Origin of the sequence: Nocardia amikacinitolerans NBRC 108937, from assembly GCF_001612615.1 — a bacterium.
GTDB classification, from domain to species: domain Bacteria; phylum Actinomycetota; class Actinomycetes; order Mycobacteriales; family Mycobacteriaceae; genus Nocardia; species Nocardia amikacinitolerans.
Genome location: NZ_BDAU01000021.1, coordinates 56,718 through 114,162 on the forward strand (window position 1 = coordinate 56,718; position 57,445 = coordinate 114,162).

Sequence of the window (57,445 nt, forward strand, 5' to 3'; positions counted from 1 at the left end):
ACGTGCGTCGCCGGGGCGGTGACCGCCGCGGCGGCGGCCAGTCGTTCGGCCAGCAAGTCCAGCTCGGCAGCGGCGGCGAGGATGACCTCGGGCGAGATCGAAACGTGGCCAACCATTACTCGACTCCTTCTAGTGGCGGCTATGGGGCGGAACCACGAGAATTCCCCCTACGAGTGATAGGACGCGACAGCCACGCGATCGGTTCCATCGAATCCCCTACTTCTTTGCGATCTTGCCAGCCGCCCGCGCTCCCCTGCGCACCGTGTCCGTCCGGATGAACGCGGCTCGCACCGACGACTTGGTCAAGACTAGCCCCATCCCAGCTGATGCAACCGGTCTTCGTCAATGCCGAAATAGTGTGCGATCTCGTGGATCACAGTGATCGCGACCTCCTCGACGACCTCTTCGTCGTCGGCGCAGATCTCCAGAATCGCGTCGCGATAGATGGTGACCGTGTCGGGCAGCGAGCCGCCGTACTGACTGTCCCGCTCGGTCAACGCGATTCCGTGATAGAGCCCCAGCAGATGCGGGTCTTCCATATTGCGCGGCTCGATCAGCACGACCACATTGTCGATGGCGCGCGCGAGCTCGTCCGGGATCAAATCCAATGCGTCGGAGACCAGTTCCTCGAACCGGTCCTCGGACATGAAGACCGCCATGAATTCGCGCGCCCTACCTCGGCCGTGGTTGCGGCGGCAGCGGGGCGGCGCCGGGCAGCGGCGCGGGTGTGGAGCGACCCGAATTCGGCGGCGGCACAGGGGCTTGGCCGTTGATCAGGATCTCGCCCTTTGCCGAACCGGTGATGGGCGCGAAACCCTCGCGGTCGGTGCCCTTGCCGATCATGCAGTCCAGTTTGCGGCTGCCCGCGAGCCAGCTGCGCGCGTCGACGTAATCGAAGAACAGCGTCAGCGTCTTGTCGCGGATCGCCTCGGGGGAGCCGAGGTACTCGGTGGCCGCGTTGGCGCACTGCTCCTCGACGTACTTGTCCTGCTCTTCCTTGGCGGGCGGGCCGCCGGTGAAATGCGCGCCGAGATCGACGGTCGCGACGATCTCCACCGCGTGCGCCTGCGCGCAGTCCACCGGGTCGGTCGGCAGATTCTGGTTGATGCCGAGACAGGTGCCCGCCTGGAAGACCCGAGACTGGTCGTGTTCCACCGCGCTGCCCTGGGACGGCAGCGGCGTCCCGGTGCTGCCGGAGAACTGGAGACCGCAGCGCAGGGTGCGGTCGCCGTTCTTCCAGCCCTCCGGGCTCGGGTACATCAGCCCGACGACGTAGCGCCCGCGCGGGTCGAACTTCCCGTTCATGTACTGCTGCACCGCGGGCACGCAGTGCTCTTCCTTGAGCTCGGTGAGCCGTAGCGAGTCGGGGAACCGCGAGCCTGGGCCGAATTCGACGCCCGGGTACCTGCTCATGTCGATGTCGGCGGCGACCTCGAACAGATGCCTGCTGCCGCAGGACACCTTCACCAGGTCGCTGCGGTCGGGTTTGGTCCAGCTCAGGCAGTCGCCCTTGGCCGCGGTGCCGAACTCCTTGTCCAGCACGGTGTGCGCGGGCGCGCCGGGGTTGTGCGCTTCCAGGCCCGCCTCGTTCTCGAAGCCGGTCACGAACAGCGTGACCAAGGCCGCGGTGACGGCGCCCGCCGCGACGGCGAGCAGACCCCAGCGCAGCGTCGGCGCGGACAGGTGCAGCCCGCCGCCGTCGGCCAGCGCTTGGCGCGCGGACGCCAAGGATCGAGGGAACGAACCCGAGCGCGCCGAGGCACCAGCCGGCGACTTCTCGGGCTGCGGAGTCTGGGACACATCATCGGAGGACATCGCGGTCCATCATGGCAGCGTCTGCCCTCCGGTGCCACGACCTGGCCGAATCCGCGCGTCTAGCCGCGGAACGCGGAGAGGAACAATCCGGGCAGCCGCGCCGGATTCCGGTCCGTGTAGAACTCGGTGAGCTTGCGCCCGGTCGTGGCGGCGGTGCTGTTGTCGACGAACCACGGCGGTTTGGGCGAGAGCGCGAGTTCGCCGCCGAGCAGCGACCGCGGCGCGGGCCGGAACGGTCCGCGCACCACGGTGCGTTCGACGTCGTCGAGCAGGAAGGCGTTGTGCACCACGCCGATTCCGCTCTGCACGTCGTCGATGGTGTGCCCGGGGAAGGCGCCCCAGCTCGCGCGCGGTGACAGGAAGGCAAGGCCGGTCCAGGCGTTCACCGCGACGGTCCCGTAGCGCAGACGTTCCACCGCGCGCTCGAAGGCGATGCCGAGCCTGCCGATCGTCGCGGGATCGGCGAGCACGTTGGCGCCGAGCGTTCCGGTCAGCTGGTTGTTGGCGAAATCGACCGCACCCTGGAGGAATTCGCCGCCGCGCCCGGGCAGCTCGACAACGCCGAGCACCGGCGAGAAGTACTCGGTGCGCAGCAGGGGCGTTTCGGCCGACGGCAGACCGTCGATCAGCACCCGGCCCTGGCCGAGTCGCTCCGCCGTCGGATACGAGGCGAGCGCGTCGGCGACGCGGCTGTCGCTGCCCGGGTAGTAGGCCGTCCGCTGCGGCGCCAGCTCGAGCGCCGTGCGCAGTTCGTCGAGGAAGCGATCCTTCTGCGGCCAGTCCGCGCCGAGCACGACCGCCTGCGCCGCGACGCAGTTGTAGCCGCCGTTGTGCAGCCGCTGGGTCGCGATGTGCTGGGCCTGGTAGCTCAGGTCGGCGTCGGACCATTCGCCGGGGACGACGATGGTCGGGGAGACGCCGCCGAGCTCGCTGGTGATCGGCTTGTCCAGCAGCGGCGTGCCCGCGCGGCGGTTCGCCTCGGCCTCGGCCCCGCGTCCCCAGACGATCGCGTCGTGGGTGTTGGCGCTTCCCGTCATGTGCACGTGCGCGACATCGGGGTGGCGCACCAGATAGCCGCCCGCCTCCGCGCCGCCGACCAGGATGCGCAGCACGCCGAGCTCGATGAACGGCGCGAAGATCATCTCGAACACCGTGAACAGCGGATCGGTGATCGGGTTGAGCTTGAGCGCGACGACGCGGTTGTGCGCGTACAGCTCGTAGAGCGTGTCCAGCGGCGGGATCGAGGTGATGTTGCCCGCGCCGAGCACCGCGCCGATGCCACCCGTCCCTGCGGGGTCGAGCTGACCGAGTCCGGCCTGGCGGCGCGCCGTCGCGGCGTCCACCCCGGGTCGCAGCCAGACCTCGCCGCGGAAGCCGCTGAGCAGCAGCCGGTCGTAGACGTCCAGGGGCATGATCGGCACGGCGACTCGGTCGCCGGGCGCGGTGGTCAGCCGGACGCCCTCCAGCGGACTGCGCCCGGCCTCCAGTTTCGCCAGGGTGGCCGAGAGGGCGGCGGTGGCTTGCAAGAGCGTCAGCGGGCCGGACATCCACTCCTCGCCGACCAGCGGCGAGTCCGCGTCCAGGTCCTTGACGGTGCGCGCGGCCCGCACCCAGTCGCCGGCGAAGCGGCCGGTGCGTTTGTGGAGCTCGTCGAGCAGTTCCCTGCGCTTGCGCAGCGGGGTGGCCGCCCAGGTCTTCTCGCCCGCGGCCAGGTCGGCCAGGGCATTGTCGATGGTCGTCTCGTCGAAAGTCGTGCCCACAAGCCAACTATGCGCGCGCCGCGGCCCGAGCGGCCCGGAACTGGGCATATCGGCGCAAACAGGTCGGGGGAGCACCCTAATCGGAGTCCATCGGCGGTCAGAGCGGAAGACCGAGACATGCCGATCGGACCCGCTGGACCCGCAGACCGATATCGGGGTGAAGTGCCGAGGGCGCGCCGACTAGGCTGATAGCCCATGATCGACCTCCGACTCCTGCGGGAAGACCCCGACGTGGTGCGCGCCTCGCAGCGCGCCCGCGGCGAAGACCCCGCCCTCGTCGACGCCCTCTTGGAGGCGGACGCCGCGCGCCGCGCCGCGGTCGCCACCGCCGACAACTTGCGCGCCGAGCACAAGGCGATGGGCAAGCTGGTCGGCAAGGCGTCCAAGGAGGAGCGCCCCACGCTGCTTGCGCAGGCGCAGGAGATGTCGGTGAAGGTCAAGGAGGCCGAGGCGGCCCAGCACGCCGCCGACGCCGACCTGGACGCCGCGCACCGCGCGATCTCGAACGTCGTGCAGGACGGCGCGCCAGCGGGCGGCGAAGACGACTACATCGTCCTCGAAACCATCGGCACGCCGCGCGAATTCGATTTCGAGCCGAAGGACCACCTGGAGCTCGGTGAGTCGCTCGGCCTGATCGACATGGAGCGCGGCGCCAAGGTGTCGGGCGCCCGGTTCTACTTCCTCACCGGTTACGGCGCGCTGTTGCAGCTCGGTCTGCTCCAGCTGGCCGCGCAGAAGGCCGTCGCCAACGGCTTCAGCATGATGATCCCGCCGGTGCTGGTTCGCCCGGAGATCATGGCGGGCACCGGCTTCCTCGGCAAGCACTCGGCGGAGGTCTACCACCTGGCCGACGACGACCTGTACCTGGTCGGCACCTCGGAGGTGCCGCTGGCCGGCTACCACTCGGGCGAGATCCTCGATCTCAGCGGCGGCCCCAAGCGGTACGCGGGATGGTCGTCGTGCTTCCGCCGCGAGGCGGGCAGCTACGGCAAGGACACCCGCGGCATCATCCGGGTGCACCAGTTCGACAAGGTCGAGATGTTCGTCTACACCACGCCGGACCAGGCCGACGCCGAGCACCGGCGCCTGCTGGACTGGGAGCGCGAGATGCTCGCGGCCATCGAGGTGCCTTACCGCATCATCGATGTCGCGGCGGGCGACCTCGGCAGCTCGGCCGCGCGCAAGTTCGACTGCGAGGGCTGGGTGCCGAGCCAGCGGACCTACCGCGAGCTCACCTCGACCTCCAACTGCACCACCTTCCAGGCCCGTCGCCTCGCCGTGCGCTACCGCGACGAGAACGGAAAACCGCAGATCGCGGCCACTTTGAACGGAACGCTCGCGACAACGCGCTGGATCGTCGCGATGTTGGAGAACCACCAGCAGGCCGACGGTTCGGTGCGGGTGCCCGAGGCGTTGGTACCGTTCGTCGGCACCGAGGTGCTGCGCCCGGGGAGCTGACCACGGGCAATAGCCACTGGTTCGCCATGCCGGATTCCGGGGATGTGGCAACCAGTGAGATGCGTTGTGTCTAGGCTGTTCCCCGTGCGAGGAATCGGGGCGCGCGGCGATACCCGAACCCGGGTACGGGCGGCATCGGCGCTGGCGACGGCAATGGTCATGGCTCGAACCACCGGGGCGTTCTACGTCATGGGTGGTGTGCTTGGCCTGGTGATCACGGCCATCGCACCGGGCGATGAGGGTAATCGGCCACTGGTCGGTACGGCGGCGGCGATCGCGCTGGTGCTGGGTCTGACGCTGCTCGCGTGGGGTCCGCGCCTTCCGCATTCCATCCACCACGGCTACGTGGCGATCGCGACCGTGCTGGTGACGATCGCCGTGCATTCGTTCCCGAACACCGTCGGCGGGATCAGCCTCGCCTCGTTCTACGTCTTCGTCGCCTGCGACGCGGCCCTGTTCTTCCGGTGGTCGCAGGCGGCCGCGCACATCGCCTTCGCCATGGCCTTGTGCCTGTGGGTGCTGCCCGCGCGCGACCTGCCGTGGTGGTCCGGTCTGATCCCGGCGGGCGTGACGTTCGGCGTCGGCGTCGTCGTGGGCATCCTGACCAGGATGGCTTCGGAAGCCGATATCGACGTGCTCACCGGTCTGCTGAACCGCCGCGGTTTCGACCGCGCGCTGAACACCGCGATCGAGCAGGCCACCCGCAACGGGCAGAGTCTGTCGCTGGTGCTCGTCGACCTCGACCGTTTCCAGAAGATCAACGATCACCTCGGCCACCGCGCGGGCGACGCGGTCTTGCAGCGCGTGGCCGACACCTGGTCCAAGCTGCTGTCCGAGGAACAGCGGCTGGCCCGCTACGGCGGCGACGCCTTCGCGCTGCTGCTGCCGAACACCACCGAACAGGCCGCGATCCTGCTCACCGAGCAGTTGCGCGCCGCCGTCACCACCGGCTGCTCGGCGGGTGTCACGTCGTGGCAGCCCGGCGAGTCCGGCTCGCTGCTGGTGAGCCGGGCCGACGTCGGTCTGTACCGGGCGAAGCAGGCCGGTCGCAACCGGACCGTGCTGGAGTCCTCCAGGCAGCTGCCGCTCGCCGTCGAACTCCGCGAGGCCATCGACCGCGGCGCGCTGGACGTGCACTACCAGCCGATCGTCAGCCTGACCGAGGGCGGCGGCAAGGCGGTCGGCGTCGAGGCGCTGCTGCGCTGGTCGTCCAGCGCGCAGCCGGACGTGACCACCGAGGGGCTGATCCGGGTCGCGGAGGAATACGACCTCATCTCCGATCTGGACGAACTCGTGCTGCGCCGCGCCTGCGCCGACGCGGCCCGCTTGCAGGAGACCTTCGCGCAGCTGGATCTGACGCTCAACGTCAACGTCAGCGGGCTTGAACTGGCCGAAACGGGTTACGCCGACCGGGTTTCCGACATTCTCGCCAGCACCGGATGGCCCGCCGACCAACTGGTGCTCGAGGTGACCGAGAGCGAACTTGCCGCCGAATCCCAGACCGCCATCGCGAATCTGCACACCCTGCGGGACCGGGGCGTGCGCATCGCGATCGACGACTTCGGCACCGGCTACTCCTCGCTCAGCCGCCTCGCCACCCTGCCGAGCGACATCATCAAGGTGGACCAGTCCTTCGTAGCGGCCATTCGCTCGGATTCCCCGGCCCCGCCGCTGCTCGGCGTGATCGCCGCGCTCAGCAGCGCGCTCGACCTCCAGGTCATCGCCGAGGGCGTGGAGACCGAGTACCAGGCGGCGGTGCTGACCGAGCTCGGTTTCGCGCTCGCCCAGGGATACCACTACAGCGATTCGCATCCGGTCGCGGAGCTGATCAACGACCTGAACGAGGGGCAGGGGCGGGTCGGTTCCGGTTTCGCCGGTCGGGAGATCGGCGACGATCCGATGCCCGCGGCGAACGGCTGGCTTCCGCTGGGCTGAGTCGGCGAAAATCGCTTGACGCGGACGCGGCCCTGCGTCGAAGCTGAAGGACATGCGCTTGATCATCAACGGTTATTGAGCTTCTCGCGCACCCTCGACGCGACGGGGTCGTGATCACGGTGTCCGTGGTCTCACCGCGCGTGCGGTGCTGTTCAAGGGATCGCGCGACCTCATCCCGCTCTACGCGCTGTACGCGCTGCTGTTCGCCGAACACGGCCTGAACACCGCGCAGATCTCCTCGCTGCTCGCACTGTGGTCGATCACCGCGTTCGTCCTGGAGGTGCCATCGGGCGCCTGGGCCGACACGGTGTCCCGGCGCGGCTTGCTGATTCTCAGCGGCGTGCTGGTGCTGGGCGCGTTCACTTTGTGGACCGTCGCGCCGTCCTATCCGGGCTTCGCGATCGGCTTCGTGCTGTGGGGTGTGTCCAGCGCGCTGGAGTCGGGCACGTTCGAGGCGCTGATCTACGACGACCTGGTCGCCAGGGGTGAACCCGCCGTCTATCCGCGCATCATGGGTTACGCCCGCGCGGCGGCGGAAGGCGCGGTTGTCGTGGCGATCCTGGCCGCGACGCCGCTGTACGCGGTGGGCGGGTACGCGCTGGTCGGCTGGTCCAGCGTGGCGATCGCGGCGTGGCACGTGCTCGTCGCGGTGTCGCTGCCGAGCGCGCCCAAGGCGGCGTCGGTCGAGGACATCGACGAGGACGCGGCCGACGTGGGTGCCGCCGTGCCGGGCGTGGTCGCGGCGGTGCCGGGTCATCCCGTGGTGCCGGTCGACGGACGCGCGGCGGCCCGCGCCGGTGGTAGCCGCGGCGTCCTCGCCCGCTATCTCACGATGCTGCGCACCGGCGTCGGCGAGGCGGTCCGGGTGCGCCGGGTACGCAACGGCGTGCTGCTCGGTGCGCTGCTGTTCGGCATCACCGCCTACGACGAGTACTTCGCGCTGCTCGCCCAGTCCGCGGGCGCGCCGACCGTGGTGGTGCCGCTGTTGGTCGGGCTCACCGTGGTCGGTTCGCTCACCGGCTCGCTGCTCGCGGGCCGCACGGCGCGCTTGTCCGCACGCACCATCGCGCTGGCCGTCGGCGTGGGCGGCCTGCTGTTCATCGGCGGCTCCCTGATCTCGGGACTGGCCGCCGATCGTCCGGACGCCGTGTACCTGCTGACCGGCATCGGTTTCACCGCGATCGGCATCGGCTACGGCGTTGTGCTCAACGCGGAGGTGGTCGCCGAATCGCGGTTGCAGGACGCGATCGAGGGACCGGCTCGCGCGACCGTGACGTCGGTGTCCGGCCTGCTCTCGGAGGTGGTGTCGCTGGTGATCTTCGGGTTCGTCGCGCTGGCGACGATCCGGTTTTCGATGGCGACGACCTTGGCGCTGCTCGGCCTGGTCATGTTGGCGATCGCCGCGCTGACCCCCGCTTGGTTGCCGCGGCCGGTGGTGCGATCCGCGGCGGGACAGCGGTGATCGGCGCGTTCCTATGAACTGGGCGCTCGCGCGTTCCGCCCGCATGCTCCGGCGTTGCCGCCGTGGCAATGCTGCCGACCTGTGACGACTCTTCGCGAGTTCCGTCTCGCAGTCGGAGCGGGTAGTTCGCCCATATCTGGCAGAGCATATTGCCAGATATGTCGATTTGTGGGACGGTCTACTCAGAACGCGCTGCAAGCGGCGCGAACCTCGAAGTGATGGGTGCAATGCAATGGCGCATGACAACCGGAAGTTCCTGCCGACTCCGAAGCTGTTCACCGAGTTCCCCTTCAAGTACGCGGTGCCGGTGCTCGCCCCGGGCGATCTGCGCTGCACCGCGGCGCAGCGGGATTCCTTCCGCCGGTTCGCCCAGGTCGGCGATCCCCTCGCGGACGACGTGGTGGCGATGATCCAGCGGCTGCCGGTCGGCGAGGGGCGCCGGATGTTCGAGACCGCCCTGGTGCACGGCATCGCCGCGGTGCCCGACGCGCCGAAAGAGCTGCGCGCGTTCTTCGAGCAGGTGGAGGCCGAGCCGTACTGGCTGGACCGGACCAAGATCGAGCGCGGGGCGCGGGTCGTCGGCCGGACCAGCGTATGGGGTGGCATCGCGATGGGGATGTTCGCGCTGATGGGCGGGTATCTCGCGTCCCGCGCGGACAAGACTCTGGTCGGCACCGGCGATCTGGACGCGATGGCGCCACGCAGGCTCGCCGAGACCACCCAGTGGTGGCTCGACGTCACGACGCCCGGCTCGTTGGAACGCAACGGGGCCGGCTATCAGAGCGTGCTGCGGGTGCGGCTGATGCACGCGCTGGTGCGCTCGGGCATGAACCGCCGTCCGGACTGGGATTACGCGGCCTGGGATCAGCCGGTCAACCAGGTGCTCACCGTCGGAACCCTCGGCCTGTTCTCGATGGCGAACCTGGTCGGCGCGCAGGCGCTCGGTCTGCGGTTCTCCGCTCAGGAGAAGGACGCCGTCTTCCAGCTGTGGCGCTACATCGGCTTCCTGCTCGGCATCGACCCGCAGATCCTGCCGACCTGCGAGACCGACACCTGGCGTTCCTTCTGGATCCTGGCCGACACCGAGTTCATCCCCGACGAGGACTCCCAGCGCCTCGCCCAGGCGCTGATCCCCGCCGCGGGCGGACTGTTCGTCGGCGACCGCACCCCGGCGCAACGCGCGATCCGCCACCTGCTCACCCAGTACATGGTCGCCTACAGCCGAATCGTGCTCGGCCGCACCAACGCCGACTTCCTCGGCCTGCCCGACAGCCGCTTCTTCCAGTCCGCCGTGCTGGCCACGGCCGTGCTCAATGGCGCGCTGGAAGTCCCGCGTCGAGTCATCCCCGGCGCCACCCGGCTGCACGAGAACGTCGGCGCCCGCGTCCGCACCCGCCTCGTCCGCGGCTCGATCGCCCGCAACGGCGGCGACCGCACCTACGCAAGACACGACCGTTTCGCCACCGACCGCGAGGCACTGCGCGCCGGGTGAGCCCAGGGGTTCGCGCGGTGTGCCAGCGGCGGTACTCGACGGGCCGCAGGCGTTCGCGGTTGGGCGCGTTCGTTGCCTCGTAGGCGCGGGTGTCGCCGTTCTTGCGTTGGCGTCGGCATCGCATGTGGGCTGATGCGTCAGGCAACCGCGCGCAGTGGTCCGGAGGCGGCGATCGGGCGTTGCGCTGCTCGCGGTGTAACCCGCCCTCTGCCACCGCATGCCTCGGTCCTGTCAGCATTGCGACCAGGGGCGGTGCTGCGCGTGTCCCTGCTGGCACTTGGGCGCCGTAAGCGCGGGCGTCGGCGTGTGGGACTCCGCATACGGTGTGGCGGAGTGCACGACTCGCACGTATCGGTCGTGGGGCGGCCGGTGTCCGGGCGCAGGGGACTGTGGGGCGGGATCTTGCGTCGGCGTCGGGCATCGCGTGCGGGCTGGTGCGGCAGGCAGCCGCGCAGCGGTCCCGCGGCGGCTCGTCAGCCAGCGGGTACGGTGCGGAAATGAGCGGGCGGACGAGGCTGGGGTTGGGGTGCGGGTTCTGCATCGGGGCTGGGGTCGCGGTGCAGGCGCGGGTCAACGGGGCGCTCGGGGTCCGGCTGCACGATGGGATCGCCGCCGCCACGGTCAGTTTCGGTACCGGGTTGCTGCTGCTCGCCGTCGCGTTCCTGCTCAGTGCCCGGCTGCGCGCGGGGCTCGGTGACGTGCGGGCGGCGCTCGGCGATCGGACGTTGCGCTGGTGGCAGCTGCTGGGCGGGTTGTTCGGCGCGTTCTTCGTGGCGTGCCAGGGTCTGACCGTGGCGGCGATCGGCGTCACCGCGTTCACCGTCGCCGTCGTCGCCGGGCAGTTGGCGAGCAGTCTGGTCGTCGACCGGCTCGGTCTGGCGCCCAGCGGCGCGACCCCGGTCACCGCGCTGCGGGTCGGTGGCGCGGTGCTGGCCGTCGGCGCGGTCTTCGTCGCCGTCGCCGACCGCTCGGGTGCGACGCCGGGCGCCCTCGCCCTGCCCGAGTCGCTGCGCGCGGTCCCGTCCGCGCTGCTCATCGCGTTGCCCGCGCTGGCGGGCATCGGCTTGGCCTGGCAGCAGGCCGTGAACGGACGGGTCGGCGCGGTCGGCGGATCGTTCTCGGCCGCCCTGGTGAATTTCGCCGTCGGCCTGCTCGCCCTGTTGGTCATCGAGTCCGCCCTGCTGATCGGCATCAGCGGCCTCGGCGAATTCCCCACCGAACCGTGGCTCTACCTCGGCGGCGCGATCGGCGTCGCCTTCATCGCCCTCGCCGCCCTCACGGTCCGCTGGATCGGCGTACTCCTCCTCGGCCTCACCTCGGTCGCCGGCCAACTCGCCGCCGCCATCACCCTCGACCTCCTCGCCCCCACCGGCCCGCCCCTCTCACCCTGGTCGGTCCTCGGCTGCCTGCTCACCTTCGCGGCGGTCGCCCTCGCCGCGAGGCAGCGGCCGGGAGAACTGTCGGCCCCGGCGAAATCCAGGTCCACGGGCTGAAGGCTGTCGAACGTTCGTCGTCCGGTCGGCCCGCCGCCGTGACTGTGGTCGATCCTTGGCTGCCTGCTCACCTTGGCGGCGGTCGCCCTCGCCGCGAGGCAGCGGCCGGGAGAACTGTCGGCCCCGGCGAAATCCAGGTCCACGGGCTGAAGGCGGCCGAAAGTTCATCGGCCAGTCGGCCCGCCGCCGTGACCGTGGTCGATCCTCGGCTGCTTGCGGCGGTCGTCCTCGCCGCGAAGCAGCGGCCCAGAAAACTCCCGGCCTCGGTCGGCGGGCTGAAAGCTGCCGGTCGCAATCGCCCGCCCGGCGGCGACCCGATGGACCGAAGGTGACCGCCACCGGGTCCGAGGTGTCGAAGGTGACCTTCGATCGGCTCGCCAGGCCGTCCAGCCGAACCTGGGCGTCGTGACCGACTCTCCGCAACACCTCGAACACTCTTCCGGCGATTCCGTTTTCGAATAACCGCTGATGTGGGAGGGTGCGGCCCATGCTGATCGAATACGGGGTGTGGGTTACGCGGTTGGCGCTCGCCGTGGTGTTCGGGTTGTCGGCCTGGGGAAAACTGACCGATCGCGCCGGGACGCCGCAGGCGGTGGGCGACTTCGGCGTGCCGGTGCGGTGGGTGCCCGCCGTGGCGTGGGGGCTGCCGGTCGTCGAGGCGGTGCTCGCGGTGGGCGTCGTCCTGCCGTGGACGGCCGCCGCGGCGGCGATCGGCGTGCTGCTCCTGCTGACGGTGTTCACCGCGGTCATCGTCCGCCTGCTGCGGCTCGGGAAACGTCCGGCGTGCTCGTGCTTCGGCGCGGCCAGCGCGACGCCGATCGGTGGGCGCAGCATCGTGCGCAACGGCGTGCTGATGCTGCTCGCCGCGCTGGTGCTGTGGGGCGCGATCGCCTATCCGTCGGTGCCGGAACCGCTGCCCGCCGATGCCGCGATCGGCCTCGCGCTCGTCGCGGTGCTGTGCGCTGCGATCGCGTGGCTGGTCGGCCAAGTCGGAGCGCTGCGCCGTCGGCTGGACGAGCAGGCGCTGTCCACGTTGGGCGCCGAGGGCCTGCCGGTCGGCTCGGTCGCGCCGGAGTTCGAGTTGCTGGACGTCGCGGGCGAGCGCACGAACCTCGCGGACCTGCTCGCGGCAGGGCGGCCGGTGCTCCTGGTCTTCGTGCATCCCGGCTGCGAGCTGTGCGCCGCCCTCGCGCGCGAGCTGCCGCGCTGGCAGGCGCGCACCGCGCTGACCATCGTGGTCGTCGGGAACGGTGACGCCGCCGAGCAGGCCGCGTGGGGCGTCGAACAGGGTCTCGGCGACATCCCGTCGCTGGTCCAGCAGGGCAACGAGGCGGCGCTGCGATACCGCGTCCGCGGTACACCGTCGGCCGTGCTGATCGACGCCGACGGACGGGTCGCCGCGCCCGTCGCGCGCGGAGCTATCGCGACCCGCGAGCTGATTATCGCCAGGAAATCCGTCCGCGCTCAGCTTTCCTCTCGAAGCAACGGCCAGCGCGCCGCCGCCAACGGCCGGAGCTGACCCGCCCGGCAGGTTTCCCGCGAACGAAACCAACCGCAGGTCCAAATCGATTGTCGCGCACTGAATTTCGCGAACAACGGCCCTCGCCCATGGATAGGATCGGAGAGCATCGATGCAGAACCGCGCGCGACCCCCCATCCAATCAATCGGCAGGGAGATGTCATGGCGGACTTCGCATTCACCGATTACTCGGGCAAAGAATTCATCATCCGGCTGACCAACGAGCAGCGCATCGAGGAAGCGCGCCGGATCCTGTCCGGCCAGGAGACGATGTCGACCCACGTCATGGGCCGGATCAGGAAGACCCCGGCCGACTACAACCCGGGCTGGAACTTCCACCTGGACCCCGACACGATCACCTTCTTCACCGTGGCGATCGAGGTCTGCGACGCGAGCATCGTCTACGTCGACGACCACCTGGACGAGGCGTGCGGCGCCTTCCTACCCGGCTGCTTCTGGTGTCCGTGGTCGTCCAGGCTGACCCGAGAGATCCGCTGATCAGCGAAGTTGTTCGCAGCGGGCCCCGGTCGACGACCACCGGCCGGGGCCCGTCGAAAACCCGATTCAGAGCTTGCGCGACCGCAGCTCGTGCCCCTTGGACGTCTTGCACCGGCCCGACTCCAGATCCCACTGCCAGCCGTGCAGGTTGCAGGTGAGGGTGTTGCCCTCCACCACACCGAACTTCGACAGATCGGCCTTCAGGTGCGGGCAGCGCCGCTGCACTTCCCAGCCCGCGAGTTCGGTCGAGGCCGAGTCGTCGTGCGCCTCGGCGAACCAGCCGTCGGCGTAGGCGATGCGCTCGTCGGTGAGGCACTTGAAGAAGGTGTAGAGGAACTCGTTGTAGCCGCCGATGCGCCAGGCCTGGAACCGGGTGGACAGGAAGATGGTGTTCACCCAGTCGGGCTCGTTGTCGCGCAGCACCGTGCGCACCAGCTCCGGCGCGATGCGGAAGCCGTAGCGGTACTTGCCCTCACCCTCGATGGGTGCGCGCACGGCTCGCTTCGGGAAGTCGAGCACCACTGTCTCGTCGCCGATCACCAGGCCGACGGGGTAGCCGATGCCGTCGCAGATCAGATCGCTCTGCGCCATGATCGGCTCGAACAGCTTTCGCAGCGGCTCGAGCAGCGAACCGTCGCCGGTCGCCCACGACGCCTTCTCGGCCTCCAGCACGGGGGCGAGACGTTCGGCCATCCGCTCGATGTAGCCCGCCTTGTCGGCGTAGATCTCGGCGGGGTCGAACGGGTGGGTCAGCGACAGTTCCTTGCCGCGCACGTCGGCGACCGAGCCGGGGATCATCAGGATCCCGCCCTCGTTGCCGTGGATCTCCATCTGCTCCAGGAACACCATCTGGTCAGGGAAGATGTTGCCCTCGTCGCCGCGGTCGTCGTTGAGGTAGCGCAGCTCCGGATCGAGGAACACCGGCGGGCCCGCCGACGGCACCACCCAGGTCGCGCCGACCTGTTCGATGTAGCTGCGCGCCCGGTCCATGCCGCGCTGGCGCTTCTGCTTGCCGAAGTTCGACTTGGTGCGGGACGGGATGTCGTACACCATCGGGTACCAGATGGCGCCCGAGTACTGGAGCAGGTGGATGTCGACGTGGCCGAACGCGTCGTGCAGCACGTCCATGTCCACCGGGCGGGCGTCGTTCATGTTGAAGCAGACCGTCTCACCGTCGGAGACGACCAGACCCGAGTCGCCGATCGGTCCGTCGGCGGGCGCGCGCAACGCGATGATCATGATGTCCAGCTCGCCGCCGGGACCGGTCACCGTGTGCTTGACCGAGTCCTCGGTCTCCACGAACCTGTGAAAGCCCAGCTTCTCCAGCTCGCGGCGCAGGTCAGGCACGGGGTAGTCCGGCAGCAGCACGGTCGCGTCCTTGTTGACGTGCTCGGCCAGGTGCTTCGCGTCGAAGTGGTCGCGGTGCAGATGCGAGACATAGAGGAAGTCGCAATTGCCCAGCTCGGCCCAGTCGAGCTGGGTGTTGTCGGGAAACGGGACCCACGAAGCGAAGTACGCGGGGTTGACCCAGGGATCGCAAAGGATCGATCCCGCCGCGGTTCGAATGTGGAATCCGGCGTGTCCGACGCTGGTGATCTGCACTAGCTGTTCCTCCTACGCCTGCTGGGCGTTGCCAGCCACCCAGGTTAATAGCTGCATTCCCATGACGACGCTCACGGTGCCCGCTACGGCGAGACGTCGCCGATGCAGTAGCCCTCGTCACCCTCGGCCAGCGTGAACGTGCGCGTCTTGGTGACGCCGGAGGAGTTGGTGACCGGCACCTCCACGGTGAGGTAGCCGGAGCCGATGCGATCCGAGAAGATCTGCTGACCTGCGAAGTCGGTCACGCCGGTCAACTTGCCCGGGTTGTTCGCCAGCGGCGGCGCAGTGGGGCTTCCGGTGCCGCTCGGATCCCATTCGGCGGGGGTGGCCTTGCAGATCAGCGGGTAGTCGCCTTCCTTGTCGGCCGGGTCGAGCGGTTCGCCGACGAAGCGAGCCAGGTAGCGGCGCACCGTGTGGCGGGCGTCTGCGTCGTTGGGGCCGATCTCGGCGCCCGCCGGGAACACACGCGGGCAGGCGTAGCCGGTTTCGATCGCGCCGCGCTCGACGGTGACGGTGGCGGACCGGCCCTTCCACGTGACGGTCTTCGCCGTGGCGGTGCCGGGCTGGGCGATGGTGGCGAGGATGGTCTGCTTGTCCTCGTACATGTCGGCCACGTTGCCCGGCGCCATGGTCCAGCACTTCTCCTGGAGTTCGGCGATGGTGCCGGACTCCAGGTCGGCGGCCCAGCGCCGCAGCGCGGTCGCCGCCTCCGGCACGCCGGCCACCGCGCCGACCTCGGGGGCGTCGGCGGGCGGCGGGGGGAGGGTGCTGGTCGCCGCGGTGCTGGGTGCGGCGGACGGGACGGCGGCGGGTGGGGTCGTCAGCGCTTTCGCGGGCGCGGGATCGTCGCCGGGGATGCCCGAGACGGAATCGCACGCGCTCAACAGAAGTGCGCCGCCGAGTGCGAGCGCGGCGAGGGATCGCGCGGTACTGGAGCGTCTGCCCGGGTCGGATGTTGTCGGGGAACTCTCGCTCGATGCTGTGTTCCTGATGGTCCGGTCGCCGCACGGCAGCGGTCGGGCGCGTTCCACTTCGACGATCCTCTTTCTAGGCGCGATCGGTGCGGATCCCGGATCCGGCGGGCGTCGCGGCTGCCGGATGGGAAAGTCTGCGACTACGCTAGCGGAATTGTGGAACCCGTCTACCGGACGATCATCGGGCTGGCCCGGACCGTCTTCTTCGTGCAAGGTCTGAAGTTCACCGTCAAGGGCGCTGAACACATTCCGCCGACCGGTGGTGCCGTCATCGCGGTCAACCACACCGGCTACCTGGACTTCACCTACGCCGGTCTGCCGGTGCGCAAACCCAAGCGCTACGTCCGGTTCATGGCGAAGAAGGAAGTCTTCGACAACAACATCTCCGGCCCGATCATGCGGGCGCTCAAGCACATTCCGGTCGACCGGGCGGCGGGCGCCGACTCCTACAAGGCAGCGGTGGACTACCTGCGGCGCGGGGAACTGGTCGGCGTCTACCCCGAGGCGACCATCAGCCGCAGCTTCGAGATCAAGGAGTTCAAGTCGGGCGCGGCGCGAATGGCCATCGAGGCGGGCGTGCCGATCGTTCCGATCGTCATCTGGGGCGCGCAGCGCGTCTGGACCAAGGGTTTCCCGAAACGCTTGGGCCGCACCAACACTCCCATCTCCATCATGGTTGGCGAGCCCATCCAGCCCTACGAGCCCGCCGCCGACCTCACCGCCGAGCTCCGCGCCACCATGCGGCGGATGCTGCTCGAGGTGCAGGACGGCTACGAGCACGAGCCAGGCGCCTACTGGGTGCCCGCGCGCCTCGGCGGCAGCGCGCCGACCCTGGAGCAGGCCGACGCCATGGACGCCGCCGAAGCGGCGGAGAAGGCGGCCCGCCGCGCGAGTCGCGCCGACTGACCCGCGCACGTCAGGCCGTCACCTGGCACGGGGTGGCGGCCGGGAGGTAGCCGCGCGATGCGTTCCGCCGCGCACCGGCGACCTCGATCACCACCTCACGCCTTCGACCCAACCCGGGTGAGGACGGCCGATTTTGAATCACCCGCACCCGGCGACTAGAGTTGCACCTCGCACGGCAACGCACCCTCGGGTCGCCACGCGGTGCACGCGGATGTAGCGCAGCTGGTAGCGCATCACCTTGCCAAGGTGAGGGTCGCGGGTTCGAATCCCGTCATCCGCTCTTCCACTCCTTTCGGTCGTACATATTCGACATCAATCCATCGCAGGGGCGTCCGGTGTGTGCCGCGCCACGCGCCCAAGATCGGCTACGATCACTCCTGCCTCTCGGTCCAGCAAACGGCCGCTGAGTATGTCGGCGTGCCCCGAGGGGTAGCGCCATGTTCGTCGTGATCGGAGGCCGTGGTGTCGTTGCGCACCCACGATGCTGATGTCGCTGTCGATTCGGGGTGGTTGGACCGGGAATCGACGATGCTGCTGGTCGAGGACGACCCCGGCGATGCCCTGCTCGTCGAGGAACTCGTCGCCGACGCGGCGCAAGGTCTGCGCCTGGAGTGGGTTCGGACGCTGGCCGAAGCGGGTGAGCGGCTGCGCGTTTCGGTCCCCGATTGCGTACTGCTCGATCTGCACCTCCCCGACGCCCAGGGCCTGGAGGCGCTTGCCAGGATCCGCGCGTACAACGATCAGGTCGCCGTCGTGGTGATGACGGGCCTCGATCAGGAGCGCACCGGCTTGGACGCGGTCGCCTCCGGCGCGCAGGACTACCTGGTGAAGGGTCGCGTCGAACCCGAATTGTTCGTTCGCGCCGTGCGTTACGCGATCCAGCGCAAGCACGCCGAACGCACGAGCGCGGCTCTGCAGGCCAGCCAGATGCGGGCCCAGGAGAACGCCCGACTGGAGCGCGGCCTGCTGCCGACACCACTGCTCGGTCCGGACCGGACCGTCGAGGTGGTCTCGCGCTATCGCCCCGGTCGCGCCCATTCGCTGCTCGGCGGCGACTTCTACGACGTGGTCCAGGGCGAGGACGGCACGGTGCACGCCGTCATCGGCGACGTTTCCGGGCACGGTCCCGACGCCGCCGCCACCGGCGTCGCGTTGCGATTGGCTTGGCGCACATTGGTTCTCAGCGGCGTCACCGGTCTGCGGCAGTTGCGACTGCTGGAGCAGGTACTGCTCGCCGAGCGCACCGACCGGCAGACCTTCGCGACCGCGACCAGCCTCGTCCTCGATCCGCGGACCCGCCGAGTGCACGTCTGGCGCGCCGGGCACCCAGGCATGCTGCGCCAGCGCGGCGAGGAGTTGCATTGGCTCGAGGTGCCCGGCGGACCCGCGCTCGGCTTTCTGCCAGGGCGCGCCCAATGGTCGAGTCACGAGGTCGAACTGCCGGACGACGCCGGCTTGCTGCTGTTCACCGACGGCCTCTTCGAGGGCCGCGTCGGCGCTGGTGCGCAGCGACTCGGTGAACAGGGCCTGCTCGAATTGGCGGGCACGGTGCCCGCCGAACGGACCGAACCGTTCGTCGACGAGCTGATCCGCCGGGTCGAGGAATTGGCGGGCGCCGCAGGCGGTTTGGACGACGACGTGGCGATCTTGTATCTGCGCTGGGCAGCAGACGGGAGGCGAGACCGATGACGAGAACGACCGTGGGCAGACTGACCGCGCAGGGCTGGTTCCAGCTCGTGCTCGCCGTGATGGTCCTTGTGGTGATCGTCGGCGCGATCGCGGGCTGGCAGGTCATCGCGCACACCAACCAGGTCACCGACCGGCTGCTCAGCCAGACCATGCCGGCGGCCGCCGAGGCGTACCGCCTGGAAAGCGCGCTGGTGAACCAGGAAACCGGCCTGCGCGGTTACGCCATCGCCGCCGACCCGCGCTTCCTCGAACCGTTCGACGAAGGCAAACGGGAACAGGAGCGCGCGGCGGCGCGGCTGCGCGAGCTGCTCGCCGACCGACCGGACCGGATCGCCGATCTCGAAATGGTGGAGCGGGCGGCGGCGCGGTGGCGCGAGGAGTACGCCGACCCGCTCGCCGCGACGGTGACCTCCGGCACCACGCGTCCGGTCGAGACCACGGCGGCATTGCGCGGCAAGACCATCTTCGATCAGGTGCGCGCCGCCTCCGCCACGCAGAGCGACAACATCGCGGGCGAGGTCGCGAAGGGCAACGAGGAACTCGCGCAGTCGCGCACGGTGCGCAACGCGGTGCTCGCCGGCTTGATCGCCACCTCCCTGCTGACCGGTGTGGTGCTGCTCGTGCTGATCCGGCGACTGGTCGCGCGCCCGCTCGGCCAGCTCACCGAGTCGTCCAAGCGGGTCGCCGACGGCGAATTCGACCATCGCATCGACGCGCACGGTCCCGCCGACCTCGCCCTCGTCGCCGAGGCCGTCGAGGACATGCGCCGCAGGATCGTCGCCGAGCTGAGCGCCTCCCGTACCCAGCAGGCGCTGCTGGAGCAGCAGAAGGCCGACCTCGACCTCCAAGCCGAGGAACTGCGCCGCTCGAACGCCGAGCTGGAGCAGTTCGCCTACGTCGCCTCGCACGACTTGCAGGAGCCGCTGCGCAAGGTCGCCTCGTTCTGCCAGCTGCTGGAGAAGCGCTACGGCTCGGAGCTGGACGAACGCGGCAAGCAGTACATCGACTTCGCGGTCGACGGCGCCAAGCGCATGCAGGTGCTGATCAACGATCTGCTGACCTTCTCCCGCGTCGGCCGGATCAGCGAGGGCATCCAGCCGACCGGGCTCGACCAGCCGTTGCAGAAGGCGCTCACCAACCTGTCGTCGGCCATCGAGGAGACCGGCGCGACCATCGAACTACCGGACGAACTACCCGAGATCCTCGGCGAGCCGACCCTGTTGACGATGTTGTGGCAGAACCTCGTCGGCAACGCCATCAAGTTCCGCAAGCCCGACCTCTCGCCGGTGGTGCGCATCGACTGCGAGCGCGCCGCGGAAGAGGCCGAGGGCTGGCAGTTCTCGGTGACCGACAACGGCATCGGCATCGCACCGGAATTCGCCGAGAAGGTGTTCGTCATCTTCCAGCGCCTGCACGGCCGCGACGAATACAGCGGCACCGGAATCGGTTTGGCCGTCTGCAAGAAGATCGTCGAATATCACGGCGGCAGAATCTGGATCGATACCGATCATCGCGACGGCACCCGCCTCTGCTTCACCCTCCAGGCCGTCGAACCCGCGAGCACGGAGTCCAGCCCGATCACCGAAGGAGCCAACGTATGACCTTTCCCGGCAGGCCGATCGACATCCTGCTCGTCGAGGACGATCCCGGCGACGAGTTGATGACCCGGGAGGCATTCGAGGACAACAAGATCGGCAACACGCTGCACGTCGCGCACGACGGGCAGGAGGCGCTCGACTTCCTGTACCGGCAGGGCGAGTTCGCCGACGCGCCGCGACCCGATCTGATCCTGCTCGACCTGAACCTGCCGAAATACGACGGCAGGCAGGTGCTGGAGAAGATCAAGGCCGATCCGGACCTGACGCACATCCCGGTCGTCGTGCTGACCACCTCGGCCGCCGAGGAAGACATTCTGCGCAGCTACAAACTGCACGCCAACGCGTACGTGACCAAGCCGGTGGACCTCGACCAGTTCGTGGCCGCGATCAAGCAGATCGACGAGTTCTTCGTGCAGGTCGTCCGGTTGCCGCGGCAGCGTTAGGCTTCGCGGCGGCCGGGACGGACTTCGTACGGCAGCGCCCTCGAGGCGGGCTCAGCTCGGGGTGCTGCTCTCGTCCGCGGCGAGGGCGGCGTCCAGCGAGGGGAACACCGAGAGCAGCTCGTCGAGCGCGGTGAGTTCGATCGGGCGGCGCACCGCGTCGGAGGCGACGACGCGCAGCCGGGCAGGCTGCGCCTCGGAGGCGACGAGCAGCACGCTCAATCCCGCCGAGCCGAGGAAACCGACCTCCAACATGTCGATGACCAGCGACTTCCCGCCGCGCTGAGCGTCTTCCAGGGCGGCCTGCAGCTGCGGCGCGGAAGCCATGTCGACCTCGCCGTGCACGGTGACGACGGCCATGTCGCCGTCCTCGCGCACCCGCACGTCGAGAACCTTGGACGCGCCCTCGCCGCTCACCGCCGACCTCCCAGCTCGCAATTCGCCACTTTCCCACCTCTGCAGCATCGAGCCTCGCCACGCGGGGCGTGACAAGGCTGTGAGCGTCTCTCGAGTCAACTTACCCGATCGCGGCTGTCGTAATCGCCGCGTCGAAATACCGAGACGGACACCACTATCGGCCACCTCATACCGGGTGATCGGGCTTGCCCGGTGCGCGAATGGGTATTGCTCTGGGCGAGAAGGCAATCGACATGGACGTTGCAGGGAGGCAGCGAGGTGACCACGTCCCGCTCACTTCGGCTTCGAACGCCGCCGAGACCGTTGGAGCTGGACTTTCCGGCGACCGCCGATCGTTTGGCCCAGGTCAGGCACGCTCTTCAGGACTGGCTGGAGCAGTGCGGCATCGGCGCCGAGCGCGCCTACGACGTGCTGCTCGCGGTCGGGGAGGCCTGCACCAACGCGGTCGAGCACGGCCACCGCGGCGACGGCGGCACCGTGCGCGTGCGCGCCTTCTACACCGGCGCCGAGTTGAATGTCACAGTCGCCGATCACGGCCGCTGGAAGCCGCCCGACCCGCAGGCGAGGTCGGTGCGCGGCCGCGGGCTGGCCATCATCCGCGCGGTGATTCCCGAGGTAGATGTGACCACCGGGGAAGGTGGGACCACTGTGGCGATGCGGCTTCCGCTCACCGCCTGATTCCGGGGCTTAGTCCCGCGCTCGCTTGCTACCACCTGGATACTGGACAGGTGATAGAGGGCAGCGAACTGAGCCCGCGTGCGATCGGCGCGCTCGGCAGTGTGATCGGCGTCGAGTCGTGCGCGAACGCGGGAGAGTTCCGTTTCTTCTTCGCGGACCAGCGATGGGAGTGGTCCGACGAGGTCGCCCGCATGTACGGCTACAAGCCGGGCGCGGTGGAACCGACGACCGCGTTGCTGCTCTCGCACAAACATCCCGACGACCGCGAGCTGGTCGAATCGGCGATCGCCAAGGTGGTGGACACCGGCGAACCGTTCTGCAGCAGGCATCGCATCATCGATACCGAAGGCCGGGAGCATCCGGTCATCGTCATCGGCGATTACCAGACCGACGAGAACGGCGCCGTCATCGGCACGGCCGGGTATTACATCGATCTCACCGATGCGCTCGAGGGCGAACGCAAGGACGTCATCGAGGACGTGCTGCCCGAGCTGATCGAGTCGCGGGCGGCGATCGAACAGGCCAAAGGCGTGCTCTCCCTCGTCTACGCCGTCTCCGCCGACCAGGCCTTCGCGATCCTGCGCTGGCGTTCCCAGCACACCAACACCAAGCTTCGCGATCTCGCGCAGCAGCTGGTGCTCGACGCGCGGGACATCGACGCCGACCGGGCGGGTCTGCGCACCAGGTTCGATCACGTGTTGCTGACCGCGCACGAGCGGGTCGTGCCCGAAGTGGATTAAAGGGCCTACCTCCGCCTTCGCTGTGGGCGGTGAAGGTCTGCGGGGCGTACCTCCGCTGCGGCCGTGCCCGGAGTTCGGGCGGACCGCACCTCCGTCTTTGGTGCGGCCATGTACGGCCCCCGGATGGGCTCGGCTCCTGGGCAGCCCATCAGGCGAAGCCGCGGGCTTGGTGCAACGTCAGCGGTGGGAGGTATTCGTCGACGAGTTCGCGGCGCCAGCAGGCGTGGTCGCGTCGGAGTTCGCGCAGGCTGGTGTAGCGGTACTCGTACAGGCGGGCGCGGATGTAGCGGGGCGGGGAGTCCGGGAAGGGGCAGTGGCGCAGCAGGCGCAATGTCGCGGGGTCGTTCTGGAGCAGCCGTACGACGAAGGGGAGCAGCCAGGATCGCGCGTAGATCGGCGAGATGGCGGCGAACCACATCAGCCAGTCCAGTCGCAGGTGGTACGGCGCGTACTGGCGCGGCCAGCGGCGCAGGTCACCTGGCTTGCCCTTGAATTCGTATTCGCGCCAGACCGTTTCGTCGGAGATCGAGGTGTCGGCGGTGCCTTCGATCACCACCTCGTTGCGCACCCGGTCGATGCTCCCGAAGGCGCCGTAGGTGTTGACCAGGTGGTACGGGTTGAACGAGGTGTTCATCCGCTGGTTCTTGGACAGCAGGTTGCGCACCGGCCAGTAGCTGAGGCCCACGGTGACCACGGTCAGCACGATCACCGCGCCCGCGAACCACAACGGCGGTTCGGACAACGCGGGCGCGCCCGGCAGCGGGCCGAAGACGCGCGCGTCCAGAGCCGTCACCGCGAGCAGGATCGTCAGCCAGTTCAGCCAGGCGAAGTTGCCGGAGAGCACCAGCCACAGCTGCGTCACGATGACGAGTCCCGCGGCGATGCTCGCCACCGGCTGCGGCCCGAACAGCCCGAAGGGCACCACGAGCTGCGCGAAGTGATTGGCCGCCACCTCCACCCGGTGCAGCGGCCGAGGCAGGTGGTGGAAGAACCAGCTCAGCGGGCCGGGCATCGGCTGGGTCTCGTGGTGGTAGTACAGGCAGGTCAGATCCCGCCAGCACGGATCGCCGCGCAGCTTGATCAGCCCCGCGCCGAACTCCACCCGGAACAGCAGCCAGCGGGCGAGCAGCAGGACCAGCAGCGGCGGCGCCACGGTGTCGTTGCCGAGGAAGATCGCCAGAAAACCCGTCTCGAGCAGCAGCGATTCCCAGCCGAAGGAGTACCACGCCTGGCCGATGTTGACGATCGACAGGTACAGCGCCCACAGCACCGTCCACAACGCCATGGCCGCCCACAGCGGCACCAGATCCCCGAGCCCCACGACCATCGCCGCCGACAGCGCCACCCCCGTCCACGCCACACCGGCGAAGAACCGGTCCGAATAGTGCAGGTGGAACAGACTCGGCGAGCGCCGCGGCGACACCCGCCGCAGGAACCGCGGCGCCGGCAGCATCCCGTGCTCACCGATCAGCGCGCGGAACTGCAACGCCGCCCCGAGGAAGGCGAGCAGGTACACGACCGCCAAGCCCCGCTGAAAGATCAGCCTGGCCTGCCAGTATTCGGGTGCCGTGAACCACTCCATGCCCGCAGCTCCTCGGACGGTGGAAGTCCATGGTGCTTCCGTACTACCCAACCGCCCAGCACGGAAACGCCGCCCTCGCGGCCCGTCCGCACGCTTCACAGGTGTCGCAGCCTCTGCGAAGCGTCGGAAACCTTTGCGAACTCTCGGACCGAGCAGCGCCCCGACCGCCTTTGGCGAGCGGTGGCCCCGAACCCCTTGGACGCCACGGCCAGCGGTGCCGTGGAAGGGGCCACCGGCGGGGCCGTTGCCGGTCGCCAGCCCAGGGCAGGTCCGTGTCCACGTCGCACCGAAACCACGCTGCTCGCCACCACGACCTGTGGGCTGAGTGGCCGCGCAGAGCGAAGGCATTGGCCTGCCACAGACCGTGTGTACGCCGCACATAGGCACCGCCTGTGTGAGGCGTGCACACGGTGTGTGGGACCGCTCGGGCAGCCCGCTCGGTCGGGTGCCCGTGGAGTTGCGCAGCCCGTTCGGATGGGGGCCCGTCTCGGTCGGGGTGCCGACCGAGACGGGCCCGGGTTCAGGCGACGGTGAGGACCGTGCCCGCGCCGACCGTGCGACCGCCCTCGCGGATGGCGAAGCCGAGGTTCGGCTCCAGCGGGAGCGCGCGGCCGAGCTCGACGATGAGCTCGACCGTGTCGCCCGGGTGGGCGAGCGCGGTGTCGGCGGGCAGGGTGACGTCGCCGACCACGTCGCCGGTGCGCACGTAGAACTGCGGGCGGTAACCGGTGGTGATCGGCGTGCGCCTGCCACCCTCGGCGGCGCCGAGCAGGTACACGCGCGCGGTGAACCGGGTGCGCACCGCGATGCTGCCCGGCGCGGCGACCACCTGACCGCGCCGGACCTGACCGCGCTGCACGCCGCGCAGCAGCAGCGCGACGTTGTCACCCGCCTCGGCGAATTCCATGGCCTTGCCGAAGGTTTCGACTCCGGTCACGACCGTCGTCAACGCCTCGCCGCCGAGACCGAGCAACTCCACCCGGTCGCCGAGCCGGACCCGGCCGCGCTCGATCGCCCCCGTGACGACCGTTCCGCGCCCGGTGATCGTGAGGACGTTCTCCACCGGAAGCAGGAACGGCGCGTCGGTGTAGCGGACCGGTATCGGCACGTGCGCGTCCACCGCGTCGAGCAGGTCGAGCAGCGCCGCCGTCCAGCGCTCGTCGCCCGCCAGCGCGCGCAGCCCGGAGACCCGCACGATCGGCGCGGTGTCGCCCGGGTAGCCCTGGGCGGTGAGCAGCTCGCGGATCTCCAGCTCGATCAGCTCGAGCAGCTCCGGGTCGCCCGCGTCGGCCTTGTTGAGCGCCACCACGATGTGCTCGACGCCGACCTGCCTGGCGAGCAGCACGTGCTCGGCCGTCTGCGGCATCACGCCGTCCTGCGCGGAGACCACCAGGATCGCGCCGTCCAGCTGGGACGCGCCGGTGATCATGTTCTTCACGAAGTCGGCGTGACCCGGCATGTCGACGTGCGCGTAATGCCGTGTGGCGGTCTCGTATTCGACGTGCGCGATGTTGATCGTGATGCCGCGCATCGCCTCCTCGGGGGCGCGGTCGATCCGGTCGAACGGCACGAACGCGGCGCCGCCCCGCTCGGCGAGCACCTTGGTGATCGCGGCGGTCAGCGTGGTCTTGCCGTGGTCGACGTGCCCCATGGTGCCGATGTTCAGGTGCGGCTTGGTGCGGACATAGGTTTGCTTCGACATGTGTGTTCCTTGGTTTCCGGGCGAGCGCCCGAATGTCAGGGGGACCTCTGCGACGGGGGCACCTTCCCCGTCGGAGGTCCCGGGACATCCCGGGGAAGGTCAGCGTCGGGCGCCGTCGAGCAGCGCGGCCACTGCCGCCGCTGCCAGGGCAGCCGCCATCGAGCCCGCGACCGCGGACTCCAGAACGATGGCGAGCCAGAACATGTCGAGCAGAGTACGGCCGCGGCGGGCCGCGCCGCGAGCGATTTTCCGGCCCACCGCAGCGACGCCGGGGTAGGCATCCGACTGAAGGTCACCGTCAGCGGCGCAGTCGCGGTGGGGGTCACCTTCAGTCGAGACCCGATCAGTGCATGCGAAGGGCGGGACGGCCGTGTGGGGTGCCGTCCCGCCCGAGCGGGGTGCGCGCGCTATTGCGCGGTGGAGCGAAAACCGCGCAGCCGCAGGCTGTTGCTGACGACGAACACCGAGGAGAACGCCATCGCCGCACCGGCGAGCATCGGGTTCAGCAGCCCCGCCATGGCCAGCGGGATCGCGGCAACGTTGTAGGCGAAGGCCCAGAACAGATTGCCCTTGATGGTGCCGAGTGTCTTGCGGGACAACCGGATCGCGTCCGCCGCGGCGCGCAGGTCGCCGCGCACCAGGGTCAGGTCGCTCGCCTCGATGGCGACGTCGGTGCCGGTGCCCATGGCAAGGCCGAGATCGGCCTTGGCCAGCGCCGCCGCGTCGTTGACACCGTCGCCGACCATCGCGACGACCTTGCCCTCGGACTGCAACCGCTCGACGGTGGCCACCTTGTCCTGCGGCAGCACCTCGGCGATCACCTCCTCGATGCCGACCTGATCGGCGATGGCCCGCGCCGCCGCCTTGTTGTCGCCGGTCAGCATGATCGGGGTCAAGCCGAGCGCCTTCAGCTGCGAGATCGCCTCGGCCGAGGTCGGTTTCACCGCATCGGCGACAACGAGCACGCCGCGCGCCTTGCCGTCCCAGCCGACCGCGACGGGGGTCTTGCCCTCCGACTCGGCCGCGTGCATGGCCCGCTCCAGCTCGGCGTCCAGGTGCTGCGACCAGTCGGCGAGCAGCCGGGCCCGCCCGACGATCACCGCGTGCCCGTCCACCACGCCCTGCACGCCGAGGCCCTCGATATTGGCGAAGCCTTCGACCGCCGCCAGCTCGCCGACCTTCTCGCGGGCGCTCTTGGCGATCGCCTGCGCGATCGGGTGCTCCGACGAATCCTCCAGCGCGCCTGCCAAAGCCAGTACCTCGCTCACGTCCTCGCCGTCGGCGGCGATCACGTCGAGCAGGGTCATCTTGCCGGTGGTGACGGTGCCGGTCTTGTCCAGCACCACGGTGTCCACCTGGCGGGTCGACTCCAGCACCTCGGGGCCCTTGATAAGGATGCCGAGCTGCGCACCGCGTCCGGTGCCGACCATCAGCGCGGTCGGGGTGGCCAGGCCGAGGGCGCACGGGCAGGCGATGATCAGCACCGCGACCGCCGCGGTGAACGCCGCCGCCACCGAACCGCCGGTGCCGAGCCAGAATCCGAGCGTCGCGACCGCGAGCGCGATCACCACCGGCACGAAGATCCCGGAGATCTTGTCGGCCAGCCGTTGCGCCTGCGCCTTGCCGTTCTGCGCGTCCTCGACCAGCTTCGCCATCTGCGCGAGCTGGGTGTCGGCGCCGATCCTGGTGGCGCGCACCACGATCCGGCCGCCGACGTTGGCCGTCGCGCCGACAACGGCGTCGTCCGCGGCCACCTCGACCGGCACCGATTCACCGGTCAGCATCGAGGCGTCGACCGCCGAGGAACCCTCCACGATCACGCCGTCGGTGGCGATCTTCTCGCCGGGTCGGACCACGAATTCGTCGCCGACACCGAGCTGTTCGATCGGAATCCGGCGCTCGACCAGGTCTCCATGGCGGCGCTCCCGGGTCCCTCCGTGGTTACGCTCGCTGCCTCCTCCGGGCACGTCGCTCGCGCCGCGACGCAGCACCGAGACTTCCTTCGCGCCCAGCTCGAGCAGTGCGCGCAGCGCCGCGCCCGCCCGCCGCTTCGACCGTGCCTCGAAGAAGCGCCCCGCCAGGATGAACGTGGTGACACCCGCCGCGGCCTCCAGGTAGATATTGCCGGTGCCGTCCATCCGGGAGATGGTGAACTCGAACGGGTGGGTCAGGCCCGGCGTGCCAGCGGTGCCCCAGAACAGCGCGTAGAGCGACCAGCCGAGCGCGGCGAGGGTGCCTATCGAGACCAGGGTGTCCATGGTGGCGGTGCCGTGGCGCAGGTTGGTCCACGCCGCCCGGTGGAACGGCAGCGCGCCCCAGACCACCACCGGCGCGGCGAGCGTCAGCGAGAGCCACTGCCAGTTGGTGAACTGCAACGCGGGGATCATCGCCATGGCGATCACCGGAACGGTCAGCACCAGCGAGACCAGCAGCCGGGTCCGCAGGGCGGCCGTCGGATCCGCTTCGGCGGACTCGTCCGTCTGCTCCTCGGTCGGCGGCGCGGGCAGTGCGGCGGTGTAGCCCGCCTGCTCGACGGTGGCGATCAGGTCCTCGGGGGAGACGTCACCGGTGAAGTCGACCCGCGCCTTCTCGGTCGCGTAGTTGACGGTGGCGGTGACGCCGTCCAGCTTGTTCAGCTTCTTCTCGATGCGGTTGGCGCAGGACGCGCAGGTCATGCCGCCGATCACCAATTCGACCTGGCCGGTGGCCGGTGATTGCGTCGCGGTCGTCATCGGAATTCCTTTCTCTGCGGCACGTGGTGATCAGTGGCCGTGGCCGGGCTCGGCGGGTGCGCCGTGTCCGGTCTGCGCGTTGCCCGACGGTACCGAGAGCGTGAACTCGGCCGTGCGGACCACCCCTTCGTGTTGGAAGTCGAGGAACAGGCGGTAGTCGCCCGCGCTCGGCGCGGTCACGGCGAAGGTGACGCCGGGACCCGCCGCTGTGACGCCGTCGCCGGGGTGGCCTTCGGGGTGAACGTGCAGGTACGCCAGGTCGGCGGCGCGCAGCGCGACCAAGTGGCCGTACGCGCCGAGATAGGGCTGGAGGTCGGTGACCGGCTTGCCGCCTCTGCTCACCGAGAGGGTGACCGTCGAGGCCTGGCCGGGGGAGACCGCACCATCCAGGGTAACCGTGTAGTCGCCCACCGCCGCCGTGCGCGCGGGTGCGGGCAGCGGCCGCGGGTCGTAGGAACCCGCGACCCGGAAGTCGGCGCCGAGCGTCAGGTTCGCGCCGCCCTCGGGGGTGAAGTCGGCGAACACGCGGTAATCGCCCGCGCGGGTGAGGTCGAGCGGGACGCTCCATGTCCCGTTGCCGTCCAGCGTGGGATGCACGTGCTGGAAGGCGGCCATGTCGCGGCGGACCACGATCAGGTGCAGGTCCTTGTCGTGGCTGCGAACGTAGCGGGTGACCGGTGCGCCCTGCCGGTCCAGGACGCGGAACCGCAGCGTCGAGTTCGGCGCCGCGGTGGTCTGCGCGGTGTCAAGGCTCAGGGTGTACCCGTCGGCGGTGACCAGCAGGCCGCCGGGCAGTTCCTCGGCGCCAGGCCCGCCGTCGGTGGCGGGCCCGGTCGCGTGGGTGTCGTGCGCGGCGGGCTCGGTGGGTTCCGGGCCGATCGCAGCTCCGGTCGCGAGAGCGATCCCGAAGACCGCCGCGAGTCCGAGGGTGAAGCCGGCGAACTTGGTCGTGGCGTTCATCGGGTGCTCCGTTCCGGTTCGTTGTTGCTGGGGTCAGTCGGCGAGCTGGAAGCCCGCGCGGCCCACCGCGGCGGCGACCTCGTCGCGCCCGATCGGGGCGTCGGCCGCGACGGTGACCGTGCCGCCGTCGAGGTCGACAGCCACGTCGGTGACGCCGGGGATCGCGCCGACCTTGTCGCGGACCTTGTTGACGCAGCAGCCACAGGTCATGCCGGTGACGGTGTAGGTAGCTGTGGCGGATGCGGTGGTGCTCATGTCTGTCTCCTCTGCGGCGGGGTCGGTTCTACCATACCCCCCTAGGGTATTTTGTCAAACGGTTTCGGATACGGGCTCAGCGGCGGGGGTTCGCATGGTCACCGCCGCGATGCCCGCTCCGACGAGCGCGATCACCGCCGCGCCAAGGAACGCGGCCGAGAAACCACTGGTCAGCTCGTCGATATCGGTCACCTGATCGGCGCCGAACGCCGCGGCGACGGCCGTCATCGCGGCCAGGCCGACGGCCGAGCCCACCTGATACGAGACGTTGACGATGCCAGAGGCGAGACCGCCCTCCTCCGGCCGTGCCGCCGAGATCGCGGTACCGAGGGAGGGTATGAAGGCCAGCGACATGCCGCCGGCGGCCACCAGCGAGGCGGGCAGCACGTCGACCCAGAAGTTCCCGGTGGGCCGAACCAGCGACATAATGCCGAGCCCGAGCGCGAGCACGAGCAGACCGGTGACGATCATCGGCTTGGCGCCGAAGCGCTGCATGGCGCGCGGGGCGAGCACGATCATGCCGAGCATGATCAGCGTGGTCATCGGAAGCAGCGCCGCGCCCGAGGGGAACGCGCTGTAGCCGAGCACCTGCTGCAAATACAGGTTCAGGAAGAACCACATCGGCACCCAGGCCGCGCCGAGCAAGAGCTGGGCGATGTTGGCGGCGGCCAGATTCGGCGCGCGGAAGATGCCGAGGCGCATCAGCGGTTCCCGGCTGCGGGACTGAAGAACCACGAAACCGGCGAGCAATGCGCCCGCGATCGCGAGCACGCCCCAGGTCTGGCCCGAGGCCCAGCCCACTTCGGGCGCGCGGACGATGCCGTAGACGGCGGCGGCGAGACCGGCGGTCACCGTTGCCGCGCCGAGCAGGTCGACCGAACCCGAGCGGGCCGGTGCGCTCGGCATCAGCGCGGGCACCGCGACGAGAGCCAGCAGCGCGATCGGCACGTTGATGTAGAAAACCCAAGGCCAACTGATGTATTCGGTGATGACGCCGCCGAGGAAGACGCCCGCCGTTCCGCCCGCTGGCGCGGCCGCGCCGTAGACGGCGAGCGCTTTGGTCAGCTCCTGCGGCGAGGAGTCGAAGAGCATCATCAGCAGGGTCAGTGCCGAGGGCGCGATGAGCGCCGCGCCGCCGCCCTGGACCGCTCGGCCGATCAGCTCGGTCGCGACATTGCCCGCCGCGCCTGCGATCACCGAGCCGACGAGCAGCGTCAGCCAGCCCGCGGCGAACACCCGGCGCGCGCCGAGCAGGTCCGACAGCCGCCCGCCGAGCAGCAGCAGCCCGCCGAAGGCGATCACGTACGCGTTGAACACCCAGGTCAGATTCTCTTGGGAGAAGCCGAGTTCGGCCTGCATCTTCGGCAGCGCGATGCCGATGATCGAGGTGTCCATGATGACCATGAATTGCGCCGCGGCGATCACCGCGAGCGCCCACCACCTGCGGGTGGTTGGCGCGGTCTGCGTAGTCATGACATTTCCATCCTTTCCGAGCGGAAGATCTATGGCTCTCATACCCTACCCACCTAGGGTATCTTGACGTCAAGATGGAAGTGCCGTGAATCAGCTGCTTCAAGGTTTCGTTGGGTTGCCGGTTCCCAATGTTGCGGGAGCCCAAAGGGGCGCCTACCAGGGTTTTCGCCCGTTGTTGCGGGTGCCGAGGAGGTTTGCCTACCCAGGTTTTCCTCTGAGCGGTGCTGGGCACGTCGTGTGCCGTACCCGGCTTACCTCCCGCAGTTGGTGGGCGCGGGGTTCGGCTTCCGGCGTGGTCATCTGGCTGTGGTTGCGTCTAGAGAAGGGGCAATCGGGAGGAAATCCCTGGCGAAATGCTCTGCCTGTCAAGGCCCCAACCACCATTTGACTACCGCCGATAGAGAAATGGTTTCGACGGTAGTCATATGGTGGCTTTTCAAGATCGAAGAGCAACCATTTGACTACCGTCGATTTTCAGGCATCGAGCTTGGGCGGCGAGGGTCGGCGAAATGGCTCTTCGCAGTTGAGGGTGTAGCGCCGAGAACATAGAGCTGTTGGGCGGTTGGATGTGAGTCGTCAGGAGGTGTGAGCGTCGTGGTTCTCGCGGTTTGCGAGGACCTCGGCCATGTGTGTCTGCGCCCAGTTTCTGAGCCCGCGCGTCATGTGGTGGAGCGAGAGGCCGAGGTCGGTCAGCTCGTAGGAGACGGTGACAGGGACGGTTGGCGTCACGGTACGGGTGAGCAGACCATCGTGCTCCAGCGACCGTAGCGTCTGGGTCAGCATCTTCTGGCTGACCCCGGCCAGAAGACGAGAGATCTCGGAGTAACGCATCGCTTTCGGGGCGTCTGCGTGTGCTGCACCGGGCTGGCCAGGGCTGTTGTCGCCGCCCAGCGCACACAGGATCAGGACGACCCACTTGTCCGAGATTCGGTCGAGCAGTTGCCGGCTGGGGCACCCTGCCAGGAACGCGTTGTACTCCACCTTGGCCTGAGCCCTCTTCTGGGCCGCCTTCATCGTTGTCACTGATCGCACCTCTCACCGATGGGTGGGTTACGCACTCCAAAGTGCCTACTTCCCGACAGGAAGTTTCTCTTCAATGCTGATGCAGGGAGGCGGCAGGCGCCACCGCCCAAGTGCACGACGAAAGGCAACAGGATGAGCACACCTTCCCTCTCTCTTCCCGGCGGCACCTGGACTCTGGGTGACCTGACCGTCACCCGGTTCGGCTACGGCGCCATGCAACTGGCCGGCCCGTGGGTCATGGGGCCGCCCACCGATCGCGAGGGTGCCCTGGCCGTTCTGCGTGAAGCGGTCGGCCTCGGTATCACCCACATCGACACCAGCGATGCCTACGGGCCGCGCGTCACCAACGAGTTGATCCGCGAGGCACTGCACCCTTATCCCGAGTCGCTGCGCATCGTGACCAAGGTGGGCGCGACCCGCGACGAACAGGGTGGCTGGCCCACGGCCCGGCGACCCGAAGATCTGCGCCGCCAGGTCCACGACAACCTCGAGTCCCTCCGACTCGACGTACTCGACCTGGTCAACCTCCGGCTCGGCAACGCCGAAGGTCCCCAGCCCGGCTCGCTCGCCGAGGCGTTCGAGACGCTCGTGGAACTCCAGCAGCAGGGCCTGATCCGCCACCTCGGGGTCAGCAACGCGACCGAGGAGCAGGTCACCGAGGCACAGAGCATCGCGCCGATCGTGTGCGTGCAGAACATGTACAACCTCGCCCACCGCCACGACGACAAGCTCATCGACCGGCTCGCCGCCGACGGCGTCGCGTACGTGCCCTTCTTCCCCCTCGGGGGCTTTACCCCGCTTCAGTCCTCGGCGCTCTCGGCGGTCGCCGCTCGATCGAAGGCGACACAGATGTCCGTCGCGCTGGCCTGGCTGCTGCAGCGATCACCGAACATCCTGCTCATCCCCGGCACGTCATCGACGGCGCACCTGCGCGAGAACATCGCCGGCGCGGGACTCTCCCTCTCTCATGAGGACTCGACCGAGCTGGACGACATCGGCCGCTGAATCCTCGTAGCTGGACGGCCCGCTCTGTCCTCGGATTCCGCGACCTCACCAACTACATCGCCAGATCCCTGCTGGAAACGGCGGCTTCAGGCCACGACTACACCCTGGATTGTGAAGAGCCGGCGAAATCCGCCCCCGAGCGACGCGGCTACCTCAACTGACCTGCGCTCCATGCAAATTCCGAGCGGTGGGCGAGGTGTCCACCTCGCTCGGGTCCGGATAGGTTCCGAAAACGCGGTCCGCGGTTCCGGAACTTGTCACCGTGAACCAGAAGTGCTCGTTCTTGTAGTGGTGGTGTCGGTGATTGCGCCAAACCGCCTTGTACAGCGCCCTTTTCGGCTTGTAGTCGGTGTGGATGAGGTAGTGCGTCCACTCGTAGCCGAGGCCGAGCACCGTGATGGTCAGCAGGAAGGTCAGGCCGAGGCCGAGTCGGGGGAACGCGAAGGCGGTGATCGCCAGCAACGCCACGATGACGAAGACCAGCGAGCGGGTCGGGATGAAGATCAGCGGAATGTTGCGCGGATCGACGTGGTGCAGGCGGTGTTTGCGGGCCAGCTCGCTGTCCAAGGCGATCGGGCCGATCCGCTTCGGCCGCCAGTGCAGCACCATGACGTGCACGACCCACTCGAACGCGGGGAACACCGCGAGCATCACCACCGGCAGCAGCGCGTCGCTGAGCTGCCAGTCGCCCACCAGGATTCGAGCGATCAGAGCGAACGCCAGCGCGGTGCCGATCATCCATGGCGAGGGGTGGCGGAGGAACTCGCGGAACGCGTCGCCGAGCGTGAGACCTCGGCGCAGCTGGGTTTTGGACATGGTGTCACCTCGGATATTGCGTGATCAGCGGCCGCCGAGGGCCTCGATCAGGGCGGTGGTCGCCGGCTCGAGCAGGGCCCGAGCTTTGTCGGCGGCCTTCTTCGGCCGGCCCGCCACGATGGCGGCGGCCAGTTCGCGGTAGCCCTCGGCATTGCCCACCTCGGCGGACATGACGGGGGCCAGCGCCGCGAGCGCTGGTTCGTAAGCGGCGCGCAGCATGTTGAACATCAGGCGGAACACGATCGAGTCGGCCGCGTCGACGACGTGATCCCAGAACTCCAGCGCATGCCGTTGCAGCACAACCGGATCGGTTTCAGCGGTCAGCGCCGCCACGGCGCGCTCGAGATCGGCGCGCACCTGGTCGTACTCGGTACCGGGCTCCGCCGCGCGCGACCCGCCGTCCGCGCGATTGTCGCGGCTGGTGGTGACGGGCTGGGCGGCGTTCGGCTCGTCGTGCCTGCGGTTGTCGCGGCCGGTCATGCCCGGTTGGGTGGCGTTCGGGTCGTCGCGCCTGCGGTTGTCGCGGCCGGTCATGCCCGGTTGGGTGGCGTTCGGGTCGTCGTGCCCGCGATTGTCGCGGCCTGTCGCGCGTGACTCGCTGGCATTCGCCTCGCCGTCCGCCCGTTCCGGCAAACCCGACCGGCCGGTGGCGCGCGCGCTTTCCCGGTCCAACGCCGCCATCCGCGCCGCCGCCAGTTCGGCAACCTTCGGCCCGTTGTGCATGCGGACCTCCAGGATGCTGCGCGCGACAGCGGGTTCGAGCATGCCCTCGCGGATCAGCAACCGGGGCAGCACCTCCAGCCCGGCGCCGCGCCGATAGTCGAGCACGGTGGTCGCGTCACCCTGCCGCACCGCGACGAGTCCCGCCGCGGCGAGGCGTTGCAGCGCCTCGCGCACCGCGGGCCGCGAGACGCCGAGCGCCTCCGCCAACTGCCGTTCGCTCGGCAAGGTCGACCCCGGCGCCAGTTCACCGCTGAGCACATCCGCGGCGATCTGCTCGAACACATCCGCCGACACCGACCGCTTGACCACAGGTTGCAACGCCATGCGTCCACTCTGCGCCACGGTGGTCAGCTGGTCAAGTGGTCAGACCAATTCCGCCGACGTGCCTCCACGCAGACTGTCCGCTATGAGGTGTCCGAGCAGACCGGATCGGACGTGCTCGCCGCACACGAGCTGACCCATTTCCTCGCCGACGAACGTGCACAACCTTCGCCTGCTTCGAGGCCCCGGCCCGCCCCAACCCGAACCGGGCCCTCCCACAAACCCATTGCACGCCGCACATAGCCACCGCCTATGTGCGGCGTACACGAGCTGTGTGGCAGCTATGCTCGCGTCGGCCTCGCAGACCTCGCAACCACTGCGAAGCGTGCAGATCCTTAGCTCGGGTCGGACCCGCGAATAGCAGCCAGCCATGTCGCGGTGGCGGCCGCGACGCACAGCGCCCCGACGAAGGTGACGAGCCCCCCACCATCGACATAGATCCAGAGCAGCGCGGCGAAGGGCGCGGCAACGGCGGGCTGAACGTCGAACAGCAGGCGGCGCGTCACCCGGCTCGCCGCGAGCACGGGCGCGTCCGGATCGGGCCGACTCGGATTGTCGACGAGCCGCCCGGGCGGTTCCGTATCCCGCGCCCGCCCCGAGGGATACAGCCGCAGATCCCCCGCGCGAAGGACACGCCCGTCGAACTCGGCCGCCGACTCCGTAAACGTGACGAGCGCCGGATCGAAGAACACCGGCAACCACCGTCGCGCACCGGCCGGACCGATGACCTCCAACCACGATCGACTGACCAACCGGTGCTGCTGCCGAACCCGCGCGACCCGAAAACCCCCCGCCCCTGGCAACCCGCAGGACAGCACCCCGAAGGCCATCAGAAGCCGAATCCCGGTGTAGCCCGATATCCCCAGCGCCACCGTCGCCAACCCGGCCAACTGGTCCACCGTGGCGAACGGCGCCCACGCGGCACAGACCGCGAGGGCGCCGAGCGTCACGCCGATCGGGTAGGCCAGCGGATGAGCCGACCTCGAACTCACTTCAGGAAGCCGACTTTCGTGTAATCCGGCGTTGCCAACCCGAACGCGCCGTAGTTGGCGAGGTTGTCGCGCGCCGCGTAGGTGCCCGAAGCCTGGTGCAGCGGAATCGAATAGCCCTCGGCGAAGATCATCTGGTCGCACTGGTTGGCCAGCTCGATCGCCTTGTCCGGGTCGAGCTCCGCGATGGTCTTGTCGATGAGAGCGTTGAGCTCCGGCGAACCGATCCGGGCCTTGTTGCCCATCAGGTTGTTCGGGTCGTAGTAGTAGACCTGCTGCAACGCGCCGAGCGGCAGCGCGCTACCGCCCCAGCTGAATTGGGCGATGTCGAAGTTGCCAGGATCGATGACGTCCTTGAACAGGCCCGTGCCCGGCACGGTCTGGATGGTCAGCTTCACGCCGACCGCGGCCAGGTTCTGCTGCACGATCTGCGCGGTCTGCACCCAGGCGTCCTGCTGGTACATCACGTCGCGGAGCTCGAGCCTGCGGCCGTCCTTCTCGCGCACGTCGCCGTTGAGTTTCCAGCCGAGCTCGTCGAGCATCCGGGCCGCCTCGGCCGGGTCGTAGGAGATCGGCGCGGCGTTGTCCTGGTAGCCCTTCTGGCCGGCCATGAAGATGTGGTTGTTCAGCGGCTTCGGGTTCTCCACGACGCCGTTCTGCGCCGCGGTCACGATGCCCTGCCGGTCGATGGCCTTGGATATGGCGATCCGCAGCTGCGGGTCCTCCAGCAGCGAGCCGGGCGCGCCGTTGAAGGTCAGATGCGACCAGCTCGGCTCCGGCGCGCGCCGGATGACCACGTTCGCCGCGTTGCGAGCCGCCGTCACGTTCTCGATGCCGGACATGTAGGCGATGTCGAGCTCGTTGTTCTGGATGGCGGGCAGCCAGGCGGTGTGGTCGAGCACGCTGAAGGTGATGGTGTCCAGCTTCGGGGTGTCGCCCCACCATTGCGGGTTGCGGCTCAGCGTGATTCGCTGCTGCGCGCGGTCGATGTTGCTGATCACGAAGGGGCCCGAGCTGAGCGTCAGCCCGTCCCGGTTGGCGGTGTTGAACGCCTCGGGCGTCGCGGTGACCGACTTCGGGTAGAGCGGGCTGAACTGTCCGCGCCATTCACCGTAGGGCTGGCTGAAGGTGACGATCGCCTGCCGGTCGTCGACGCCGCGCTCGACCTTCTCCACCCGGTCGAAGCCGCTCAGCGCCGAGACCAGGTACGCGTTGTCCTTCCCGCTCTGCGCGTTCGCCTGGGAACGCAGGTCCTCCCAGGTGATCGGGCTGCCGTCGGACCACACGGCCTTCGGATTGATGGTGTAGGTGACCTGCTGCGGGCTGGTGTTGGTGAGCTGCACGTCGGTGAAGAAGTTGTGATCCACCGAGAGCTCGCCCGCCGCGTTGCTGACGAACGGAGCGGGCATGGTCGGTCCCGCCACCATCGCGCCGCTCTCGGTGCCGCCGTCCACTTGGAGCACGTTGAAGTTCTCCGGGAACGAGCTCAGCACCAACCGCAGATTCCCACCGTCGCGCAACTGGCTCGGGTCCACCGGGTTGATGTCGTTGGTGCTGCCGATCGTGCTGGTGCCGGGCGCGACGGCGCCGTTGTCGGAACAACCGGTGAGGATCAGGCCGAACGCGGCGAGTGGCACCGCCAATCTGGTGGTCAAGGAACGTATCCGCATCGAGCTGGTCCTTCCGCGTCGGCCTGATCGTCACATCACTGCGTGAACCCGACCTTAGTTGCGTCGGCGGAGGCCAGGCCGAACGCGCCGTAGTTGGCGAGGTCAGCGCGCACCGCGACGGTGCCGGGCGACTGCACGATCGGCACCGAGTGGCCCATGTCGAAGATCATCTTGTCGGCCCGGTTGGCCAGCTCGATGGCCTTGTTCGGGTCGAGCTCGGAGATCGTCTCCTCGATCAGCGCGTTCAATTCGGGGCTGCCGACGCGGCCCTTGTTGCTGAGCCGGTTGTTCGGGTCGTAGGCGTAGATCTGCGGCAGCGCGCCGAGCGGCAGGATGCCGCCGGACCAGGTGAACTGGCAGATCTCGAAGTTGCCAGGATCGATCACGTCGGTGAAAAGGCCGTTGCCGGGGAAGGTTTGGATGGTCATCTTCACGCCGACAGCGGCGAGGTTCTGCTGCGCGATCTGCGCGATCTGCACCCAGGTGTCCTGCTGGTACATCACATTGCGCAGTTCCAGCCTGCGGCCGTCCTTCTCGCGCACGTCGCCGTTGAGCTTCCAGCCCAGTTCGTCGAGTATCCGCGCGGCGCCCTCGGGGTCGTAGGCCACCGACTGGGCGTTGTCCTGGTAGCCCTTCTGGCCGTTGAGGTAGATGTGGTTGTTCAGCGGCTTGGGGTTGTCGACGATGCCGTTCTGCGTCGCGGTGGCGATGCCCTGCCGGTCGATGGCCTTGGCGATCGCGATCCGCAGCCGCGCGTCCTCGAGCAGCGAGCCCGGCGCGCCGTTGAAGGTGAAGTGCGAGAACCGCGGCGCGGCGGCGCGGCGCACCTGGATGCCCGGCGAGTTGGTCGCGGTCTTCACCTCGTCGATGCCGGACACGGTCGCGTAGTCGAGCTCGTTGTTCTGCAGGGCCGAGATGCGGGCGGAGTAGTCGAGCACGCTGAAGGTGACGGTGTCGAGCTTCGGGGTGTCGCCCCACCACTTCGGGTTGCGCTTCAGCACGATGCGCTGCTGGGCGCGGTCGATCGAGTCGATGAGGAACGGACCGGACGAGATCGGCAGGGTGTTGCGCGCCCAGTTCTGGAAGGAATCCGGCGATTCGGTGGACGCCTTCGGGTAGAGCGGGTTGAACAGGCCCTGCCATTCGGCGTAGTGCTTACCGAAGGTGACGATCGCCTGCCGATCGTCGACACCCCGCTCGACCTTCTCCACCCGGCTGTAGCCCTGCGTCGCGCGCACCTGGTAGGCCGTGTCGCGGCCGTTCAGCGCGTTGACCTGCGAGCGGAGGTCCTCCCAAGTGATCGGAGCGCCGTCGGACCACACCGCTTTCGGGTTGATCGTGTAGGTGATCTGCTGCGGATTGGTGTTGGTCAGCTCGATCTCGGTGAAATAGTTCGTGTCGGTCGTCAATTCACCCGCGGCGTCGGAATTCACCGTGCCGGGCAGCATCCAGCCGACCACATCGCCGACGTCACCCGAGGCGTCCACGTGCGAGGAGTTGAAGGTCTCCGGGAAGGCGGTCAGCGCCAAGCGCAGGTTGCCGCCCTCGCGCAACTCGCTGCGATCGCGGGGGTTGATGTCGTTGCTGGTGCCGATCGAACTCGAGCCGGACTGCACATCGGCGCCCGCGCCACAGCCCGCCAGCAGCAGCGCGATGGCCAGCGCCGGCGCGGCCACCCCTAGGCCGAGGCGACGACGAGAATGAATTGCTGCGGTCATTTCACGAATCCGATCTTGGTGTAGTCGTAGGACGACAGGCCGGGCGAGCCGAAGTTGGCCACCTCGGCGCGGACGCCCCAGCTGCCGTCCGACTGGGTGAGCGGCAGCGAGTGCCCCTCTTCGAACACTTTGCGGTCCACCTCGTTGGCCAGTTCGACGGCCTTGGCGGGATCCAGCTCGCGCAGGGTGCGCTCGATGAGCGCGTTCAGTTCCGGCGATCCGATGCGACCGAAGTTGCCCTGGAGGTCGTTCGGGTCGTAGTAGTAGATCTGCCGAATGCTGCTGAGCGGGAAGGCGTCACCCTGGAAAATGAACTGGGCGGCGTCGAAATCGCCCGGCTGGATGACGTCGGTGAAGTAGCCCGCGGCCGGTTTGGTGTCGATGACGAGGCCGACACCGATCTGCGCGAGGTTCTGCTGGATGATCTGCGCGATCTGCACCCACAGCGCGTCGTTGTACATCACGTCGCGGATGATCAGCTTGCGGCCGTCCTTCTCGCGGACGTCGCCGTTGAGCTTCCAGCCGAGCGCGTCGAGTTCGCGCGCCGCCGCGGCCGGATCGTAGGGCAGGCTGTTGTCCTGGTAGCCGCGCTGACCCTGCAGGTAGACGTGGTTGTTCAGCGGTCGCGGGTTCTCCACGAGGCCGTTCTGGGTGGCGGTCGCGATGCCCTGGCGATCGATCGCCTTCGAAATGGCCACGCGCACGGCCGGATCGGCGAGGATCGAGCCGGGCGCGCCGTTGAACGTGATGTGCCGCCAGCGATTACCCGGCGCGCGGCGCACCACCAGGCCCTCGGTGCCGCGGACATTCTTCACGTCATCGATGGAATTGAGCATGACCGCGTCGATCTCGTTGTTCTGCAACGCGGCGACCCAGGCGCTGCGATCGAGCACGGAGTAGGTGATGGTGTCCAGCTTGGGCCGCTCGCCCCACCAGTTCGGATTGCGGCCCAACACGATCCGGCCTTGGCCGCGGTCGGTCGACTGCACCTGGAACGGGCCCGCGGTCGGACCCATCGCGTCGACCAGGCTGTTGTTGAACGACTCCGGGTCCTGCGTCACCGATTTCGGGAAGAGCACGCCGTTGCCCGCGAACTGGCCGCGCCATTCGGCGTAGGGATGGCTGAAGGTGAGGATCGCCTGGCGGTCGTCGACGCCGCGCTCGACCTTCTCGACGAACTCGAAACCGTTGGTGATGCCGATCAGGAAGCGCTTGTCCCTTCCGCTGAGCGCGTTCGCCTGGGAACGGATGTCCTCCCAGGTGATCGGGGCGCCATCGGACCAGAAGGCCTTCGGATTGATGGTGTAGGTGACCTGCTGCGGGTCGGTGCTGGTCAGCGCGACGGCGGTGAAGTAGTCGTGATTGATCGACAATTCGCCCGCGGCGTCGGTGTTGAACGCGCGCGGCATCATCGGGCGCTCGATCTCGGCGATCTCGCCCTCGTTGCCGTCGTTGGACAGGGTGTTCCAGTTCGCCGGGAACGAGGTGGTTGCCAGCCGGAGATTGCCGCCCTCGCGGATCTCCTCGCGCGGCTTGGGGTTGATGTCGCTGGTGGTGCCGAGCGCGTCGGACAGACCCGCTGCCGAGTCGTCGTCGGCCGTACCGCACCCGGCGGCGATCAACCCGACCGCCACCGCGCCCGCGATCCATCGCATTCCACTCCGCATGCTGTCCTCCTGACTATCGACTGACGACCGGCACGGGCACCGCGTCGATCAGCCTGCGGGTGTACTCGTGGCTCGGCTCGGCGAAAATCCGCTCGGCGGGCCCGGATTCGACGATCTTGCCGCGATACATCACCGCGATGTCGTGCGCCAGGTTGCGCACCACCGAGAGATCGTGCGAGACGAACAGATACGACAGGCCGCGCTCGGTCTGTAGATCGCGCAGCAGATTCAGCACACCGGCCTGGATCGAGACGTCCAGCGAGGACACCGGCTCGTCGAGCACCAGCAACTCCGGATCGAGCGCGAGGGCCCGCGCGATGCTGATGCGCTGCTTCTGGCCGCCGGAGAAATCGGCGGGATAGCGGTCGGCGTGCTCGGGACGCAGACCGACCTGCTCGAGCAGTTCCGGCACCCGGCGAGCGATCTCGGCGCGCGGGCGTCCGTCGATGCGCAGCGGTTCGGCAAGCGCGTCGAAGATCGGCAGGCGCGGGTCCAGCGAGGCGGTCGGATCCTGGAAGACGATCTGCATCGTGCGCCGGATCTCGCGCCGCTGGGCCTTGGTCAGGGTGGACACGTCGCGGCCCATGATCTCGATGGTGCCCGACTGCGGCCGCACCAGGTCCAGAATCTGGGTGAGCGTTGTGGATTTTCCGGACCCCGACTCGCCGACCAGCGCCAGCGTGCGCCCGGCCCGCACCTCGAAGCTGATCCCGTCGACCGCGCGCACCTCGCCCTTGCGGCGCTGGAACACCACGCCCGAGGTGATCGGGAAGGTCTTGACCAGGTCGGTGACCCGCAGCACCACGCGAGAGTCGGTCTCCGCCTCGGCCTCGGGCTCCTCGATCTCGGAGCGGTACGCCTCGAACAGCCCCTGCGTGCCGACCTCCTCGGTGCGGATGCAGGCGGCGGCGTGGCCGGGATCGGTCATCTCCAGCGGCGGCTCGGCGGCGCGGCAGTCGTCGATCGAGATCGGGCAGCGCGGCGCGAACGAGCAGCCGGGCGGCAGCGCGTGCATGGCGGGCGGCGCGCCGACGATCGGGATGAGCGGGCGGCGCGGCGGCCCGTCCATGCGCGGGATCGAGCCGAGCAGACCCACCGTGTACGGCATCCGCGGCGCGTTGAACAACGCGCTCGCCGTTGCGGTTTCGACGATGCGCCCCGCGTACATCACCGCGACGCGATCGGCGAGCGTCGCCGCGATGCCCATGTCGTGGGTGATCATGATGACGCCCGCGCCGGTGATGTCGCGCGCCTTGCGCAGCAGATTCAGGATCTGCTTCTGCACCGTGACGTCCAGTGCGGTGGTCGGTTCGTCGCAGATGATCAGCGCCGGATCGTTGGCGATGGCCATCGCGATCACCACGCGCTGGCGCATGCCGCCGGAGAACTCGTGCGGGAACGCCTTGGCGCGCGTCTGCGCGTCATCGATGCCGACCAGTTCCAGCAGCTCGACCGCCTTCTCGGCGGCCTCCTTCCTGCCCATCGCGCCGTGCGCGAGCAGCGCCTCGGCGATCTGATCGCCAACCCGGTACACCGGGGTCAGCGCGGAGAGGGGGTCCTGGAACACCATGCTGATCGAGCTGCCGCGCAACCGCGACAACTCCCGGTCGCCGAGGCCGAGCAGTTCGCGGCCGCGCAGCCGGATCGAGCCGTTGATCCGTGCCTGCTCGGGCAGCAGACCCATCACCGCCAGCGACGACACCGACTTGCCTGACCCCGATTCGCCGACGATCGCGAGCACCTCGCCGTCGGCGACGCTGTAGTTCACCCCGCGTACGGCATCGATGCGGCCCTCCTCGCTGGGGAAGGAGACCCGCAGATCGGAGACTTCGAGCAGCGGGGCTGTCGAATTTGCGGTCGCGGTCATGCCTCTGTCTTCTCCTTCTTGCGCGACCGGGCCCGCTTGGCGCTCGGGTCGAACGCGTCGCGCAGGCCGTCACCGACCAGGTTCGCGCACAGCACGGTGATGATCAGCAGGCCACCGGAGAACATGAACAGCCACGGGTAGGTCAGCGCGGACTTGGTGCCCGCCGCGATCAGCGAGCCGAGCGAGACGTCCGGCGGCTGCACGCCGAAACCGAGGAAGCTCAGGCCGGTTTCGGCCATGATCGCCGAACCGACGGTGAGCGTGGTGTCGATGATCAGGATCGAGGCGATGTTCGGCACGATGTGGCTGACGATGACGGTGCGCGTCGGCGCGCCCATATACCGTGCGGCCTTGACGAATTCGCGGTCCCGCAGGCTCAACGTCAGACCGCGCACGATGCGCGCGCTGATCATCCAGCCGAACACCGCGAGCAGAACGATCAGCAGCGCGATCGAACCGCTGCCCTTCGTGCGCGGCGCGAACAGCGCGATGATGATGAAGCTCGGCACCACGAGCAGCAGGTCGACGAACCACATGATGGCCCGGTCGGTCCAGCCGCCGAGCAGACCGGCGAGCGCGCCGGCGGTCGCCGCGATGGTGGTCGAGATGATCGCCACGCACAGGCCGATGATCAGCGATTTCTGCAATCCGCGCAGGGTCTGCGCGAGCACGTCCTGGCCGATCTGGGTGGTGCCGAAGGGATGTTCGGCGCTCGGCGGTTTCAGCAGCGCGGTGTAGTCCATCTGCTGGTAGTCCCATGGCAGGAAGGGCGGCAGCGCGAAGCTCGCGACGAACAGCAGCACCAGCACGACCGCGCCCGCGACCGCGGGCTTGTTGCGCAGGAAACGCCGCAGCACCAGCTTGCGCCGCCCGGCCGCGGCGACCTCGGGCGCGCCTTGGACGATGATCTCGGCTTCGGTCATGCCGTTCTCCCCCTGATGAGAACCCCGTGGTCACGCGGGTTCATCCCACACGCACCCGTGGATCGAGAATCGCGTAGACGATGTCGGAGAGCAGGCCAGACACCAGCACGACCAGACCGGCGAACGCCGTCACCGTCACCACCACGTACAGGTCCTGGGCGTTGATCGAATCGACGAGCCACTCGCCGACGCCGTGCCAGCCGAAGATCTTCTCGGTGAACGTCGCGCCGGTGATCAGGCCGCCGAGGCTGTAGGCGAACAGGGTGGCCATCGGGATGAGCGCGGTGCGCAGGCCGTGCTTGTACAGCGCCTTGTTCCTGGTCAGACCCTTGGCGCGGGCGGTGCGGATGAAATCGCTTGCCAGCACGTCGAGCATCGCGTTGCGTTGATAGCGGCTGTATCCGGCCATGCCGCCGAGCGCGAGCGCCGCGGTCGGCAGCACCAGGTGCTGGAGCCGGTCGACCAGTTGCGGCCAGAAGCCCTCGATCGCGCTGGCCGAGGTCTCGCCGGTATAGAGGAATATCTGCGAGCCGGTCGCCGAATTGATCTCCAGCGCGCCGTATTTCAGCAGCGTGGCCAGCAGGAATATCGGTGTGCTGAGAATCAGCAGCGAGACCACCGTCGTGAAGTAATCGCTGAATTTGTATTGCCGAATCGCGCCCGCCGCGCCGATCAGCACACCGAGCACCGTGCCGACCAGCGAACCGATGATCAGCAGCCGCAGGCTCACCGCGACCCGGCGCGGCAATTCCTCGCTCACCGGCTGCCCGGCGAGCGTGGTGCCGAAATCGCCGCTCGGTATGCCCTTCAGCCAGGTGATATAGCGTTCCGGAATCGGATCGTTCAGATGCAATTCCTCGGCTTTGGCATCGATCACCGCCTGCGGCGGGCGGGGGTTGCGCTGTTCGAGACTGTCCAGCGGCCGAAATGTCAGCGACGCGAGGCTGAACGTCAGGAACGAAGCCAGCAGCAACAGCACGACATAATTGAGCGCGCGTCGTAGCAGGAAGCCGGTCATCAGTCCTCTGGTTCTCCAGCCGGCTCGGCCGGCATTCGAGTGTTAGCCCCTGATCATAAGGACGCCGCCGCCGACGCGCGTGCCACACATCTTTCCGGCATGTCCGGGGAACCCGCGTCGACCGCGACCGCGCCGAGACGGTTTTCCGGCAGGATGGAAGAGGTGACACGCCTGCACCTGCCCAAACCGAAGATGGTTGCCACCGATGTGGACGGCACACTGATCGATCACGACGAGCGCGTGACCGCCCGCACCAAGGCCGCGGTCGCCGCGCTGATCGCCGACGGCGTGCCGTTCGTGCTGGCCACCGGCAGGCCGCCGCGCTGGATCGACCCGGTGGTCGACGGTCTCGGCTTCGCGCCGCTGTGCGTCTGCGGCAACGGGGCGGTGATCTACGACAGCGCATCGGACCGGGTGCTCGCGAGCCGCTCCCTCGATGTCGAGACGCTGACCTGGATCGCCGATCTCGCCGAACGAGCACTGCCCGGCTGCGGACTCGCCGCCGAACGCATCGGCGCCAGCGCGCACGACGCGGCGACGCCCCAGTTCGTCAGCTCGCCGGAGTACGAGCACGCCTGGTTGAACCCGGACGACACCGCCGTCGCCCGCCACGAGGTGATCGATACGCCCGCGATCAAGATGCTCATCCGGTTGCGCGGTGCGCTCAGCGGCGATATGCGCGCGGTGCTCGCGCCGCTCATAGGCGATCGCGCGGACATCACCTACTCCACCGATCACGGGCTGATCGAGCTCTCGGCGCCCGGCGTGACCAAGGCGTCCGGGCTGGCCACCGTCGCGCAGCGGCTCGGCGTGCAGCACTCGACGATCATCGCCTTCGGAGACATGCCCAACGACGTCCCGATGCTCGCCATGGCCGGGCACGGCGTCGCTATGGCCAACGCGCACCCGGAGGCGTTGGCCGCGGCCGACGAGGTGACCGCGACCAACGCCGAGGACGGCGTGGCGCAAGTGCTCGAACGTTGGTGGGTCTGAGCGGGTTTCAGCTCGCCGAGCACCCGCACCGCGCGGAGGGACGAGAACGGCACGCGCGGGACGAGAACGGCAGGTCCCGGCTGTCGTCACAGACCATGCGCCACTCGCGGTGGAAGCTGCCGCCCAGGCGGGATGCCGCTGCGGAGGTCGAGCGAGCGTGGGTGTGGAAGCTACTGCCCGGCTGGGGCGGGGGTTCCGACTGGTCCCGGAGGTCCCGGAGGCCCCGCCGGGTCTTGTGGACCTGCCGAGCCCGCCGGACCGTCCGGGCCTTCCGGACCTGCCGGATCTGCCGGATCTGCCGGATCTGCCGGATCTGCCGGATCTGCCGGATCTGCCGGATCTGCCGGATCTGCCGGACCTGCCGGACCTGCCGGACCATCCTTAGGCCCCGCCGGACCTAGGTGGGGCGGCAACGGTGCGGCGACTTCCTGACCCTCGTTGCGCCGCATCTCCTGCTGATACGTCTCGTTGTAGGTCTTCCACACCGTCGTGACGATGCCGGTCAGCTGGTTCAGGATCAGTGAGCCGTACTGGAAGTCCGAGCGAAGGCCGTCCGGCACCGGGTAGGCGTTGGTGAGCGGCAGGCCGAGAATGCCCGAGTCGGCGCCGAGTTGCAGGAAGCGATCCAGGATCGCGCCCATCACCTCGACGACCTGACCGTCCGGCGCCGTGTAGACGTAGCCGTTGGCGAACCTGGCGTACTGCTGACCCTGCGCGGCGGGCAGCGGTTCGGACAGCGCTTGGCCGAGCGGGCCGTCGGGACCGCCCTTCGCCGAGTAGTGCTTGGCGATGATGTTCTCGTTCACCATGCTCAGCAGCCTGGCCGTCAGCGCGGCGAGCGTCGCGAGATCGGACTGGGTGCGTTGCGGCGCCTGGGGACTCGGCTGTGCGGGCGAGCCTGCCGAGACGCCCGCGGCGATGTCGCGGATCCGGTCCATCAGTTCGTAGGCGGCGTCACCGGGGCAGCTGGTGTTGCCGACGTCGCGGTGCGCGAACACGATCGGCAGGCGCACGGCCTCGCCCTGCGCGTACGGGGTGAACTCGGTGCCCTCGGAGTACATCGTGGTGTGGCCCTTGGGATCCAGGCCCGCGATCCTCGCCCGCCAGCCGATGAACTTGCCGACGGCGGTCACCGCTTGGTCGGACGGAATCTCCGACTCGTGATTGCCCATGAACGCCACGCCGGAGGTGTTCTCGTTGAACCCGCCCGCGTGCGCGCCCTGCACCGGGCGATCCAACCCGCCGGCGCGGCCCTCGAAGATCTGGCCGTACTTGTCGACGAGGGCGTTGTAGCCGATGTCGCACCAGCCCAGCGTCTGCGCGTGATAGGTGTAGATCGCGCGGACGATGCCCGCCGATTCGGCCTTGCTGTAGTCGTTGCGGCCCGCGGTGTGGTGCACGGTGACGCCACCGAGCCCGTCGTCGTAGGTGGGTTCGTCGCAGCGGATGGATTCGTCCGCGCCCCACTGGGATCGGGTGATCACGTTCGGTCCGCCGCCCGGCAGCGCGTTCGCGACGTTGTTGAGCGCGCCGTCGATGGCGCCGCGACCGGGATCGATCAGGACCGCGGTGAGCGACGGCGGTGTGAACTGGGCCGGATCGTTGTCGCTCGGCGCGGCGGCCGGGGTCGGTTGCAGCGGACCGGCTCCCGGTGCGCCACTGGAAGTTTGCGGCTGCGTAGCAGCAGGTTTGCGGGTGACCAGAATCTGGACCGCGGTGGTGTTCCCGACGTAGATCGGCTCGGTGCCCGCGGTGCCGTCGGCCGGAGCGCGGTCGTTGCGCCGGGTGTCGATGGGTTCGGACTCGTACCAGGGTCCCCAGGTGCCGTTGGGCTGGCGTGCCCGGACCATCGCCCTCGTGTTCGCCAGATCGCGCGCGGTGAGCGCGACGACGCTGAACGGTGTTTCCCTGGACAGCTCCTTCACCTGCGCGCCGACCTGGTCGATCAGCTCGGGCGGAAGTGCGCCGGGCGTCAGCGCGGGTGTGTCGGGAGTGGTGCCTTCCGGCAGGTCGGCCGGATCGGCGATGAACCTCACGCCGGGCTGCGGCACCGGGCTCGGCGTCGCGGGCGCGGGGACGGATTGACCGGGGTTCGGCTGCGCCGGCGCTTGGACCGGCTCGCCGGGGCTGGGCTGCGCGGGGGCGGTCTGGCCGGGTTCGGCCTGCGCTGGCGCTTGGACGGACTGGCCGGGCGCGGGTTGCGCGAGCGCGGGATCAGAAGGGCCCGGTACCGGCTGCGCGGCCGCGGGCGCGGACTGGCCCGGTGTGGGCTGCGCTGGGGCCTGGCCCGTTTGGCCGGGGCTGGGCTGCGCGGGGGCGGTCTGGCCGGGTTCGGGCTGCGCTGGTGCCTGGACGGTTTGGCCGGGCGCGGGCTGTGCGGCCGCGGGCGCGGACTGGCTTGGTGCAGGCTGTGGTGCCGCGACCGCCTGACCTGGGATGGGCTGCGCTGGTGCTTGACCGAATTGGCCGGGGCTGGGCTGCGCGGGCGCGGGGGCGGTCTGGCCGGGTTCGGCCTGCGCCGGTGCTTGGACCGGTTGGCCGGGGATGGGCTGCGCGGGAGCCTGGGGGGTTTGGCCTGGCAGGGGCGCTGCGGGCCGGGGTTGACCCGGGAGGGGCGCTGCCTGCGCGGACTGTCCAGGGAGCGGGGGATGGGTGGTCGGCGCGGTGAATCCGGGTTTCGGGGCGTCGGGCGATCCCTGGCCGATACGGGGGAGCGGGATTTCTTTCGGCAGCTGCACGCCCGGCGGCAACGGCAGGCCATCCGGTATCGGAATGCTCGACGGGATCGGCAGCATTCGTAAATCGGATAGTCGCAGGTCGGGGAGGTCGAGGCCGGTCAGTTCGCGCAGCGGGAGCGTGATGTCGGGCGCCTGGGTGAGCATCACTTCCGCCAATTGCGCGGGCACGGCGGCCAGCTCGGCGTCGTTGGCCGTGCGGTAGTCGGTCGAATCGCCCTGCGCGAGCGTCGCGAGCGGGGCCGCAACCGCAAGTGTGGTCACCATCGGGAGCACGTAGGAACGCTTCGGTTTGCGGTACGGCACGAGCATCTCCAATCAGGTCGAACCGGTGATCAGGTGCGGAAAACCAGGCTTGCTTCCTGATGCATCAACGATCACACTAGTTCACATCTGTCACATATCTAAACCTCTTGTTGAGGATTAGAACACGTGATTGCTCGAATGTAGCTCTCTAAATGCGACCGGACGGCACGACATGCCGACAGGTATCCGACTGATCCGGTCCTGGAAAACCGTGGGAGATACGAATGCGACGCACTCAGCACCACAGTCGGAGAGCGCGGGGGACCGAAAAAGTGCAGACCAGGCGGCATTTCAAAGTACGGAACAGAATTCGGCCCGCCCCGATTTCGCCGAGGCCGGTGCTCGTCACCGGGTGTGCCGCGGTGCTGGCGGGCACGGCCGTCGTGCTCGGCGGCTGGCCCGGCGACGCGCCCATCCGACCGCTCGTCGGCCCCGGCCACGGCCGGGGCATGAGCCAGCACGGCGCCTTCGACAGCGCCCAGCAGGGCTGGCTCGCCGAACGAATACTCGAGCACTACTACCCGGGCGCGACACTCGGGACCATCCCGCCGACGAATCTGGCAGTGCGGCTCATGGAACAGGACGATTCCACCCTCGACGCCTACGCCGAGGCAGGCTTCCGGGTTGCGGGCCGCGCGGTGGCGCCGGGCCACGTCGCCCACCTCACCCCGCTGCCGGACGGCGGCGCGAACGTGGTGATCACCGCCGGATGCGATGGCGAAGTGCTCTGGCAGACAGCCACTTCCGATCCCTGGGTCTATCCCCTCGACCCAAGGCCGAACCGGCCCGCGGCCGAACATCTCACGCTCTGCGGCGGCACGGCCTATCGCGGCTCGCTCGGCGTCGCCACCGAGAACGGGCAAGCGCGCACGGTCAACCGCGTCGACGTGGAGGACTATCTGCTCGGCGTCGTCCCTGCCGAGGTCCAGGCGAACTGGGTCGACAAGGGTGCGGGCGAGGCGCTGCGCGCGCAGGCCATCGCGGCCCGCTCCTACGCGCTCGCCGAGCGCAGGTATCCGTACGCGCAGACCTGCGACACCACCGACTGTCAGGTGTATCCCGGTACGGCGAAAGAGGATCCGCGCACCGCCGCGGCCATCGCGTCCACCGCGGGCACCGTCCTGCTGCGCGACGGCCACATCCTGCGCTCGGAGTATTCCGCCGCGCCTGACGGCGGCGAACCAGCCGACATCTACGCCTTCGAAGTGGGTCCGACGCCCGCGGAGCTCGCCATCGGCCGTCCGCCGACGGATCCGCGGACCGAGCCGCGCACCAGGGCCGCGTCGACCCCGTCGGCGATCGAGCTCGAGTACCAGCGTGTCGGCGGCGAGTCGGGCTCGCTCGGCGCGCCGCTCGGACCGGAGATGCTGCTTCCGCAGCGCGCGGGCACCTACCGGCTGTTCACCAACGGCGTCATCGTCGCGACGCCGACGCTCGGTGCGCAGGTGGTGGACTTCACGACGCTCATGCAGCTGGTGCCCGACACGGCGATTCACGAAGGAGCGCCGACGGATTCGGGAACTCCCGCGTCGAGCACCCCGACGCCGCCGCCGGAGCCGGGGGTCGTGCCATCGGATGGCGGCGCGCTGTCGGAGTCGGCGTTGCCCGGTGCGACGCCTGCCGGTGCGGCGGGCTTGTCCGGCGCGGAGGCGCCTGCCGGTCCGGCGGGGCTGCCGGGTGCGGCGGCGCGGCAAGTTCCTGCAGCGCAGCCGGGAACGCCGGAGTCGGGCCAGGTTCCGAACCCGGGTGTCGCGGTGCCGTCTCTCGAGGAGGTGTTCGGCGACCGCTGACCCCTCGCATGCGTTGATCGGCCCGAGGTCCGCAGGTGCCTTCGCAAGCGTTCCGACGGTCGGGCGGATCGGCGAGTGCACACGAATCGGGCCGATGTGGCGTGCGTCCAAGCTTGTGCCGCAAGCATTTACGAGGACCGCCGAGATTCACCGATCGGCCGGTGCGGTACAGGCTTCCGGTCCCGCGTGTTCGGCGCGATGCCCGCGTGCCTCTGAGGAGCTTCCCGTCGGAATCAGTCCAGCGCGGTGTCGCCCAACGACTCGGCGAGGCGGCGCAGCAGGGCGGCCAGTTGGTCGCGATCCTGGGTGTCGAGGGCGTCGAGCAGGCGCTGTTCGTTGGCGACGTGCAGCGGCAGTAGTTCGTCGACGAGCTTCCTGCCCTCGACGGTGAGGCGAACCCGGACGGAGCGCCGGTCCTCGGGGCACGGCATCCGTTCGACGAGGCGCTTGGCCGCCAGCCGGTCGATGCGGTTGGTGATGGCGCCCGAGGTGACCATCGCGGCGCGGTTCAGCGCGCCCGCGGTGAGTCCCTCCTCGCCGCCGGAGCGGCGCAGCGTCGCGAGCACGTCGAATTCCCAGAATTCCAGGCCGTGACCGGCGAAGAAGCGCTTGAGGTCCTGCTCGAGGACCCGCGACAGGCGAGTGATTCGGCCGATGATGTGCATCGGCGAGACGTCCACGTCCGGCCGCTCGCGGTGCCAGGCCTCGGTGATCAGGTCGACTGCGTCGCCCATCGGCGACTCCTCTCTGTCCTAAGAATTTCAACGTTCATCTACTTGACGATGAGACACCGGCAGGAGTAGATATTTCAACGTTGAGATTATCAATGAGGAGCGACCGACATGTCCATCACCACCGCGGCGCGGAACCCCTACGCGGGAACCCTCGCGCTCACCGCCCTCACCCCGATCGTCTGGGGCTCCACCTACGCCGTCACCACCGAGTTCCTGCCGCCGGACCGTCCGCTCTTCACCGCGCTGATGCGCGCGCTGCCCGCCGGGCTCGTGCTGCTCGCCCTCACTCGCACGCTGCCCAGGGGAATGTGGGTGGGCCGTGCCGCTGCGCTCGGCGTGCTCAACATCGGCGCGTTCTTCCCGCTGCTGTTCCTCGCCGCCTACCGGCTGCCCGGTGGCGTCGCCGGGGTGCTCGGGGCGGTCGCGCCGATGTTCGCCCTGGTCTTCGCCACCGGAGTGCTGAACGAAAAGCCAACCGGCCGTAAGGTTCTCGCCGGTGTGATCGGCGTGTTCGGCGTCGCGCTCGTGGTGCTGCGCGCCACCGCGCAACTCGACACCATCGGCGTGATCGCCGGACTCGTCGGCGCGGCCTCGATGGCGCTCGGCACCGTGCTGACCAAGCGGTGGGGGCGGCCCGCAGGCGTCGGCCCGCTGGCCATGACGGGTTGGCAGCTCACCGCGGGCGGCCTGTTCATCCTCCCGCTCGCCGCGCTGATCGAGGGCGCACCGCCCGCCATGGACGGCCGCGCCGTCGGCGGCTACCTCTACCTCGGCGTGATCGGCACCGCGGCGGCCTACTGGCTGTGGTTGCGCGGTATCGCGAAGGTGCCCGCCACGTCGGTCGCGTTCCTCGGACTGCTCAGCCCCGTGTCGGCGGCGGTCATCGGGTGGGTCGCGCTGGGGGAGGCGCTCACCGGGTTGCAGATTCTCGGCATGGTGATCGCGCTGGGCGGGACGTTGCTCGGGCAGACCACCGCGCGGGTTCGGGCAGCGAAGATCTCGGTTCCGGCCGAGAGCGGTCCGACTGCTGAGTTGGGCGGCGCAGTTCCCGACGACCGCGGGGTTGCCGAGGTCGGGCAGGTGGCGGAGGTCGGGGCCGCCAAGGTCGATGTGGCGGTCGAGCTCGGCGCGGCGGATCAGCCAGTCGAGGTCGGCACGGCGGATCAGCCAGGGCTGGCGGTCGAGGTCGGCGGCGAGACGGTCGGCGATGTCGTGACCGAGGACGCCGAAAAGGACGGGCGGACGACCGGCGATTCGCGCATTCTGGTGGGTGCGAAGAGCTGAGAAAAGCGGGTTGACCTTGACGTAGCGTCAACTTGCAGACTGGTTTCACCGACGAGAGAAGGAAGGAGCCCAGGTCGTGACCGCGGGCACCAGGGCAGGCGAGTGGTCCATCCAGGATCTGGCGAAGGCGGCCGGTACCACCAGCCGCACGCTGCGCCACTACGGGCAGCTCGGGCTGTTGCCGCCCAGCCGGATCGGCGCCAACGGGTACCGCTACTACGACCAGGACTCCCTCGTGCGGCTGCAACGCATCCTGCTGCTGCGGGAACTCGGCCTCGGCCTTCCGGTCATCGCCGAAGTGCTCGCCGGCGAACAGGACACCGCGGCCGCGCTGCGTACGCACCTGGAACTGCTTCGGCAGGAACAGGATCGGATCCGACGCCAGATCGAATCGGTGCACACCACGCTGCAAAAGACGGGAAGAGGTGAACAACTCGTGGCCGCAGAGGTTTTCGACGGGTTCGACCACACGCAGTACAAGGACGAGGTGATCGAACGCTGGGGCAAGGAGGCCTACGAAAACGGTGACCGCTGGTGGCGGTCGCTCACCGACCAGCAGAAGAAGGATTTCCAGCAGACCCAGCTGGACATCGCCGCGGACTTCGGTCGCGCACACGCCGCCGGGCTTCCGGTGGACAGCGACGAGGTCCAAGCCATCGTCACCCGGCACCACGCCTGGGTCGGCGACGGTTGGCAGGGGCGGCCGGTGACGGCAGACGCCTTCATCGGACTCGGCGAAATGTACGTCACCGACCCGCGATTCGCGGTCAACTACGACGTGCACGGCGAGGGCACCGCCGCCTTCGTCCGCGACGCGATGAAGGCGTACGCGGAGGCCAACCTGCGATGAGGCGCCTCCGCCTGTAGCACCGGCCATGATCGGGGCCATCGGCGGGCGAGTGTCCATTCGGCGGTGAAAACCCAGCGCCCGCACGCGGATTCGCGTGCGGGCGCTTTCGCGTGCATGATCATGGGTTCGCTTGAAGCGGGCGGGATTACGTACGCGCGGTGCGATCTCGTGGCCCGCGCCCGGCGAGCGCACCGGCCGGTCGCGGCGCTGACCGATCGCCGCGCGCGGAGCAGTCCGTGCGCATACTTTATGTGTTCGACCGACGAATTCGGAGGGACAAGACGCATGCTCCAGAGCCAGGAGAGTTCGGCCGCGCGGCGGTCCGAGCCCGTCGGGGCGCTCGCGACCGCGGTGGCGTTGTTCGCGGCCATCGGCGCGGCAGCGAACCTGGTCGGACTGCTCGTGCTGGCATTCGGTTTCTTCCCCGATCCGGGGCGATACGACAATTCGCTCGCGGTCTCGACCGCGCTCGGCACGCTGCTGCTGGTGTGCGCGCTCGGCTACGGCGCGGTGCTGACCGTCCGCGGCGACGAGGACGGCGGCTTCACGGTGCTCGTGTCCGCTGGCGTCTGGACGGTTGTCGGTGTCGCCGGAGTGTTCGCCGCGCTGGGCGGCTACCGGTCCGAGTACGGCATCCACTGGGCCGAGGAAGGCGGTCTCGCTGTGGACATCGCCACCTCGACCGCCGGTCTTGTCGGCACGGTGACAGCCATGGTGCACAGCGATTTGCTCACGAACCTCACCGGTCTGGCGCTCCCCGCCATCATCTCGATCCTCGCGATCCTGCTGAACCGCAATTCGCCGAGCCGTCCCACATAACTCGTTCACGTCTCACACAGGCGGTGCCTATGTGAAGCGTCCACACGGTCTGTGGCGCAAGCGGTTTGGCGGAATTGGAGTCGAGTATCGGGGCTCCCGGGCGGTAGAGTTCACGGCGCAGCTACGAGGGGGGTTTCGACATGTATCCAGGTCCGGGTTATCCGGCGTATCCGCCGTACGGGTACACACCCCCGCCGAGCGGCGCGACCGCCATCACCGCCGCGGTGCTGTCGACGCTCGTCGGACTGCTCGGCTCGGTCGGCGTGTGCATCGGCCTGGTCGAGGCGCTCGACCCGGACAACGACGTGGAGCCCGCCGCGTTCATCGGCATCGGCGTCGGCGCGCTGATCGCGATGCTGTGGCTGCTCGGCGCGCTGCTGCTGTTCATGCGGCAGACCGCGGGGCGGGTCATCGTCATCGGGTTGTCGTCGATCGCCCTGCTCGGCGCGCTCGTCCTGGTCGCCATCGGTGGTATCGCGGGCACGCTGCCACTCCTCCTGTCCGGCAGCATCTTCGGCCTCTCGATCGCGAGCCCGACGGGCCGCTGGATCGCCGCCCGCCGCCAACCCGCCTACCCTCCCGCATATCCACCCCCGCCTTACGGTCAGCCGCCGTACCCGTACTACTGACGGCGATCTGCGGATCGCCCCATCGCGGGGCGCGGACTACGTAGGCTTTGCGGTGCCGGCTCCGCAGGCCGAGAGTCGGTCACCGTCGAGACTCGAGAGGAGCCGCGTCATGCCGCAGTTGAGCTCGTACGAACCAGGGGTACCTTGCTGGGTCGATCTCGCCACGACCGACCTGGAAGCCGCCAAAACCTTCTACGGAGACCTGTTCGGCTGGCAGGCGAACACCTCGCCGGATCCGCAGTACGGCGGCTACACCATGTTCACGCTGGGCGGCGCGGAAGGCCACGAGGTCGCCGCCGCGATGCCGACGACAGGGGACGACCAGCCGCCCGCGTGGAACAGCTACGTCAGCGTCACCGACGTCGATGCGACCGCCAAGGCCGTGCAGGCCGCGGGCGGGCAGGTGCTGATGGAGCCCATGGATATCCCCGATCAGGGCCGGATGGCTGTCTTCATCGATCCGATCGGCGCGGTGATCAGCGCCTGGCAGCCGCGCGCGTTCCAGGGCGCGGGGATGGTGAACGAGCCGAACACCTACTGCTGGAGCGAACTCAACTGCCGCGACATCGAGGCCGCCAAGAACTTCTACGGCGAGGTGTTCGGCTGGGAGGGCACGACGAGCGAGTTCGGCGACACCACCTATACCGAATGGAAGGTCGGCGGCCGGTCCATCGCGGGCATGGTCGAGATGAACGAGCAGTGGCCTGCCGATCTACCGGCGCACTGGATGGTCTATTTCGCGGTGTCCGACTGCGACGAGTCCGCGGCCCGAGCATCCCGGCTGGGTGGGACGACCTCGGTTCCCCCGACCGACATCCCCGTCGGCCGCTTCGCGGTCTTGGGAGATCCACAGGGCGCGTACTTTTCGATCATCGGCCTCAAAGGCTGAGTCACCGAACCCAGCCCGCGCTCGACCCGAACGCGACGCCGACCTGACGGCAGTCGCGCGACCCTGGAATCACTCGCTACCGGTTCACGGCAGCGAGTGATTCCAGCGGATCACCCGGCGTCGATCCGGGCGATCGTCTCGGACCCCAGCCGCACGAGCGCGCGCAGCGCGTCGGTGGTGAGCAGCAGTTCGAAATCGTCTCGGCCGTCGCCGAATACCACGGTCACGTCGTCCTCCTCGGCGCAGAGGATGCGCATCGGGCAGTCGCTGTCGACGATCGCCCAGGCTCCGATCTTCAGTCGTTCGAACATGCATCCAGGGTCGCGCTGGAGCGTTCTTCGGCGCGACGACATCGGCGGCGTCTTTGCGGTCCGTAGAAGGCGTCATTTCGGAGTCATAACCGAGCCCGCGGCCCTACACTGAGCGCGTGAACGCGACACCCAACACGGCCTTGCGGGCGGCTCGGATGGGGCTGCTGATGAGTCAGGACGACTTGGCGCGCGCGCTGCGCGAGGTCGGATGTGTCAGTGCGACAAAGCGTTTGGTGCAGCGCTGGGAGTCAGGGACGACCACGACGCCGCGGCCGTCGCATGCGCGGGCGCTGGAGCGAGTCACCGGATTGCCGATCGAGGCACTGGGCTTCTTCGGCGTCTCCCTCGCCGCGCGCGTCGTCGAGGACGGCGAAGGTGGCCACGACGTGCAGCTTTCGGCAGCCGGGATCGCTTCGGCGGAGGGTGGGCGCGCCGGACGCAGCGCGCCGAGCGCACACCCCAACTACTCGGGAATCTGGTTGTCCCGCTACGAGTACTTCAGCTCGGGGCGCGGGGAGACATTCACCGGTTCGCATTACGTCGTAGTGCTCCAGCACGGCAACCGGCTCACCGCCCGCAGCCTGCCGGAATCGGCCGAGACGCACATGGCGGTCGACCTCGAGGTCGACGGCACCGTCGTCACCGGCACCTGGACCGAGCGCACCGCGCCCGACGGCTACTACCGTGGCGCGCGCTACCACGGCGCGATTCAGCTGCTCGTCGAGCCGACCGGACGCCGGATGGCCGGGAAGTGGGTCGGTTTCGGCAAGGACTTCGATATCAACACCGGCCCTTGGGAATTGGTGCTGCGCGACGATTCGACCGCGAAATCGGCGATCGAGCGCTACAACCGGCTGCCGCAGGAGTAGCTGTCCCGAAGGCCGGTGTCAGCCGAGGTTCGGGGGAAACGGCCGCCGCTATTTCCGAAGCGCCTGCATCAGTTGGGCTTCGGTGATCGGGGGGACCGGGAGGGGGTGGGCCGCGGGGGCGCGGAGGCCGTCGAGGGTGAGGGCGAGGTTGCGGCGCCAGGCGTCCGGTGCGATGTGGGCGGTGGCTTCCAGGACGCGGGTGTGCGACCAGGTGATGAAGGCGATGTCCTCGAGCACCCAGTCGGTGCGCAGGACACCCGCTCGCTGAGCGCGGCTGATGATTTCGCGCATCAGGCCGTGGCCGTACTCCTGGGCG

The 57,445-nt window shown here is 68.9% G+C and carries 48 protein-coding genes, 1 tRNA gene and 2 pseudogenes (2 of these 51 only partly in view); 23 read left to right on the forward strand and 28 right to left on the reverse strand.

Annotated features, from left to right (window positions below; genetic code table 11):
* The 4 genes from NAM01S_RS17435 to NAM01S_RS17450 all read right to left on the reverse strand — a co-directional run.
* Nucleotides 1-116, reverse strand: partial view of a PE domain-containing protein gene (locus tag NAM01S_RS17435; protein WP_067786509.1) — the 5' portion only. It extends 208 nt beyond the left edge of the window; the window shows 116 of its 324 coding nt (coding positions 1-116); the start codon lies at nt 114-116; the stop codon falls past the left edge of the window.
* Nucleotides 117-308: 192 nt separating this feature from the next.
* Nucleotides 309-659: a metallopeptidase family protein gene (locus NAM01S_RS17440; protein ID WP_067786511.1), complete on the reverse strand. Its 351-nt coding sequence runs from the start codon at nt 657-659 to the stop codon at nt 309-311.
* A 13-nt stretch (nt 660-672) separates the two neighbouring features.
* Entirely contained in the window at nt 673-1,815 is a 1,143-nt protein-coding gene (locus tag NAM01S_RS17445; protein ID WP_084483020.1) for a septum formation family protein, read from the reverse strand.
* Nucleotides 1,816-1,874: 59 nt separating this feature from the next.
* Nucleotides 1,875-3,623, reverse strand: coding sequence for an aldehyde dehydrogenase family protein (locus NAM01S_RS17450; protein ID WP_084483021.1), 1,749 nt, complete (start codon nt 3,621-3,623; stop codon nt 1,875-1,877).
* Between the two features lie 147 nt (nt 3,624-3,770).
* On the opposite strand from NAM01S_RS17450, the gene serS reads away from it, so the two are divergent.
* The 7 genes from serS (at nt 3,771) to NAM01S_RS17485 (ending at nt 13,432) form a co-directional block, all read left to right on the forward strand.
* Nucleotides 3,771-5,033 (forward strand): serine--tRNA ligase, encoded by a 1,263-nt coding sequence (serS, locus tag NAM01S_RS17455; RefSeq protein WP_067786517.1) that lies wholly within the window; start codon nt 3,771-3,773, stop codon nt 5,031-5,033.
* A 159-nt stretch (nt 5,034-5,192) separates the two neighbouring features.
* Nucleotides 5,193-6,968 carry a putative bifunctional diguanylate cyclase/phosphodiesterase gene (locus NAM01S_RS17460; protein ID WP_253798927.1) on the forward strand — a complete coding sequence of 592 codons (1,776 nt, stop codon included), beginning with the start codon at nt 5,193-5,195 and terminating at the stop codon, nt 6,966-6,968.
* Between the two features lie 145 nt (nt 6,969-7,113).
* Nucleotides 7,114-8,430, forward strand: coding sequence for an MFS transporter (locus NAM01S_RS17465; RefSeq protein WP_067786520.1), 1,317 nt, complete (start codon nt 7,114-7,116; stop codon nt 8,428-8,430).
* A gap of 232 nt (nt 8,431-8,662) precedes the next feature.
* The gene (locus NAM01S_RS17470; protein WP_067786523.1) at nt 8,663-9,922 is read left to right on the forward strand and encodes an oxygenase MpaB family protein; all 1,260 of its coding nucleotides are present in this window, start codon (nt 8,663-8,665) and stop codon (nt 9,920-9,922) included.
* A 497-nt stretch (nt 9,923-10,419) separates the two neighbouring features.
* On the forward strand, nt 10,420-11,415 hold the full coding sequence (locus NAM01S_RS17475) for a DMT family transporter (RefSeq protein WP_067786525.1): 996 nt from the start codon (nt 10,420-10,422) through the stop codon (nt 11,413-11,415).
* 487 nt (nt 11,416-11,902) lie between these two features.
* Nucleotides 11,903-12,934 carry a MauE/DoxX family redox-associated membrane protein gene (locus NAM01S_RS17480; protein WP_067786527.1) on the forward strand — a complete coding sequence of 344 codons (1,032 nt, stop codon included), beginning with the start codon at nt 11,903-11,905 and terminating at the stop codon, nt 12,932-12,934.
* A 162-nt stretch (nt 12,935-13,096) separates the two neighbouring features.
* Entirely contained in the window at nt 13,097-13,432 is a 336-nt protein-coding gene (locus tag NAM01S_RS17485; RefSeq protein ID WP_067786529.1) for a BP74-related protein, read from the forward strand.
* A 66-nt stretch (nt 13,433-13,498) separates the two neighbouring features.
* Here NAM01S_RS17485 and NAM01S_RS17490 read toward each other — a convergent pair whose 3' ends face one another.
* Nucleotides 13,499-15,034, reverse strand: a complete 1,536-nt coding sequence (locus NAM01S_RS17490; RefSeq protein WP_067786531.1) for a Rieske 2Fe-2S domain-containing protein — start codon at nt 15,032-15,034, stop codon at nt 13,499-13,501.
* Nucleotides 15,035-15,117: 83 nt separating this feature from the next.
* Nucleotides 15,118-15,918, reverse strand: coding sequence for a hypothetical protein (locus tag NAM01S_RS17495; RefSeq protein ID WP_253798925.1), 801 nt, complete (start codon nt 15,916-15,918; stop codon nt 15,118-15,120).
* Between the two features lie 246 nt (nt 15,919-16,164).
* Here NAM01S_RS17495 and NAM01S_RS17500 point away from each other — a divergent pair, with 246 nt between their 5' ends.
* The 5 genes from NAM01S_RS17500 to NAM01S_RS17520 all read left to right on the forward strand — a co-directional run bounded on the left by NAM01S_RS17500 (nt 16,165) and on the right by NAM01S_RS17520 (nt 20,644).
* Nucleotides 16,165-16,914, forward strand: a complete 750-nt coding sequence (locus tag NAM01S_RS17500; RefSeq protein ID WP_067786533.1) for a lysophospholipid acyltransferase family protein — start codon at nt 16,165-16,167, stop codon at nt 16,912-16,914.
* A gap of 207 nt (nt 16,915-17,121) precedes the next feature.
* Nucleotides 17,122-17,194: transfer RNA gene (locus tag NAM01S_RS17505), tRNA-Gly, on the forward strand.
* A 248-nt stretch (nt 17,195-17,442) separates the two neighbouring features.
* Nucleotides 17,443-18,603, forward strand: coding sequence for a PP2C family protein-serine/threonine phosphatase (locus NAM01S_RS17510; RefSeq protein ID WP_084483035.1), 1,161 nt, complete (start codon nt 17,443-17,445; stop codon nt 18,601-18,603).
* On the forward strand, nt 18,600-20,204 hold the full coding sequence (locus NAM01S_RS17515) for a sensor histidine kinase (RefSeq protein ID WP_157107775.1): 1,605 nt from the start codon (nt 18,600-18,602) through the stop codon (nt 20,202-20,204). The genes NAM01S_RS17510 and NAM01S_RS17515 overlap by 4 nt, the downstream gene beginning before the upstream one ends.
* Entirely contained in the window at nt 20,201-20,644 is a 444-nt protein-coding gene (locus NAM01S_RS17520) for a response regulator (RefSeq protein WP_067786539.1), read from the forward strand. Before NAM01S_RS17515 ends, NAM01S_RS17520 begins: the two co-directional genes overlap by 4 nt.
* A 51-nt stretch (nt 20,645-20,695) precedes the next feature.
* Here NAM01S_RS17520 and NAM01S_RS17525 read toward each other — a convergent pair whose 3' ends face one another.
* The gene (locus tag NAM01S_RS17525) at nt 20,696-21,058 is read right to left on the reverse strand and encodes an STAS domain-containing protein (protein ID WP_084483022.1); all 363 of its coding nucleotides are present in this window, start codon (nt 21,056-21,058) and stop codon (nt 20,696-20,698) included.
* A gap of 258 nt (nt 21,059-21,316) precedes the next feature.
* On the opposite strand from NAM01S_RS17525, the gene NAM01S_RS17530 reads away from it, so the two are divergent.
* Together NAM01S_RS17530 and NAM01S_RS17535 are read left to right on the forward strand one after the other, a co-directional pair.
* Nucleotides 21,317-21,736 (forward strand): ATP-binding protein, encoded by a 420-nt coding sequence (locus tag NAM01S_RS17530; RefSeq protein ID WP_169810866.1) that lies wholly within the window; start codon nt 21,317-21,319, stop codon nt 21,734-21,736.
* A 50-nt stretch (nt 21,737-21,786) separates the two neighbouring features.
* Complete coding sequence (locus NAM01S_RS17535) at nt 21,787-22,476, forward strand: PAS and ANTAR domain-containing protein (protein ID WP_084483024.1); 690 nt, start codon at nt 21,787-21,789, stop codon at nt 22,474-22,476.
* 148 nt (nt 22,477-22,624) lie between these two features.
* Here NAM01S_RS17535 and NAM01S_RS17540 read toward each other — a convergent pair whose 3' ends face one another.
* The 7 genes from NAM01S_RS17540 to NAM01S_RS17570 all read right to left on the reverse strand — a co-directional run bounded on the left by NAM01S_RS17540 (nt 22,625) and on the right by NAM01S_RS17570 (nt 32,203).
* A complete protein-coding gene (locus tag NAM01S_RS17540) occupies nt 22,625-24,058 on the reverse strand; it encodes a lipase maturation factor family protein (protein WP_067786545.1) in 1,434 nt (477 codons plus the stop codon).
* 520 nt (nt 24,059-24,578) lie between these two features.
* A complete protein-coding gene (gene tuf / locus NAM01S_RS17545) occupies nt 24,579-25,760 on the reverse strand; it encodes an elongation factor Tu (RefSeq protein ID WP_067786546.1) in 1,182 nt (393 codons plus the stop codon).
* 407 nt (nt 25,761-26,167) lie between these two features.
* Nucleotides 26,168-28,492, reverse strand: coding sequence for a heavy metal translocating P-type ATPase (locus tag NAM01S_RS17550; protein WP_067786549.1), 2,325 nt, complete (start codon nt 28,490-28,492; stop codon nt 26,168-26,170).
* 30 nt (nt 28,493-28,522) lie between these two features.
* Nucleotides 28,523-29,452, reverse strand: a complete 930-nt coding sequence (locus NAM01S_RS17555) for a DUF8832 domain-containing protein (RefSeq protein WP_067786551.1) — start codon at nt 29,450-29,452, stop codon at nt 28,523-28,525.
* Nucleotides 29,453-29,485: 33 nt separating this feature from the next.
* Nucleotides 29,486-29,707, reverse strand: coding sequence for a heavy-metal-associated domain-containing protein (locus NAM01S_RS17560; protein WP_067786553.1), 222 nt, complete (start codon nt 29,705-29,707; stop codon nt 29,486-29,488).
* Between the two features lie 54 nt (nt 29,708-29,761).
* A complete protein-coding gene (locus NAM01S_RS17565; RefSeq protein WP_067786555.1) occupies nt 29,762-31,180 on the reverse strand; it encodes an MFS transporter in 1,419 nt (472 codons plus the stop codon).
* A gap of 576 nt (nt 31,181-31,756) precedes the next feature.
* Nucleotides 31,757-32,203, reverse strand: coding sequence for a winged helix-turn-helix transcriptional regulator (locus NAM01S_RS17570; RefSeq protein ID WP_067786557.1), 447 nt, complete (start codon nt 32,201-32,203; stop codon nt 31,757-31,759).
* Nucleotides 32,204-32,335: 132 nt separating this feature from the next.
* Here NAM01S_RS17570 and NAM01S_RS17575 point away from each other — a divergent pair, with 132 nt between their 5' ends.
* Nucleotides 32,336-33,208: an aldo/keto reductase family oxidoreductase gene (locus tag NAM01S_RS17575; RefSeq protein WP_067786559.1), complete on the forward strand. Its 873-nt coding sequence runs from the start codon at nt 32,336-32,338 to the stop codon at nt 33,206-33,208.
* Between the two features lie 153 nt (nt 33,209-33,361).
* Here the strand turns inward: NAM01S_RS17575 and NAM01S_RS17580 are convergent, their stop codons facing one another.
* The 10 genes and pseudogenes from NAM01S_RS17580 to NAM01S_RS17620 form a co-directional block, all read right to left on the reverse strand.
* Nucleotides 33,362-34,024: a sterol desaturase family protein gene (locus tag NAM01S_RS17580; protein ID WP_067786562.1), complete on the reverse strand. Its 663-nt coding sequence runs from the start codon at nt 34,022-34,024 to the stop codon at nt 33,362-33,364.
* 24 nt (nt 34,025-34,048) lie between these two features.
* Nucleotides 34,049-34,351, reverse strand: a pseudogene (locus NAM01S_RS36615) (FCD domain-containing protein); the annotation flags it as partial.
* A gap of 345 nt (nt 34,352-34,696) precedes the next feature.
* Nucleotides 34,697-35,071: pseudogene (locus tag NAM01S_RS17585) on the reverse strand (FadR/GntR family transcriptional regulator); the annotation flags it as partial.
* Nucleotides 35,072-35,403: 332 nt separating this feature from the next.
* Nucleotides 35,404-36,060, reverse strand: coding sequence for a hypothetical protein (locus NAM01S_RS17590; RefSeq protein ID WP_253798923.1), 657 nt, complete (start codon nt 36,058-36,060; stop codon nt 35,404-35,406).
* Entirely contained in the window at nt 36,057-37,727 is a 1,671-nt protein-coding gene (locus NAM01S_RS17595; RefSeq protein ID WP_067786566.1) for an ABC transporter family substrate-binding protein, read from the reverse strand. The genes NAM01S_RS17590 and NAM01S_RS17595 overlap by 4 nt, the downstream gene beginning before the upstream one ends.
* 35 nt (nt 37,728-37,762) lie before the next feature.
* On the reverse strand, nt 37,763-39,445 hold the full coding sequence (locus tag NAM01S_RS17600) for an ABC transporter family substrate-binding protein (protein ID WP_067786568.1): 1,683 nt from the start codon (nt 39,443-39,445) through the stop codon (nt 37,763-37,765).
* Nucleotides 39,442-41,112 (reverse strand): ABC transporter family substrate-binding protein, encoded by a 1,671-nt coding sequence (locus tag NAM01S_RS17605; RefSeq protein ID WP_067786570.1) that lies wholly within the window; start codon nt 41,110-41,112, stop codon nt 39,442-39,444. The genes NAM01S_RS17600 and NAM01S_RS17605 overlap by 4 nt, the downstream gene beginning before the upstream one ends.
* A 13-nt stretch (nt 41,113-41,125) precedes the next feature.
* Nucleotides 41,126-42,979: an ABC transporter ATP-binding protein gene (locus NAM01S_RS17610; RefSeq protein WP_067786572.1), complete on the reverse strand. Its 1,854-nt coding sequence runs from the start codon at nt 42,977-42,979 to the stop codon at nt 41,126-41,128.
* The gene (locus NAM01S_RS17615) at nt 42,976-43,902 is read right to left on the reverse strand and encodes an ABC transporter permease (protein ID WP_067786574.1); all 927 of its coding nucleotides are present in this window, start codon (nt 43,900-43,902) and stop codon (nt 42,976-42,978) included. Before NAM01S_RS17615 ends, NAM01S_RS17610 begins: the two co-directional genes overlap by 4 nt.
* A gap of 40 nt (nt 43,903-43,942) precedes the next feature.
* A complete protein-coding gene (locus NAM01S_RS17620) occupies nt 43,943-44,920 on the reverse strand; it encodes an ABC transporter permease (RefSeq protein ID WP_067786576.1) in 978 nt (325 codons plus the stop codon).
* Between the two features lie 153 nt (nt 44,921-45,073).
* On the opposite strand from NAM01S_RS17620, the gene NAM01S_RS17625 reads away from it, so the two are divergent.
* A complete protein-coding gene (locus NAM01S_RS17625; RefSeq protein WP_067786578.1) occupies nt 45,074-45,913 on the forward strand; it encodes a Cof-type HAD-IIB family hydrolase in 840 nt (279 codons plus the stop codon).
* A gap of 170 nt (nt 45,914-46,083) precedes the next feature.
* On the opposite strand, the gene NAM01S_RS34095 is transcribed toward NAM01S_RS17625, so the two are convergent.
* Complete coding sequence (locus NAM01S_RS34095; protein WP_253798921.1) at nt 46,084-48,960, reverse strand: N-acetylmuramoyl-L-alanine amidase; 2,877 nt, start codon at nt 48,958-48,960, stop codon at nt 46,084-46,086.
* Between the two features lie 332 nt (nt 48,961-49,292).
* On the opposite strand from NAM01S_RS34095, the gene NAM01S_RS17635 reads away from it, so the two are divergent.
* Nucleotides 49,293-50,744 carry a SpoIID/LytB domain-containing protein gene (locus tag NAM01S_RS17635; RefSeq protein ID WP_067786580.1) on the forward strand — a complete coding sequence of 484 codons (1,452 nt, stop codon included), beginning with the start codon at nt 49,293-49,295 and terminating at the stop codon, nt 50,742-50,744.
* Between the two features lie 233 nt (nt 50,745-50,977).
* Here NAM01S_RS17635 and NAM01S_RS17640 read toward each other — a convergent pair whose 3' ends face one another.
* Nucleotides 50,978-51,478, reverse strand: coding sequence for a MarR family winged helix-turn-helix transcriptional regulator (locus tag NAM01S_RS17640; protein ID WP_067786582.1), 501 nt, complete (start codon nt 51,476-51,478; stop codon nt 50,978-50,980).
* 108 nt (nt 51,479-51,586) lie between these two features.
* Here NAM01S_RS17640 and NAM01S_RS17645 point away from each other — a divergent pair, with 108 nt between their 5' ends.
* The 5 genes from NAM01S_RS17645 (at nt 51,587) to NAM01S_RS17665 (ending at nt 55,949) form a co-directional block, all read left to right on the forward strand.
* Nucleotides 51,587-52,762 (forward strand): DMT family transporter, encoded by a 1,176-nt coding sequence (locus NAM01S_RS17645; RefSeq protein WP_253798918.1) that lies wholly within the window; start codon nt 51,587-51,589, stop codon nt 52,760-52,762.
* Between the two features lie 76 nt (nt 52,763-52,838).
* The gene (locus NAM01S_RS17650; RefSeq protein ID WP_067786584.1) at nt 52,839-53,612 is read left to right on the forward strand and encodes a MerR family transcriptional regulator; all 774 of its coding nucleotides are present in this window, start codon (nt 52,839-52,841) and stop codon (nt 53,610-53,612) included.
* Between the two features lie 285 nt (nt 53,613-53,897).
* Nucleotides 53,898-54,431 carry a hypothetical protein gene (locus NAM01S_RS17655; protein ID WP_067786586.1) on the forward strand — a complete coding sequence of 178 codons (534 nt, stop codon included), beginning with the start codon at nt 53,898-53,900 and terminating at the stop codon, nt 54,429-54,431.
* Between the two features lie 140 nt (nt 54,432-54,571).
* The gene (locus tag NAM01S_RS17660) at nt 54,572-55,060 is read left to right on the forward strand and encodes a hypothetical protein (protein ID WP_067786588.1); all 489 of its coding nucleotides are present in this window, start codon (nt 54,572-54,574) and stop codon (nt 55,058-55,060) included.
* Nucleotides 55,061-55,169: 109 nt separating this feature from the next.
* On the forward strand, nt 55,170-55,949 hold the full coding sequence (locus NAM01S_RS17665; protein ID WP_174554819.1) for a VOC family protein: 780 nt from the start codon (nt 55,170-55,172) through the stop codon (nt 55,947-55,949).
* A 110-nt stretch (nt 55,950-56,059) separates the two neighbouring features.
* On the opposite strand, the gene NAM01S_RS17670 is transcribed toward NAM01S_RS17665, so the two are convergent.
* Entirely contained in the window at nt 56,060-56,260 is a 201-nt protein-coding gene (locus NAM01S_RS17670) for a hypothetical protein (protein WP_067786590.1), read from the reverse strand.
* A 116-nt stretch (nt 56,261-56,376) separates the two neighbouring features.
* Here NAM01S_RS17670 and NAM01S_RS17675 point away from each other — a divergent pair, with 116 nt between their 5' ends.
* Complete coding sequence (locus NAM01S_RS17675) at nt 56,377-57,129, forward strand: helix-turn-helix transcriptional regulator (RefSeq protein WP_157107777.1); 753 nt, start codon at nt 56,377-56,379, stop codon at nt 57,127-57,129.
* Nucleotides 57,130-57,177: 48 nt separating this feature from the next.
* On the opposite strand, the gene NAM01S_RS17680 is transcribed toward NAM01S_RS17675, so the two are convergent.
* Nucleotides 57,178-57,445 carry the 3' end of a TetR/AcrR family transcriptional regulator gene (locus tag NAM01S_RS17680; RefSeq protein ID WP_067786592.1) on the reverse strand. It continues 359 nt past the right edge of the window, so only the last 268 of its 627 coding nucleotides appear in the window; its start codon lies off the right edge, out of view; its stop codon occupies nt 57,178-57,180.

Bases quoted from the DNA above. Each gene is read 5' to 3' on its own strand.
- NAM01S_RS17440 (WP_067786511.1), bottom strand. From the start codon at position 659: ATGGCGGTCTTCATGTCCGAGGACCGGTTCGAGGAACTGGTCTCCGAC.
- NAM01S_RS17445 (WP_084483020.1), bottom strand. From the start codon at position 1,815: ATGTCCTCCGATGATGTGTCCCAGACTCCGCAGCCCGAGAAGTCGCCG.
- NAM01S_RS17450 (WP_084483021.1), bottom strand. From the start codon at position 3,623: ATGCCCAGTTCCGGGCCGCTCGGGCCGCGGCGCGCGCATAGTTGGCTT.
- serS (WP_067786517.1), top strand. From the start codon at position 3,771: ATGATCGACCTCCGACTCCTGCGGGAAGACCCCGACGTGGTGCGCGCC.
- NAM01S_RS17460 (WP_253798927.1), top strand. From the start codon at position 5,193: ATGGCTCGAACCACCGGGGCGTTCTACGTCATGGGTGGTGTGCTTGGC.
- NAM01S_RS17470 (WP_067786523.1), top strand. From the start codon at position 8,663: ATGGCGCATGACAACCGGAAGTTCCTGCCGACTCCGAAGCTGTTCACC.
- NAM01S_RS17475 (WP_067786525.1), top strand. From the start codon at position 10,420: ATGAGCGGGCGGACGAGGCTGGGGTTGGGGTGCGGGTTCTGCATCGGG.
- NAM01S_RS17480 (WP_067786527.1), top strand. From the start codon at position 11,903: ATGCTGATCGAATACGGGGTGTGGGTTACGCGGTTGGCGCTCGCCGTG.
- NAM01S_RS17485 (WP_067786529.1), top strand. From the start codon at position 13,097: ATGGCGGACTTCGCATTCACCGATTACTCGGGCAAAGAATTCATCATC.
- NAM01S_RS17510 (WP_084483035.1), top strand. From the start codon at position 17,443: ATGCTGCTGGTCGAGGACGACCCCGGCGATGCCCTGCTCGTCGAGGAA.
- NAM01S_RS17515 (WP_157107775.1), top strand. From the start codon at position 18,600: ATGACGAGAACGACCGTGGGCAGACTGACCGCGCAGGGCTGGTTCCAG.
- NAM01S_RS17520 (WP_067786539.1), top strand. From the start codon at position 20,201: ATGACCTTTCCCGGCAGGCCGATCGACATCCTGCTCGTCGAGGACGAT.
- NAM01S_RS17540 (WP_067786545.1), bottom strand. From the start codon at position 24,058: ATGGAGTGGTTCACGGCACCCGAATACTGGCAGGCCAGGCTGATCTTT.
- tuf (WP_067786546.1), bottom strand. From the start codon at position 25,760: ATGTCGAAGCAAACCTATGTCCGCACCAAGCCGCACCTGAACATCGGC.
- NAM01S_RS17550 (WP_067786549.1), bottom strand. From the start codon at position 28,492: ATGACGACCGCGACGCAATCACCGGCCACCGGCCAGGTCGAATTGGTG.
- NAM01S_RS17555 (WP_067786551.1), bottom strand. From the start codon at position 29,452: ATGAACGCCACGACCAAGTTCGCCGGCTTCACCCTCGGACTCGCGGCG.
- NAM01S_RS17560 (WP_067786553.1), bottom strand. From the start codon at position 29,707: ATGAGCACCACCGCATCCGCCACAGCTACCTACACCGTCACCGGCATG.
- NAM01S_RS17565 (WP_067786555.1), bottom strand. From the start codon at position 31,180: ATGACTACGCAGACCGCGCCAACCACCCGCAGGTGGTGGGCGCTCGCG.
- NAM01S_RS17575 (WP_067786559.1), top strand. From the start codon at position 32,336: ATGAGCACACCTTCCCTCTCTCTTCCCGGCGGCACCTGGACTCTGGGT.
- NAM01S_RS17580 (WP_067786562.1), bottom strand. From the start codon at position 34,024: ATGTCCAAAACCCAGCTGCGCCGAGGTCTCACGCTCGGCGACGCGTTC.
- NAM01S_RS17595 (WP_067786566.1), bottom strand. From the start codon at position 37,727: ATGCGGATACGTTCCTTGACCACCAGATTGGCGGTGCCACTCGCCGCG.
- NAM01S_RS17600 (WP_067786568.1), bottom strand. From the start codon at position 39,445: ATGACCGCAGCAATTCATTCTCGTCGTCGCCTCGGCCTAGGGGTGGCC.
- NAM01S_RS17605 (WP_067786570.1), bottom strand. From the start codon at position 41,112: ATGCGGAGTGGAATGCGATGGATCGCGGGCGCGGTGGCGGTCGGGTTG.
- NAM01S_RS17610 (WP_067786572.1), bottom strand. From the start codon at position 42,979: ATGACCGCGACCGCAAATTCGACAGCCCCGCTGCTCGAAGTCTCCGAT.
- NAM01S_RS17615 (WP_067786574.1), bottom strand. From the start codon at position 43,902: ATGACCGAAGCCGAGATCATCGTCCAAGGCGCGCCCGAGGTCGCCGCG.
- NAM01S_RS17620 (WP_067786576.1), bottom strand. From the start codon at position 44,920: ATGACCGGCTTCCTGCTACGACGCGCGCTCAATTATGTCGTGCTGTTG.
- NAM01S_RS17625 (WP_067786578.1), top strand. From the start codon at position 45,074: ATGGAAGAGGTGACACGCCTGCACCTGCCCAAACCGAAGATGGTTGCC.
- NAM01S_RS34095 (WP_253798921.1), bottom strand. From the start codon at position 48,960: ATGCTCGTGCCGTACCGCAAACCGAAGCGTTCCTACGTGCTCCCGATG.
- NAM01S_RS17640 (WP_067786582.1), bottom strand. From the start codon at position 51,478: ATGGGCGACGCAGTCGACCTGATCACCGAGGCCTGGCACCGCGAGCGG.
- NAM01S_RS17645 (WP_253798918.1), top strand. From the start codon at position 51,587: ATGTCCATCACCACCGCGGCGCGGAACCCCTACGCGGGAACCCTCGCG.
- NAM01S_RS17655 (WP_067786586.1), top strand. From the start codon at position 53,898: ATGCTCCAGAGCCAGGAGAGTTCGGCCGCGCGGCGGTCCGAGCCCGTC.
- NAM01S_RS17660 (WP_067786588.1), top strand. From the start codon at position 54,572: ATGTATCCAGGTCCGGGTTATCCGGCGTATCCGCCGTACGGGTACACA.
- NAM01S_RS17665 (WP_174554819.1), top strand. From the start codon at position 55,170: ATGCCGCAGTTGAGCTCGTACGAACCAGGGGTACCTTGCTGGGTCGAT.
- NAM01S_RS17670 (WP_067786590.1), bottom strand. From the start codon at position 56,260: ATGTTCGAACGACTGAAGATCGGAGCCTGGGCGATCGTCGACAGCGAC.